Raw genomic sequence first — 52,481 nt, 5'->3', positions numbered from 1 at the left:
ATTAAGCCATTGGCATGGCTTGCGTTTTCCTGTGCATGCCGGCCGGTCGCGGGCATACTGCCCGGCTTTTATGAGAGATTTCAGTACCTTCGCATGCACATGGTAGTTGCTCCGGCAGCCGGCAGCCTCGCATAGGTTGGAAGATCCCGGACATGCACAGCGCTTGCGCTGCAGATCGGCACGCAGATATATCGCTTCCTGAAAGGTTGCGTGTTGGGCCGTTTAGCCCGGAACAGTGCTACCTTCGGTCACGCGCAGTGGTTCAGCGGTGCGGCTTGGCCGATCTGACTCGAACAGTCGCTTTCGCCAAGCCTATTCAACGAAGGCTCTGTGCTCCATCTTGGCCGTTCGCCCCACCAGTTCGCGATCCTGAAAGCTGCCGGTCCGCTACGTAGACACTTATGTTTCAGATTGGTGGATTGCAGACGGCCTGGTCTAAGACAGTCAGTCGCTAAAGCAGACATTCCGGCGATCAGCATATTCTCGCCTGATCGTGCGCAAACCCGTAACTTGCATTTCCGGTTACCGTAACTCTCAATAATGGGGAGCAGGTAGGCGGCGCCCTCCCTGCCGCTATCAGCTTAGGTAATCCGATGAAACAGAAACCTCCCGCAGACGATCCACGCTTTCATCACGAGATTTGGACGGGTCCCACCGCCGAAAGCGCTGACACCGTCTCCGGCATCTATTACGTCGAAAACCACAACGGCCAAAGCAGCTATGCCGAATTGGCCCTCGACTTCCAAATGGCCGCGGATCTGGTCATTGAAACCTATCAGAAGAGCGGAATGGGAAACTGGACTGCTCCACTTTCCCACTTGGTGCGCCAGACGCTGGAGCTTCGCCTGAAGGCGTTGGCCGACATGGTCGGCCAAAAAGGCGGGAAGATAGAAACTAGGCTGCTCTATTCTCATGACCTGAAGGCCATCTGGACACATTGCAGGGATTGGCTCGACCAATCCGGTTACCGGTTTCGCGAAGACGCCCGATTAGCTCAGACCGAGAGGCTGATCGAGGCGTTTCACGCTATCGATCCCTCCGGCGATCTCTTCCGTTTTGGCATTTCCAACCGGACGGCGTTCGGCAAGCAGAAGAGCTACGACAGGGTCGGCCTCATAATGGAAATTCTGGTGCCTGACTTCGCCGCGTCGGACGGCTTCCTACAACATTGGGAAGCGGTTCTGCTACGTGAAATCATGGCAATCGAGATGAATTGGGATAAGGACCCATTCTTCGATCCAAACGACTTTCCGAAGGTCGCGACTGGCACGCTTTGAGTTCGGCGACAGGGGCATTAGTGTTACCCGATGGAGCTGAACACCCGCGAAATCGCAACGCTTATCTGGCTTGGCATCGTCGTTGCGCGCCTTTCTCGGATACGCCTTTCTTAAGCCTATCGATGCTATGAAGCCCGACTGACAGGTGCGAGGGGGACGTAAGTTGGGATTCCAGCCTACCGAAATCGCAGGAATCCAGCCGTGGCGAAAGGCGGTCTTCACCACCTACGCGCTCAGCCTGTCGTTCTTCGAATCCGTCGTTCTCGATGCACTCGTGCGGGGCCGCAGCCTGGAGGCGCTGATCCTCGCCGACGTTGAAGGAATCCGATCCGGACTGAGCGAGCAGGGAGCGCAGCGCGCGGGCCGCGACTACGAGATCGAACCCGTTTCCGTCAGCAACGGGGTCTTTCACCCCAAGGTGTCTGCTTTCGTATCCGACGAGGACTGCCATCTCATCGTCGGATCGGGTAACCTCACGTTCAGCGGATGGGGCCGCAATCTCGAGACGGCCGAGCACCTTCATCCGTCGTTTGCTGCCGATGCCTTCCACGGGGCCTCGCGGTTCTTTGAACTGCTCGGCGGCCAGCGGGGAATTATCCACGGGGCGCAGGAAGCGTGCGCGTCCCTCGCACAGGATCTCTCGCGCGCGGCTGGCCGCGGACGCGGGGATGGTTCGGTGCGCTTCCTACACAGCCTCGAAGGAAGCATCGCCAAGTCCATGGAAGACATCGCCGGAGAACTCGGCGGCGCGACCCGGCTAACGGTTGCCGCGCCTTTCTGGGACGGCGGCGGAGCGATCGACGACCTCTGCAGTCGGCTGAAGCTGGAAGAAGTGCACGTTCACGCGCATCCAGGAGGTACGGTGCGGGGTACGGCAGGAGCCAACTGGCCGTTCGGTGCGAAATCCCGGGTCATTGCAGTGGCGGCAGAACCTTTTACAGAGACGGCAAACAGGAAGCTGCACGCAAAGGCATTTGAAGTGGCCTGCAGAAAAGGCAGGCTTATCGTCTCCGGAAGCGCGAACGCCTCCAGCGCAGCGCTGACCGGTCTGAACGTTGAAACCTGTGTGGCGCGCGTGCAGCGCGGCTCGATGGTCAGATGGCATCTAGTCCGCGCGGCAGTCCCGACTCCCGTTCTCCCGCTGGAAAACGAAACAGAAAACGATGGCCCGCTTCCCGGCGTGCTGCGCGCATCCGTAACTGGCGACGCAATCACGGGACGCGTGCTCTCGCCCAGGATGAAAGGGGCTGCCCAGCTCTTTCACTATGGTCCCGCAGGATGGAAGCCGCTCGCCGATGCCTTGCTCGACGATGACGGGAGCTTCTGTGTCGCGATCCCCGGCTTCGAGGCCGCGTCGCTTCGAGGCGGGCGCGTCGTGTTCAGGGTCGAGGCGGGACAGAGCGCCGCCGAAGGGTTTGCATCTCTCTCGGCAATTACGGGCCTGAGGCGGTTCGCAGGAAAGGCTGCTGCCAGTCTCATAGCTATTCTCGGTGGCACCGAAACGCCGGACGATTTCCGCGTGCTCCTTGAATGGGCGCACGACAATCCCGGCTTCCTCCGGCCCGAGATCGCCGGAGGCGGAGGAGGCGCGGCACCTAAGCCGACGGGGCATTCCATGATCCCGACATCGAGTTTGTGTAGCACGGGCGGCTCGGCTACGGCGATGCCGGGCGGCGGGGAAACGGGACGGGGCTGGGCACGGTTCGTAGATGCCCTCCTCTCCGCCCTCAAAGAGCGCCGCGGCCCGATCGGTCGCGATGACAACGAAGACGAACCTAAACCGGGCAACGGCCGGCAGAAGCCTAAGTCCGGAAAGGCCGACGGCGGGGCCAATCGGGATCCCCTCGAAGTCCTCGATCGGGTTGTCAACGCCATGCTTGGGAAGGGAGCCAGCCGCGAGACGGCGCTCAGGGCGATGACCTTGGTGGCCTATGCATGTGACAGGCTTGCCGACAGGGTAACCGCAGGCAAGGCCGAACAGTGGCTGAAGCAGGTGGTGGATGCCTACTGCGCCGCTGCCGTGGAAGGACCTCTGGACGAAGAGGCCGCATCGGCGATCCTCGCCCTGTGTGGACCTGATCCGTCCCCGGACTCAGCGCGCGCAGCGCGCCAGCGCATCATGAGGGCCAGTGGCGACTTCGACGGCGATCGCCCCCCCGTGAAGCCAGCGGAACCGTTCATCGCCGCAATGGGGCACGAGGCTTCCTACGAAAAGGTATGGGCCAGGATCTTAGAAATCAGGACGTGGCGCGAGCAGGCAGGGGCATACGCCGCTGCGCTGGCAGACGGCAGTCCCCGCGACGGATATGCCGAACTGCTCGGCTCGTGTCCCTCGGAAGCGCGGCTGATGGCAGACGCTTTCGTATCCGAAACTGCTCGGCGCCGAGTCTATATAATGAGCGGTACGGGATCGTGCTGCAACCGCCGCATGACACTACCAAAGATCGAACAGGGAAGGCTAAGAAGCCTCGGCGTGGCCCGATCGACCAACTGCTGCCAGAAAGTTCTCGTTCTGCCGGAGGGTGTCGATGGCTAAGCGGACAATGGCCGAAATCCTCTCCGAGGCGAGCGCGGCGGATGGACCCACCGTCGTCGACGACACTCAGATCGCTCATTCCTCGATAGATCCGTGCGGCCTGCGACAGACGAACTTTGACCTGATGAATATGGTGACTGACGGACTAAACAACGTTGCAAAACACGTCAGGCCATTCTCCTTCGTCTCCTGGGCGTGGCGGCGTGCGCTGAGGCTTGCCAAGGCCGAGGGCAGGCCGGATACCGACGCAACGGTCCTCGAAGACTTTGTGGCACGCTGCGAGGTCATCTTCGCCTGGTCTGTTTTCATCTCGGGAACTCAGGCGGATATTCCGGGACGGCAGGCCATGGCGCCGATACTGGGTGCGCAGAAGATGGACTTCCACGGAGCTGCGTGGAAGGCCTTCCGAGAAGGTCGCGCGGACAGTACGTCGCTCTCGGCCGCAGTGAATTACGGACCAGGCCTCAAGTCCCTGGGGTGGCTCGGACGCAACGACGTGAACGCAAAGATTCTCGTTCCGCCAACCGATGTCGACGCGGCTCTCGATTCATTCGAAGCCAGGATTGCCGACCGGCTCGGCCATCCTGCATTTTCGGGTTTCGGCCCGGCGACGGTCACGAGAGAAGAAGCACTTGCATGGGCGCAGGGATGGATGCCCGACGAACTGACGGAAGAAGAACGCAGACATGCAGCGAGAACCCTGACTGGCGACCTTGCTACGGAGACTCGAGCTGAAGGTATGAAGCTCCTTCTGCACGCAGCCGCCCGCCCCCAACTGGGTTCGACCGAAGCGGTGAGGTCGGCTCTCGCCGGGGAAGACCCCGGCTTCGAAGTCCCCGAAGGGTTGGAGAGAGCGGCAACGCGGTGGCGGCGGCTCCAATACAGGCAACTGTTCCGCTATGCCGTGGAGTCACTTCTCGCATGGACGCTGGACAGGCTGGCCCAGTCGGATGGCCCGCTAGGCACCCCCGCATTGGCCTCCGCCTTCCTCGCCGAAGCCGCAATCGACGGGGCCGGATCTGCATCGGATTGGCTGGACGGAACGGACCCCACAACGCCACCATCGTCCGCGACGGCAGCTATTGCCGACGCGCTACGCAGCCAGACAAGGGAAGGCCTCGCGGCCGCGATCGCGCAAGCGCTCGCCCTGTGCATCGCCCACTCGCCGCACGACCCGGAAACCTTCGACCGGGAAGATCGCCTACCTCTGCGAAGGGCGGCCAAGGAAGCAAACGCCCGCCGACATATGCGAGCGCGCGAACTCGTCCGTCACGCGATCGAGACATGGGCGATAGCGCAACACATCTACTGGGCGGTAGGAAGAGGGCTGCAGGACGCGCGCGGCGGCGGCAAGACGATCCTGCGCCTCAAGGTGGTGATGGAAGAGGGTGGCTGGACGGCGCTGCCGGGCAGGAGCAGACTCACTCCCGCGCCCACTCCGGATAGGATAGAAACAGCTATCTCCCTGGCCGCCGAGTGCGGCCTCCTTCCGGAGGTGGTGGCCTGACCTCGCTCTCCAGGCAAAGCACGGCGCGACTGGAGCCTCGCAAACTGCACCCACTGCTTGACCGCGTCGTCAAAGTTGCACGGATCCGTTCGACACCTTTGCGTCTGTTGTTTCCGACCCGACCAGCCTCAGGGAAGTCGTGAAGAACAGGACCTGGTCAGCCAGCTTGAAGCAGAAGGCCTTCCAGTCCAGATCTTCCGCGATAGACGGAGTCGCTAATAGAGATCCGGCAAAGGCCTCTTGCGTCGTCGAGAAATTACCTTCGCTCATGTTGGCCAGTGGCACCGCGCCGGCGCAGGTGCCAATGAACACGATGGCGGCCCTGCCCAAAACAGACTGTCGTAGTCGGGTATTGCGGGCTTCGCCGGCTCCGAATTATTTCGAAGCCGAGTCCACCTTGAACGATGCCTCACCATCCTCAATACCCTTCTTAGCCTTCTTGTAAGCTGACTTCGGGATTTGGGGGCTTGCCTTGTTCAAATCGTCCTTTTCCGCCACCAGCGACCGGAGCTGGCTCGTCAGACCCTCGTCAGTCGCATCCGCAGCCCAGCAGTCGATCGACCAAAACATACGTGCTGCGTTGTTCAGTCTGTCATAGGCGTGGGCAGCTGCTAGGTGGGCAGCCTCCTTTTCGTTGGGGTTGAGGAAAGTCGTGATACCCGAAAGAACCGGAACGACAATTGCAAAGATCACCGCTGCGGCAGCTACAAGTGGATTTTGCTCGGCGGTCTTGGTGAAGGCGACCAATGCGGAGATGACGACGGTGGGAATGCCCAACCAAAGGTGCCACGTCTTCCACCTCTGCGCTGCTTGATGGTGCCCCTTGCACGAGTAAAGCGTGCTTTCCTCAAGACGCTTGGCCTCGATGATCACTTGGTCGCGGGTTTTCGATGGCGGCCGCTCGCCGGTGGTGATGACTTCAGCCATAAGCGGGAAAGTGGTCCGGGAAGAGGCGCCGCCACTGCTCGATGGCGTCTCGGTTGCGGTTTACGGCGTTGTGCTGTTCAGCCAGGAGGGCGATATTGAGCGCGGCTTGGAGCTTCCCAACCGCCTCGTCACCTTTGGACGGATTGTCAATGTATCTCCCGATGTCGTCGCCATAGCCGGCAGGGTCTAGGTTTTTTGTCCTCACCGCCGCTCTAGCCTTGTCGAAGAAGAACCGGACCCCTGAGGGGAAGTCGGTGATAGTCACATTGGTGAAAATCTGGAGTGCCAATACCTCGATGTGGAAAGACCGGAAAAAGGAGCCGTGGCTCTTGTTCCATGCCTTTAGCATCTTGATGACCGGGACCAAATTGCCGTTGTGATATCTGTTGGCGGCACTCATCAACTCGACGTGCTTTTTAGGGTCAGTGGAGAGCCAGCTGTTTGTTACAGAATTGGGGATGAGGTATCCGCCGCCTTGACGGTGAAACCCTACGACAACATCGACGACGAAGTCGGTGAACCGGATGGTCACCGCTTGACCATTACGGGAGATGCTTGGGGTCGATGTGTAGGTCTTGAGCAGCGTTCTCTTGACAAAATCGAGGAGCGCCGGCGGACCACCGTTCTGTCCGTTGTACCAATGGAAGTATCTGTTTTCGAGCACGCAAAAGATATCGATGTCCGCTTCTTTCAGCGGCGAAATCATAGTGTGGCGAGCGTATGAGCCGGTCAGGAATGTATCGTTAACCTGCATTCCCGCTTGCATTACATCACGCACACGGGATTGCCGGGTCGATACAGTTTCGGATTGTAGATCCGTGATCTCAAGGTTGGACCTGAGCTGAGCAAAGCTCTGTTGAACTGTAGTAGCCATTTTCCGCCCAAGCACTCAATCAAGTCAATATGTGTAGCTCGAAACATACGCACTGCAATGGGCTTGCTGGATCGGCGCCCTTGTTTCTTTACCCTTGGCGGCAGATTTCCAGGAGGATGGGTATTTGTTGGTTACAAGTAGCTCAAGTGTCTAGCATGTCCCATTCGTCGCCGAGCACCCAACGAACAGCGGACAGCTTGCCGCTGAGCATTCCCCACTCGAAATCGGTCCAAGGGCCTAATTCGTCAGGGTACTTCTCTTCAGCGGACTTCATGGCGGCGATCATTCCGTCCCATATATCGTCCACGATCATGCCCCGCCGCTCTTCGGGCGTTCCCGCCTCCCAGACCTCCCTTGGAACTCGCTTCTCTTTCCCGCTCTCAACGGCGCCGATGATGCCCCACTTTCGGCCGTACCAAATCTGCGTCGTTAACTTGTGCTCGGCTTCGAGCAGTTCGGACAGCGCCCGAGACTGTTGGTTGTATTCCCGGTCGAAGGTGACCTCCTCGATTAGGTCGCTGGCGAACTCGTTCAAGAGCGCGCCAAGGCTGGTTGAGTAGCGCGAGTGTACCCCGTCGAAGAGAGCCGCGAGGTCCGGGTGCGGTAAGCGGGTGTCGGCACCCTTCTGACTGAAGTCGTGGATGTTGTGCGTGACGAACGCGAGCACGTCGTCGCCCTCCCGCTTTGTGCATGCGTCGATGTACATCTCAATGATTATCGCGTCGCCGATGCCGTTCATCTGCCGATGGAACGGGGCGACCTTGGCGATGGCGCGATCCGCTGCTCGGGCCTTTACGCTCTCACTGACAGGGATCGGCTCGGTCGATGTAAACAGGTTGTCGATTAGGCCAACCGCTTCATTCACGGCCTCGCCGCCAGTGGCGAGGCGATGTTCAATCTCGTTCAGCTGCTTTAGGACCTCGTTCTGGCCGTCCTCCGGTCCGAACTGCACAATTGCGTCCTTCACCCGTTTGAAGTGACTCGACAGGCTGGCGCGGCTGGATGCCATTACCCGGGCCCGATTGCGGGCGAACTCGTCTAGAATCATCTGCGGCAGAATCAGTTCAACTTCGCCCGCTTCCGTCACCGCGACTAGCGCGTCCAGCAATGGCAGGTGGCGCGGGTCTTTCGTGAGATCCAGCCACACTGATGTGTCGATAAGTAGTTTGAACTTCATCTTAGCCCCGCAAAAAGGTCGAGTGCGGAGGCTAGCGGCTTCCAAGCGCATGGTCACCACCCGCTGTCTCGTCCGTGGTGGGTGGCAGTCACACGCTGACACGATGTCAGAAGGCCCTTGTCGCGCTTTCCGCCGTCAGGATCGACAAGTACCTTCCCGAATGGCCGGCTCGAGGTCGGCCGCTGAACCGCGGCCATCCCCGATTGCAGACGGGCCGTTGTCGGCCCCATGTCGGTCATTCCAGCGGCCGCTCCCCTGCACCCTTTGGATCTACTCGACCGTCCCACATGGATGATTCCTGGGGCTATCTCTTTCAAACTGCGATCTGAAGCAAATGTCGGAATCGGTAGTTGCGTGTCCCCGCAACCAAATAACAAAACAGCCCAGCTCGTCTGGGCTGTTTTGTTATTCGGACGCTGGTGACGGTCGAGTTGAACCTGCATCAAGGGGCCCGCAAGGAGGCGATAGCCGACGAAGCGGGACAAAAAGGCCAAATCCTGTCCCCGCAACCAAAACAAAAGCCCGCCAAGGTGAAAACCACGGCGGGCTTTTTGCTATCCGCACGCCGGTGACGCGAGAGAGATGAAAATGCAGCGGGGGCCCGCAAGGAGGCCGCAGCCGACAAAGCGGGACAAAATGCCGAAGCCTGGAACCAAGACCATTGCTAACGACACTCCCGTGAGCCTTGCTCCGGGCGTGTTTTTGGTTGCAGTCCCAACTGCCTGTCGCTCGCTATTTGGACGCTCGCGACGGCCGAGTTGAAGCGGCAACAGACGCGCGCAACAGGCAAAAGCCAACGAAGCGGGACAAAACAAAAAAAGCCCGAAACCAAAACCAACAATCAAACAGCCCGGCTAGGCAAAACCTAGGCGGGCTGTTTGGGGTTCCAGGCATAAGCAAATGCCAGAGCAGCAATAGCAGAAGAGGGGTTGCTCGGCGCGATCAAGTGCATGGAAGCCGCGCAGATGCCGCACTGGCATTTCGCGAGATATTCCTGCTGTGGCTCGGCTGCCATTATTGGGAAATGCCGAATTTGCCAGGTGCGAGCAGCTTTACGATGCTCGAAAACTCCTCGCCGCCAAGGCCGGCGGCTACCCCCCGATCGAGCAGGGACTGAATCGGATCAAGAAGCTCTGTGCTGACGCCCTGTTCTTCGCTGGCCCGCCGGATGTTGCGAAATCCGATCGACTGCATGGCAAGGGTCGCCGTGACATTCTCCCCGAAGCTTCCATTGTCGATCTGACGCGCAAGATGCGGCAGGAATGATGCAATACCATTCAGATAGGGGATGAGATGGTCATTGGTGAATGCTTCGGCTTCTACAGCTGAGTTGACCGTGGCCATCGCGGTCAATGCGCCACCGACCATTCCATACATGGCACCGTTTAGCGCCAGGTCAAGCAGTGAGGCGGCTCCGGGCTCGGCTCCTGCAAAGACCACCTTGCCCAAACTCTCGAGCAACGTTTTTTGCTTGTCCAGCAGATCTTCGCGGCATCCTGAATAGAAGATGGAGGCACCGTCCGCACCGATCATGGACGGGATCGCCATGATGCCGCCGTCGATGTAGCCGATGCGCTCGCGCTCCGCCCACACGGACAGTTCTCGCGCCTCCCGCGGTGTGCCGTTGGTCAGATTGATCAGTAACCGCCCCGAAAGCGCCTCTGCCGCAGGCTCGATCGTTTCGCGGACGGCGGAATAGTCCAGTAGGCAGATGATCGTGACCGGGCTCGCATGGATCGCTTCTTCCACGGTTCGCGCCTGGATTGCTCCCCTTTCCACGAGTGGTTCAGCCTTGGAAGCGGTTCGGTTCCATACCGTGACCTTGTGTCCGGCATTGATGAGAGATCCCGCCAGTGCCTGCCCCATGGCGCCTAGCCCGATGAGAGAAACGTCATTCATGGCTTCTTATCCTGTTTGCTTTCGCCAGCGGCAAGATCGCCATGTACTTGACTTTTAACAAGTACCTACCAAAAAGTATGTGCCAGATGTTCGGAACCACGCCATGCGTAGAAAACAACCTCATAGCTGCGGACTCGGTCCGGCGTTCAATGTGATTGGTGGGAAATGGAAGGCTCTGATCCTCTGGGAAGTGCACATCAAGCCGCGACGCTTCGGTGAGTTGAAACGGCTGGTGCCTGGGATCAGCGAAAAGATGCTCATCCAGCAGCTCCGCCAGATGGAGGAGGATGGACTTCTTGCTCGTGAGGATTTTGGCGAGATACCGCCGAGAGTGGAGTATACGGTAACTCAACTCGGAACATCGTTGGCGACCGCCCTCACCCCCGTTGGCCGGTGGGGCGAAGAGCATGGCGCGGAGATCGAAGAACGTTGGCGACGACGGGAACAGGAGACGATGTCCGCCAGCCGCTAGGCGGAAGGCAGGCCTGCATATCAGTCATTCGCCGCAACGTGCCGCTGCTGCGGCATGTTACGATTTGTATCCGAAAACCTATTCCCCGGTGTGAGGGAGTTTGCTGCGCAGTGCTTTGCACCGTCGCAGCTAGAACAGCTCGAAATCGCCAGATGGCGCGGCGCTCAGTGACGAGGAATTCTGGCCGGCCAGGCGCGATGCGAGGTCCGATAGCGTGATCGCGGCGAGTGCTGCGTGCGGATCGAGCTGCCAGCTCGGGGTTGACGCTGCGCCGAGACCGTCGAGATAGCCGGCTAAGCATCGCAGTTTTTGCTCGATGTGGTCAAAACTCTGCAGCGCCTGCGCATAGTGTGGGTCGTTGGCGGCGAGCTGGCCGCTCTGCGCGGAAACCAGCGGATGCAGCCGTTCCACCTGTGCTGCGATGTCGTTCAGCTCGGTGCTCACCCGTCCGAGCAGGTCGGATACGGACACAGGCGTCTCATGGCAAAGTGCACTGGCACGCGATGGCATGGCGGAAGGGCCTTTCAGAAGATCAGAAGAACTCGACGGAACCGCCCGAAGGCGCGACCGGCGGCTGCTTGGGCGGAACAGGCGCAACAAAACCCTTGTCGCCGGAGAGCATGACCTGGCGGGCGCGGCCTGACAACGGCCAGTATTCGACACGTCGGCCGCGATCGCCGCCGAGGTCGCCGCCGACGATGCTGATGCCTTCGTTGCGCAGGAACGTCTCGGCAAACTCGCCATTCATCGCCCCGATGTCCGACAGACCCTCGATGGTTCGCGCGCCGCCGAACAGCTTGGCTTCCAGCCGGTGGCGATGGGCGCCACGCTGCAACAGGCCGTTGACGAGCAGCTCCATCAGGTGGACGCCGTAGCTCTGGGCGTCGAGCGACGAGCGCCCATTGTTGCCGGGCAGCAGGAAGTGGTTCATACCGCCGGTCCGGGCAAAGGGATCGCGGATGCAGGCGGCGACGCAGGAGCCGAGAATGGTCGTCAGCACGACGTCCTCCCGGTCGACCACGTGGTACTCGCCGCGCATGACGGTGATGCGCTGGTTTGCCAGTGTCACTTAAGGATCCCGACGATTGCTTCGATGGCCTTCTTGAGCGCCGGCGTGGTGAACGGCTTGGTCAGGAAGTTGTTGACGCCGAGTGACACGGCGGCTTCCAGCAGCTGGCGGTCGCCCTTGCCGGTCAACAGGATGAACGGCGTCGCCCGGGTCGGGCCGTAGGAGCGGATCGCCTTCAACAGCTGCAGCCCGTCGAGCTTCGGCATGTTGAAGTCGGAGATGACCATATGCGAGGGCTGCTCCATCATCATGCGCAGCGCCTGCTCGCCGTCCTTGGCGATGGAAATCTTGCGGATGCCCATCTCCTGCAGCGCATCCGTGATGAGCATGCGGCTGGTCGTCGTATCGTCGACAACGAGAACCTTAAAGTGTTCGAGGAAGGACATTTTTAGCTCCATTGGAATTCGAGCGCGTGAGCGCGAGGATGTGGGAGGCGATCTTGTCCAGCGGCGCCTGCCGCTCGACCGCGCCGACTTCGAAGGCGACCCTGGGCATGCCGTAGACAAGGCTGGTGGCTTCGTCCTGGCCGATCGTGCCGGCGCCGGCCTGGCGCATCTGCAGCAGCCCGGCAGCACCGTCGCGGCCCATGCCGGTCAGGATCGCGCCGACTGATTTGGAACCCGTCGCCCTGGCGACCGAGGCAAACAGCACGTCGACGGACGGCCGGTGGCCATTGACCGGATCGGTGCTGCGCAGCCGGCAGCGCAACTGGCCGGGGCCCGAAATCTCGAGATGCGTGGCCCCGCCCGGGGCGAGGTAGACATGCCCCGTTGTCAGCGGCGCGCCATCGACGGCCTCGCTGACGCGTGGCCGCGACATGCGGTTAAGGCGCTCGGCGAAGCTCTTGGTGAAAGCCGCCGGCATATGCTGGGTGATCACCGTCGGCGGGCAGTTCTCGGGGAACTGCGACAGCACTGTGATCAGCGCTTCGACGCCACCCGTCGACGAACCTATCGCCACGATCTTGCCGTTCGGCACATAGTCGGCATTGGCAGCAGGCTGCTCGCGCTGGGCACTCGGCTGGCTCGTCGCCAGCGGACGAATCTGGGCGCGTGCCGCTGCCTTCACCGTCGCCTGCAGCGTGCCGAAAGCCCGGTCGTCGCTGAAGGATGCCTTGGAAATGCAGTCGAAGGCGCCGATCTCGAGTGCCGTGATCGTGGCCGTGGCATCCCTTGATGTCAGGCTCGACACCATGATCACAGGCATCGGCCTGAGCCGCATGATCTTCTCGAGGAATTCGAGCCCGTTCATATTCGGCATCTCGACGTCGAGCGTGATAACGTCGGGATTGAGTTCCTTGATCTTGGTGCGGGCCTCCAGCGGGTCGGCGGCATGGCCGACGACCTCGATGGCGGGGTCGAGACGCAGCACTGCCGAAAGCAGCGTGCGCATGGTGGCGGAATCGTCGACGATGAGAACGCGAACCGGCTTCATGCGGCGCCCTCGCGCAGCTTGTAGGTGGTGATGCCCTCGGGCTGGAAGTCCGCGGTCGCAGGCCCCGAGACGCGCTCGGAATGGCCGATATAGAGCGTACCGCCCGCTGTCAGCAGCGGCACGAAACGGCTCCAGATCCGCGACTGCGTCGCCTCCTCGAAATAGATGACGACGTTGCGGCAGTAGATCGCCTGGAAGCGGCCCTTCATCGGCCACGCGCCGATGAGGTTGAGTTCGCGGAAGGCGACGATGGTGCGCATTTCGTCGGCGGCGCTGTACGAGGTGCTATCGCCCGAGCGCACCGGCGTGAACCAGCGCCGGCGCAGGTCCGGCGGCACCGGGCGAAGGGCGGCCTCGCTGTAGATGCCCTCGCGGCCGAACGCGACCATGTTGGGGTCGATGTCGGTCGCCAGAACCCGGATGTCGTAGTTGGCGGCCTCGGGCATCAGCGACAGGATCGTCAAGGCGATCGAATAGGGCTCGGCGCCATTGGAGCATGCCGCCGACCAGATGCGGACGCGGCCGCCGCGCCGCGCCGCATCGAGAAGCGGCGGCAGAACCTGCTTGGCCAGATGCTCGAAATGATGCGGCTCGCGGTAGAAATTGGTGACGTTGGTGGTCAACGCCGCCAGCATCTTCTGGCGCTCGTCGAGGCCCTCGCGCGAGGCGATGAGGGTGCAGTAGTCACGGAAGCTCTCCAGTCCGAGCGCCCTGAGGCGCTTGGACAGCCGGGAGTAGACGAGTGCCGCCTTCGCCTCGGTCAGGTGGATGCCGGCGTCGGCATGGAGCATCGCCGCGATCTGCCGCATGTCCTCGCCGGTGAGCACGAACTCACCGGCGACAAGGCTCTGGCGCTGACTGCGCGGCTTGTCGATTTGCAGAGTGGTCATGCCGCGATCGGCTCAAGCGCCGGCAGGACGTTGTCCAGTGCGATCAGGCTGATCATCCGGCCTTCGATCGCCAGCACGCCGCGCACGAAGGTCTTGGCCATGTCGGAGGCGACGTCGGGCGTCGGCTTGATGGCGTCGTCGGTGACCGACAGGATGTCGGACACCGCGTCGACAAGAAGCCCCACGACCTGCGTGCCAACCTGGGCCACCATGATGACATGGCGAACGGTCGGTTCCGGCGGCTGGAAGCCGAGGCGGGCGGCGAGATCGACGATCGGCAGGATCGCGCCGCGCAGGTTGATGACGCCGCGAACGTAGGGTGGCGACTTGGGCAGCACGGTCGCCGGTGCCCAGCCTCTGATCTCACGCACCGACATGATGTCGACGCAGAATTCCTGCTCGCCGATACGGAACGCGATGAGCTCGCGGCTGCTGTTGTCGTGTTTGGTGGTCTCGATCATGGCATCACCCTGCTGCTGCAAGAACGGGTTCAAGAATGGTCACGTCGGACTGCGAATTGGCGATCACGGTGTCGACGTCGATGATGAGAGCGACGCGGCCATCGCCAAGGATGGTTGCGGCGGCGATGCCCGGCACATGCCGGTAGTTGGACTCCAGGCTCTTGATGACGACCTGGCGCTGGCCCTGGATCGTATCGACGAGCAGGGCACTGCGGCGGCCGCCTTCGGTCTCGACCAGGATCGCCACGGCCGCCAGTGGATCGGTGGCGGTGTTGCGGAAGCCGAGTTCGCGGCCGACGTCGATCAGCGGTGTGAAGGTATCGCGGATCGCAATGACCCGAGCGCCGCCGCCGAGGCCGTGCACGTCGGCTGCCTTGGGCTGCAGGGTCTCGATGATCGCCGTCAGCGGCACCACCAGCGTCTGGTCGGCGACCGTCACCACCATGCCGTCGAGCACGGCGAGCGTCAGCGGCAGGCTCATAGTGAAGGTCGAGCCCTTGCCGGGGCGCGAGGCGATCGAAAGGCGACCGCCAAGACCCTGGATCGAACGCTTGACCACGTCCATGCCGACGCCGCGGCCGGAAATGTTCGACACCTCGGACGCCGTGGAGAAGCCCGGCAGGAAGATCAGGTTGTCGATCTCCTCGTCGGACAAAACGGCATCGGCCGCGATCAAGCCCTTCTCGGCGGCAATCGCCTTGACCCTGCTACGGTTGATGCCAGCGCCGTCATCGGCAACCTCGATGACGATGCGGCCCGAGCGGTGCATCGCCGACAGGCGCACAACGCCCTCGGCCGGCTTGCCGGCGGCGATGCGCACCTCGGGCTTCTCCAGCCCGTGGTCGATAGCGTTGCGGATCATGTGGGTCAGCGGGTCGTTCAGGCGGTCGATCACCGTCTTGTCGACCTCTGTGCCCTCGCCATCGGTGATCAGGCGCACCTGTTTGCCGGTCATGCTGGCGACTTCGCGCACCAGGCGCGGAATACGCTGGAACACCGACTTCACCGCCTGGGCGCGAATGGCCATGACGCAGTCCTGGATCTCGCGCGTCAGGTGCTCGAGTTCATCGAGGCCAAGGGCCACCGCTGATCCGGGCACGTGTCCGGCTTCCATGACGCGCTGCGACAGCATTGCCTGGTTGATGACGAGCTCGCCGACGAGATCGATCAGCCGGTCGACACGTTCGAGATCGGCGCGGATGGTCTGCGGGGCGGCGGCACTGGCACCGCCTTCGCTGTTGCGCGCCGCGGCAGCCTTGGCCGGCTGGGCCTCGACTTCAGCAACAGCCTCGCGTTCCTCGGCCAAAGGCAGCGGGATGATCTCCGCCGTCGTTGCCGGCAGAGCCGCCTCATCGCCCTGGATGGAGCGGAGCAGGGCAGCGAATGCGTCTTCGGTCGAGTCCGTTGCGGATTCGGCATCGGAGGAACCGGCGTCGGCTGCCTGGATGGTCAGGCTGGAATCCCACTCCACAAATTCGAAGACTTCGCGGATCGCGTCCTCACCCTTTTCGGTGGTGAGCTTGATGGTCCATTCGAGATAGGCGCCTTCCGGATCGAGTTCGGCGAGGGACGGCAGTCCGCTTGCGTCGCAGCTGATGTCCAGTTCGCCGAGGCGTTCCAGTTCGCGCAGCACCAGCACCGTCTCGTTGCCCTTGGCATAGAGTTCGGGCCTGGGCTTGAAATTGATCGTGTAGCTGCGCCCGGTTTCGACAGGTGCGTCCGAGAAATCGAACGCCACGGTGACGGGCGTGAAGGAGAAGTCGCTCATGTCGTCTTCTTCTTCGGCTTCCGCCTCGGCCCCGCCAGGGCTGAGCGCGGTGAGCTCGCCGACCAGCACTTCGCTGCGACCGCTGTCGACCGTGTGGCCGTCACGTGCCGCCGCCACGAGATCCGCCAGAAGGTCAGCGGCGCGCAGCATGATGGCCATGACGTCGGCCGTTGGTTCCAGCGCGCCGTTGCGGACGTGGTCGAGCGTTGTTTCGAAGACATGGGCGAATTGCACCAGGTCTTCGAGGCTGAAGGCGCCCGCGCCGCCCTTGATTGAATGCACCGCGCGGAAAACCGCGTTCACGGTGTCGGATTCGGCTTCCCCGCGTTCCATTGCGAGAAGGCCTGTTTCCAGTTCGGCGAGTTGTTCCTCGCACTCCTGGAAGAAGGTCTGCTTGACCGCTGCCATTGCATCCACGGACATGTCTCCCGGTTCAGGCCGACACGCGGCGGATGGCGTCGATCAGCTTGGCAGGATCGAAAGGCTTGATGATCCAGCCGGTCGCACCCGCACGGCGGGCACGATCCTTCTTCTCAGCATCGCTCTCGGTGGTCAGCACCAGGATCGGAATGCCGCGATAGGTGTCGTCGGCACGCACATGCTCGATGAAGCCGAAACCATCCATGCGGGGCATGTTGATGTCGGTGACGATGACCCGCGGGGTCTCGCTCTTCAGCACCTCAAGGCCGTGGACGCCGTCCTCGGCCTGAATGACCCTGTAGCCGGCTTGCGTCAGCGCCAGTTTCAGCATCTCGCGCATCGTGCGAGAATCATCGACGGTCAAAATGGTCGCGCTCATTCCGGCATCTCCTCCCTGGTGAAATCCGCTTCCGAGAAGCCCAGGAGCCGCAGGCCTTCGACGAAGCCGGGCGTCAGGTTGGTGAAGGAGAGCGCGGTGTCATCCGCGCTCCAGGTTTGTTGCGCCGACAGGAGAACCTGAAGGCATTGACCGCCGATCCGCTCCACGCGCGAGGCATCGATGGTCAGCGCGGTTCCGCGCATTGCGAGCAGGCTTTCGGTCAGAGGCGCTGCCGCCCTGAAGTCCAGCGCTGCCGCAAGCTCGAGTATCCGTTGCGAAGGATCGGACACGGTGGTCATGGCTGGCTCAGAACTCCTGCCAGTCGTCGGCCGCCGGAGCGATCGCACGGGCTGCGGAAGAACCGAAGCTCGAGGATGCAACCTTCAGCTCGGGCCGTGGTGCGCGCGACGCCGGAGACTTGGCGCTTGCGGGGCGGCTGTTTTCGACGACCGAGAGCTTGCCGAGCCGGAACGTGCTGATCTGGCGCGACAGTTCTTCGGTTTCCTGGGACAGCGAATGGCTCGCGGCAGTCGATTCCTCGACCATCGCAGCGTTCTGCTGGGTGACCTGGTCCATCTGGTTGACCGCCGAGTTGACCTGGTCGAGACCGGTCGACTGCTCATGCGCGCTGGCCGCGATGTTGGTGACGACCGCGTTGATCTCGGCCACCTGGAGGACGATGCGCTCCAGTGCCCTGCCGGTCTCTGCGACCAGCTTCACACCTTCGCCGACCTGCGTCGTCGAAGCGGAGATCAGGCTCTTGATTTCGCGGGCGGCTTCCGCCGAACGCTGTGCAAGTGCACGCACTTCCGAGGCAACCACGGCGAAGCCGCGTCCTGCATCGCCGGCGCGAGCCGCTTCGACACCGGCATTGAGCGCCAGAAGGTTGGTCTGGAAGGCGATCTCGTCGATCACGCCGATGATGCGGCTGATCTGCTCGGACGACTTCTCGATCGTGCCCATGGCGTCGATCGCCTTGCGCACCACCACGCCGCTGGTCTCGGCGTCGGTCTTGGCCGTCGAGACGACATCACGGGCATGCACCGCACCTTCGGCCGTCTTCTTGACGGTCGCGGTGATCTCGTCGAGCGCAGCTGCGGTCTCTTCGAGGCTGGCTGCCTGCTGTTCGGTGCGGCGCGACAGGTCGTCGGCAGCGGTGTAGATCTCGCCGGTGCCGGCGTGGATCGCCTTCACGGAGGAGGTGATGCTGAGCATCGTCTGCTGCAGCTTTTCGACCGACTCGTTGAAGTCCTGGCGCAACTTGACCAGCTTGTCGGGGAACGGCGCGTCGATGCGGTGCATCAGGTCGCCCTTCGACAGAGCGTCGAGGCCGTGGCCCAGGGCCGAGATCGCAACCATGTCCTGGCGGTCTTCCTCGGCCTTCTGCGCGGCGCGCAGAGCCGCTTCTTCCTCGGCGCGGCGACGCGTTTCGGCAGCTTCTGCCTCGAGGCGAACCTTCTCGATCGCGGCTTCCTTGAAGGTCTGCACGGCGGACGCCATCTGGCCGACTTCGTCGCGGCGGCCGATGGCCGGAACCACGACCTTGAGGTCGCCGGAAGCCAGGCTGCGCATCGCCTGCGTCATGTTGTTGACCGGCGTCGCGATCTGGCTGGAGAGCCACAGCGCGATCACCACGAGGATGGCGATGATCAGGCCGGCGCTTCCGAGCTGCAGGTACTGTGCTGTCGCAATGGCGTCGTTCTTGAGAACCGCAGTGTCCTCTTCCCACTTGCCAATTTCGGCCTGCATCTCGGCAACCGCCTTGCGGACGGTGGCCTGCACTTCCGAGGCGCGGGTCGAACCAGCGAGTTCGCGGCCGCGATCATAGGTTTCCGGCTTGCCGGCGAGCTGGACGATCGGGTCGCCAATCTCGTTGCGCCAGTTGTTGGCAGCCGCCTGGAAATTGTCGATCGCTGCGATCACGTCCTTGTCGGTGATCTGCCGGCCCCGGGCGTCGACGATGGTCTTGTCGACGTTCAGCGATGTGTCGTGATAGCGCTTGGCGACGTCTTCGCGCAGGCTCAGCACATAGGTGCGGGCGATGTTGGCGCGGTCGAGGTGCAGGGCTTCGGCTTTGCCGAGCGTGTTGAGAACGCTGCTTGCCACCTGAAGCTCCGCGCTGGCAGCTTCGAGCTGGCTCAGTGCGCGCATCATCATCCCGCCGACGACGAGGCTGACGATGACGATCGCCGAGAAGGCAAGCACCAGTTTGCGCGTGATTGAGAGATTGGCGGCGGAGAAGCCACTTCTCGGCGGCGGACCGCCGTAGTGGGTGGCTGTTGGATCGTAGGTGGAACTCATTGGGCGTTTCCTTGCCGTCGAGGTAGAACGTGGTTGCCTGGCCCACAGGTCTTCTTCGCCGGCAAAGTATGGCCGTTCGCTGGGAAGCTTTTTCGCTTCGCATCGCCTGAAGACATGCAGGAATGTGAGTAGGGGATGGCGCCGGCGGCGTCGCCAGCGCGTATTTTGCTTCGAAAAAGGAGGAGATCTAAGAGAGGTTTTTCAAACGTGGCTTATTAGAAAATGCTCATGCCTTGCCTGCTATTCCATTCCCCGAGAGCGCCGACAGGAACCCCTCCCTGTACTTAAAAATTTAGCTATCTCGTTGACTCGACGTATTCAGAAGAAATTACCCAAGTGTAAATGCCGGCAACACTGCCAAGGATCCGAGTCATCAGTACTTGTACGGCAAGAGTCTTTGGCGTCGCGCAAGCAATGTCTGGAAGTTAAGCGTCCGGTATTGGGAATGATCGGCTTAAGATAATCCAGTACTCTTGCAAGGTTATAGGCCAGTTGAATCCGGTTTGATCCTAGTCGGCGCCGATCCATGTAAGCCGCCGCTGACAGTCGAATCCGCCGCCTTTTGGGCTTTGTCGAACGGTTGCTGCCCGGTGACTCAACGGAAAGGCGGCTATCGATCTGCCTCATTCTTGCCTTTGTTGGCAGTGGGCTTGTTAGAGTTCAGAGGTCGATACGCTGCGAAATTCCGCAGAGTCACGTGAATTTTTTTGCGCCACGGTGCTCAAGTTGACCTTGAGTCACGCGATCAGCCGCAATGTCTGCGCGCGGCGGTTGTGAGCCGATTATGCAACTCGCCGAACGAGGGGAATCATGGCGCGCAGGCTTTGCTGCAGGCTGCATGGTGGCCCGCTGCCCGTGGTTGAATCCTGGCGCGTTTTACTTCCTGTTTAGTTGCAATGCGTGCTGCAACAGGTCGCGACAGAAGGTTTGTACACAAATGAAAATGCCGTCGTAGACGATTTGTACACGAATGAAATGCGCCGCCAAATGTTTGTGTACAAATGAAAAAGGCGCCGGCCGTGGCCGACGCCTTCTCCAGATAAGCGCTCGTGGCGCCCGCCTCGGTCGCCTCAGCCGATGCGCTGGCCGCTCCTCGGGTCGAAAACGTGCAGATCGGAAGCCGTTGCCGACAGCCGGACGGTATCATCAGGCTTCACCGCGACCCGCCCCATGGCGAAGATGCACACCTGCTGGCCAGCAAGTCTGGCATAGAACTGCGTCGACAGGCCCAGCGGCTCGACCACCTCGACCTGGACGGCGATGTCGCCATCTGCCGCGACACGCATATGCTCGGGCCGCAGCCCGATGCTCACCTCGTCGCCATCGGCGACCGGCAGGCTCGCCAGTACGGGCAGATGCTGCCCGTCGGCCAGGACGGCCGTCGTATCGCTGCCCGTCCGCCTGATCGTGGCCGGCAGGAAGTTCATGCCTGGCGAGCCGATGAAGCCGGCGACGAAGGCGTTGGCGGGCCGGTCATAGAGGTCGAGCGGTGCACCAACCTGCTGGACGACGCCGTCATGCATGACGACGATGCGGTCGGCCATCGTCATCGCCTCGATCTGGTCGTGGGTGACATAGACCGAGGTCGTCTTGAGCTGCTGGTGCAACGCCTTGATCTCGGTGCGCATGTGCACGCGCAGCTTGGCATCGAGGTTGGACAGAGGTTCATCGAACAGGAACACCTTGGGATCGCGCACGATGGCGCGGCCCATGGCAACGCGCTGGCGTTGGCCGCCGGAGAGCTGGCGCGGCAGGCGCGCCAGCAGCTTGTCGAGGCCGAGCCGGCTGGCCGCGCCGTTGACCCTGGTGTCGATGGCGCCCTTCTCGGCTTTGCGGAGCGCCAGGCTGAAACCCATGTTCGAGGCGACGTTCATATGCGGGTAGAGCGCATAGGACTGGAACACCATGGCGATGTCGCGGTCCTTGGGCGCGACGTCGTTGACGACACGTTCGCCAATGCGGATCTCGCCCGCCGACACTTCCTCAAGCCCGGCGATCATCCTGAGCAGGGTAGACTTGCCGCAGCCGGAGGGGCCGACGAGCACCACGAACTCGCCGTCGGCGATCTCCAGGTCGACGGCCTGGAGCACGTTGAGCGAGCCGTAGTCCTTCTGGACCTTGTTGAGCGTAACCGAAGCCATGGTCCTACCCTTTGACGGCGCCGGCGGTCAGGCCGGTCACGAGATAGCGTTGCAGGAATGCGAAGAAGATACAGACCGGGATAAGCGCCAGGATCGACGCCGCCATCATCTGCCCCCAATCGACGGCAAACTTGCCGATGAAGGTGAGCAGGCCGACGGCGAAGGTTTTCTGGCCCTCGCTGGAGATCAGCATCAGCGCGAACAACAGCTCGCTCCACGCCGCCGTGAAGACGAAGCCGAGTGTGGCGCCCATGCCGGGCAAGGTCAGCGGGATAATGATGCGGCGCAGTGCCTGGAAGCGGGTGCAGCCATCGATCATCGCCGCTTCCTCCAGGTCCTTCGGGATGCCGTCGAAGAAGGACTGCATCAGGAAGGTCGCGAAGGCGGTGTTGAAGGCGGTGTAGATGATGATCAGCCCGGTCAGGCTGTTGGTCAGGCCGAGCTCACCCATGATGCGGTAGATCGGCGGAATGACCATCACCAGCGGGAAGGTCTGGGTCAGCAAAAGTGCGATCGCCACCGTCGTCTTGCCGCGGAAGGAAAAGCGCGACATGGCATAACCTGCGCCCGAGGCGATGACGGTCACCAGGATGGCGGTCGTCACCGACACCAGAACGCTGTTGAAGAAATAGAGCGGGAAGTCGCTGGCCTTCAGCACGGTGACGTAGTTCTCGAAGGTGGTGGCCGACGGCCACAGCGTGATGCCTTCGGAATAGAGCAGCGACTGCGGCGTCACCGAGATCTTCAGCGTCCAGTAGATCGGAAACAGCGCGAAGACGATGTAGGCACCGATCGCGCCATAGAGGCCGATGCCGCCGAGAAGGCGAGCGGAGGTCGAACGTCCGGCAATCATCACGAATTCCTCGCGAGCGAGCGGCGGATGCCGATGAGCACGACCGCATAAAGGATGAGCAGCACCAAAAGCAGCACGGCAACCGCCGAGGCATAACCCTTGTCCAGCGACTTGAAGGCGCTGACATAGATGTAGGTGGCGACCGTGTTGGTAGCCCCTGCCGGGCCGCCCGCAGTCATGACGAAGATCAGGTCGGCGAAGGTGGCGATCCAGATGGTGCGCAGCATCACCGTGATGGCGATCGTCGGTGCGAGGAACGGCAGCGTCACCTTGGAAAAGCGCTGCCATGGCGAGGCACCGTCGATGGCCGCTGCTTCATGCAGTTCGGACGGGATCGATTTCAGTGCCGCAAGCAGGGTGATGGCGAAGAACGGAACGCCGAACCAGACATTGGCGATGATCGGTCCCCACATGGCTGTGGCCGGATCGGAAAGGATGCTTGTCGGCTCCGCCTGCAGCCCGAGCGCGTAGAGCCAATGCGGCAACGGCCCAACGATGGGGTTGAACAGCCAGGCCCAGGTCAGGCCGGACAGGAACGACGGCACCGCCCAGGGCAAGAACACCACCGCCTGGACGATCCTGCGGCCAAAGAACGGCCGGTCGAGCAGCAAAGCCAGCCCGAGGCCGAGGAAGAACTGGAAGAACAGGCTGCCGACGGTCCACCACAGCGTGTTGAGCAGCGCCTGGCCGAGCAATGCGTCAGACAGCATCGCCTGGTACTGGCCGAGACCGACGAATTCGGACTTGAATGCCGAGAATTTGCGGAACGAGTAGCTGATGCCAACGATCAGCGGTACCAAAAGCACGGTGACGAGCAGGATCAGCGCCGGGCCGAGATAGAGCCAAGGCTCCAGTCCGGGCAAGGCGCCTCTGCGGCGCACGTTCCGCGGCGATGTCAGTTCGGTGACTGCTGTGGTCATGGCGATTGCTTTCGTCATGGCGAAAAAATCGCCCCCTCGCGCGCGACCTCGTCTCCAAGGGGAGAAAGGGCTTGGCGGCGAAGCCGGCATGACCGCGAAACGCGGTCGGCGAGGGGGCAGCAAGGGAGCCCTTGGAAGGGCATGGTTGGCGGGGCATTGCTGCCCCGCCATGGCCGTTACTTCTTGTTTTTGGCCATCCAGTCCTGCTGTTCCTTGGTCAGGAACGCGGCCCATTCGTCGGCGATGTCCTTGGCCGTGCGCTGGCCGAGCAGCACTTCCTGGACATTCTTGACCGACACCTGGTCGTAGAAGTTGCCGAGGTTTTCGAGATGCACCGGCGGCGTCACGAACTCGAACTTCTCAGGATTGTTCAGCTCGTCGAACCAGCCCTTGAACTGCTCGGTCTTGAAGTGCGGATCATCGGCAGCACTGGTGTGGATCGGCAGCACGCCGACTTCCTTGGCCCAGCCGATGTTGTCAGCCGGGGAAAGCAGCGTCGACAAGAGCTTCCAGGCGTCTTCCTTGACGTCCGAATTGGCAAACATCGACCAGCCGGCATACCCGAGCGTCGGATAGGATTTGCCTGAAGGCCCGGCTGGCATCGGCGCCACCGCGAAGTCTTCCGGCTTCATCTTTTCGGCGATGCCGATCAGCGCGTCCGGATCCTGGTCGAGCATGGCGCAGGTGCCGGAGTAGAAACCGGTGACGATTTCGTTGAAGCCCCAGGTGACGCTGTCCTTGGGGGCGTAGCCGTTCTTGTAGATGTCGGCCAGCATCTGCAGGCCCTTGACCGAACCTTCCTCGTTGATCGTCGAGGTGCCGTCGGCGTTGAAATAGCCGCCCTTGCCGTTGGCGATGTTCATGAACATCTGGACGCCGTTGAAGCCGCCCGGGCCGCCGCGCAGGCAGTAGCCATACTTGCCGTTGATCGCCGAGATCTTCTTGTTGGCGTCCATGAATTCGTCGAGCGTCGTCGGCGCGTGGTCGATGCCGGCTTCCTTGAACAGCTTCTTGTTCCAGAACATGGCCCGGAGATAATAGCCGTAGGGGATCATGTACTGCTTGCCATCGACCACCGAGCCGAACTGCTTGGCGCGATCGCCGAGCGTTGCGGCATCTGCCCACTTCGCCATATAGGGGCCGAGGTCTTCGAGCTGGCCGTTGGTGCCATAGAGACCGAGCCAGCGCTCGGGCATTTCGACGACGTCAGGGGTGTCGCCGGCCTGAACCATGGTCAGGAACTTTTCGAATGCCTGGCCCCAGGGCAGCGAAACGAGCTCGACCTTGACGCCAGGATTGGCCGTCTCAAACGCGGCGATCTGCTTCTTCAGGAACTCCGTGCGCTGCGGGCTGGTGATCACCTCCACCATCTTGACGGTCGAATCCGCCAGCGCCGATCCCGCCGAAAGGGCAAGGCCAAGGGCCGTTGCGAACAAAAGGCTGTATTTCCTCATTCCAGTCACTCCCATTCTTGGATTTGAAGTTATTTTCTTTTTGCTTCCCCGAAGGCGCGACTGACGTCGGCCCAGAGATCCTCCACATTTTCCAGCCCGACATTCAGCCTGATGGTTCGCGGGCTGACCCCGAACCGGCCTATGGAATTGGCATCCGGTGTCTGCTGCAGCGAGGCGAGCGCCGGCACCACGAGGCTCTCATGCCCACCCCAGCTGACGCCGATGCGGAACAGTTTCAGCGCATCGGTGAAGGCCGGCACGTCGATGTCCTCGGTCACCTCGAAGGAGAACAGGCCAGAATAGCCCGCGAGCGTTTTCTTGCCCGGATGATTGGAGAAAGCGGGATGGTTGACGCGTTCAACATGGGCGTGGCCCTTGAGCCGTTCGGCAATCGTCAGCCCGCTCTTCATATGATGCGGCAGCCTGAGCGGCAGCGTGCGCAGGCCGCGCAGCAGAAGCCACGCCTCGAAGGGCGACAGCTTGGCGCCGAGATAGGGATAGGTGCGTTCGTTGATGCGGCGGATGTGCTCGGCCGATCCGGCCACCACGCCGGCGACCGTGTCGCTGTGGCCGCCTAGATATTTCGAGGCCGAATGCATGACGATGTCGACGCCATGCAGGATCGGCTTCTGGAACAGCGGCGTCGCCCAGGAATTGTCTATGACGGTGACGATGCCCTGCGCCTTGGCGAGTGCCGTCAGGACTTCGAGTTCCTGCAGCTCGAACATCATCGAGGTCGGGCTTTCGAGATAGAGCATCGCCGCGCCCGGCAGCGCCGCCTTGACCGCGTCCGGATCGGAGCCGTCGACATAATCGACCTTCATGCCGAGATGGGGGAGCAGCCGCTCGAACAGGCGATAGGCGTCGCCATAGCAGTTGCGTACCGCAACGATGCGCTCGCCGGCGCCGACGAAGGCGAGCACTGTCGAGCTGATCGCCGCCATGCCGCTGGAAAATCCGCGGGCGGCCTCGGCTCCTTCGAGGGCTGCGATCTTGCTTTCGAACTCCATCACCGTCGGGTTGTTGCCGCGCGAATAGATCGGCTTGGTGCTGCGCCCGGCGAACACGTCGGCCATCTCGGCATAGCTGTCGAAGGTGAACAGCGACGTCTGGTAGATCGGCGGCACCACGGCGCCGCCGGGGAACGGCTCGTCATGGGCCAGCAAGGTCGCCGCCTCGGCAATGAAGTCGCGCTCGAACTCGCTGCTCATTTGTATCCCGCACGTTTGAGATTGGCGTCGCCGCGGCGCAGGTCGGCCTCGACTGTGGCGATCAGTTTCAGCGCTTCGGCGCGCGCGCCTTCGGCATCGCGGGCCGCGATCCGCTCGTAGATCGTGCGGTGGTAGGGAAAGCTGGCGTGGCCGAAGTCATGCACGCCGAGCGGATGCTCCCAGAAGCGGTGGAAAAGCTCGTGCATCGCCGTGATGATCTGTTCGAACAGCGGATTGCCCGACACCCGGTAGATCGCCTGGTGGAAATCCCAGTCCTCGTCGGACGACATGCCGGCGCGGGCATGAAAGGCCTCTTCCATGACCTCGAGCTTCTGGCGGATGATCTCCAGTTCGGTCGGGCCGGCGCGCAGGGCGCACAAAGCGGCAGCCTCGGCCTCGAGCCCGCGGCGGATTTCCAGCGTGTGCATCAGGCTTTCGAAGTCGTTGCCCGAGGCAAATGTCAGCGGCAGATGCAGCATGTCACGCGACACCGCCGCCTTGAGATAGGTGCCGCTGCCCTGGCGGCGCTCGACGAGGCCAAGCCCTTCCCAGCGCGTCAGCGCCTCGCGCACGGTGGTGCGGCTGACCTTGAGCCGCTCGGACAGGACGCGCTCGGTCGGCAGCCGGTCGCCGGGCTTGAGCTCCTCGTGGATGACGAAATCCGCCAGCACATTGAGGACCGCGTCATCGCGCGCAGTGGCTTGGAGGGGAGGCAGGTCGAGCACGTCGCGGCTTCCAAATGGTACAATGGTCGGACCAATTTCTGCATGGACGGCTGCGGCTGTCAATCGCGAATGTCAGGAAAGTTCAGGAGGGGCTGGCCACGCCGTCGCCGTCAGCACCTGCGGCAAGGCGTTTGGTGATGTCGGATGCGGCATTGGAAAGAGTTGCTTGGTGGGTCGCCGTCGCCTTGATCGCAGGTCGGGTTCGCAGTTTTCTCAAGGGCTTGCGGGCAACGCGATGCAAAACGGGCCGCCTCGAGGGCGGCCTGTTGCAGCAAGTCAGTTAGGTGGGCGACGACACGCCGGGAAGCGCCGGCGCGACTTGGTGCCTGCGCTTATGCGGCAGTTGGTGCCTCAGGCGTAGCGCGACAGCGCGAGGTCGGAGACGTCGATCTCGGGGCGGACACCGCCGATCATGTCGGCCAGCACGCGGCCCGAGCCGCAGGCCATGGTCCAGCCCAGCGTGCCGTGGCCGGTGTTGAGGTAGAAATTGTCGAACTTGGTGCGCCCGATGACCGGCGTACCGTCGGGAGTCATCGGCCGCAAGCCGCTCCAGAAGGTGGCGCGGCTCTGGTCGGCGGCGCCGCCGAACAGGTCCTCGACCGAGAACTGCAGGGTTGCCTTGCGCGATGGCGACAGGTCGGTGTTGAAGCCGGCGATTTCGGCCATGCCGCCGACGCGGATGCGGTCACCGAGGCGGGTGATGGCGATCTTGTAGGTGTCGTCCATGATGGTCGACACCGGCGCCTTGCTTTCGTCGACGATCGGCACGGTGATCGAGTAGCCCTTCACCGGATAGACTGGTACGCGCAAGCCGAGCGGCTTGACGAAGGACGGCGTGAAGCTGCCGAGCGCGCCGACGAACATGTCGGCCTCGACTTCGCCTTCCGAGGTGCGCACGGCAACGATGCGCTTTCCTTCCTGGCGCAGGCTTTCGAGCTTTACATTGTAGCGGAACTCGACGCCGAGACCTTCGGCGAGCTTGGCCAGCTCGTTGGTGAACTTGAAGCAGTCGCCGGTCTCGTCATTGGGCAGGCGCAGGCCGCCGGCGATCTTCTCGCGCACCGGCGCGAGCCCCGGTTCCGCGCCGATGCAGCCGGCAGGATCGAGCACTTCGTAAGGCACGCCGTCGCTCTGTAGCACCTCGATGTCCTTGGCCATGCCGTCGAGCTGCTTCTGGTAGCGGAACAGCTGCAGCGTGCCCTGCGTGCGGTGGTCGTACTGGATGCCGGTGTCGTCGCGCAGCGAAATCAGCTGGTCGCGGCTGTATTCGGCAAGGCGCACCATGCGGCTCTTGTTCAGCGCATAGCGGGCCGAGGTGCAGTTGCGCAGCATCGCCGTCACCCAGCGCCAGGTCGAGACGTCGAGCATTGGCTGGATGATCAGCGGCGCGTGCTTCATGAACAGCCACTTCATCGCCTTCTGCGGAATGCCGGGGGCGGCCCAGGGCGAGGCATAGCCGGGCGAAATCTCGCCGGCATTGGCAAAGCTGGTTTCCAGCGCCGGCCCGGCCTGGCGGTCGAGCACTGTCACCTTGTGACCCTGCTTGGCCAGGTAGTAGGCGGAGGTGACGCCGATGACACCGGCACCGAGTATGACTATGCGCATGATTGCCCCTGTGGTTTAGCGCGCTGCCGAGCTGAGGTAGCGGCGTCTGTAGCGCCGTCCCAGGCTGGTCAGGATTTCGTAGGAAATGGTGCCGGCATCCGACGCGATCATTTCGAGCGTCTGGTGCGGGCCGATCAGTTCGACCATGTCGCCGAGCTTCAGCGCCCCGGTCGGCAGGGCGGTGACGTCGAGGATGATGCTGTCCATCGACACGCGCCCGACGATCGGCAGGCGCACGTCGCCAAGATAGGCAGCGCCGGCATTGCTGAGGTGGCGCGGCAGGCCGTCCGCATAACCGGCGGCGATGGTGGCAAGCCGCATCTCGGATTTGGCGACGAAGCTCGCGCCGTAACCGACCTCGGCTCCCGCCGTCACCGTGCGGGTCTGGACGACGCCAACTTCGAGCCGCACCACCTGGCGCATCGGATTGGTGCCCTCGCCGAGCGGCGCGCCGCCATAGAGCGCGATGCCGGGACGGGCGAGATCGCCGTGGAAGTCGTCGCCCAGGAAGATGCCGGCCGAATTGGCGAATGACAGTTTGGCATCGGGGAAGCGGGCGCGCACTTGCCGCATGCGTCCGAGCTGGCGGGCGTTGGCATCATGGGCCGGCTCGTCGCCGCAGGCGAGATGGCTCATCACGATGTCGATGTGGACGCCGTCGAGACGGTGAGGTTCGGCGAGCAGCGTTTCCAGCTCCTGCGGCTCGAGGCCGAGCCGCGACATGCCCGTGTCGGCCTGCAGCGCCGCCGGCAACATCGTGTTGCGCGCCTTGGCGGTGGCCGACCAGTTGGCAACCTGGTCGAGCGAATTCAGCACCGGCACGACGCCGAGGTCGGCGCAGTCAGCCTCGCTGCCCGGCATCAGGCCGTTAAGCACAAGGATGCGCGCGTTGGCGGGAAGATGCGGCTTCAGCCTGACCGCCTCGATGAAATGGGCGACGAAGAAGTCGCGGCAGCCGGCGGCGTAGAGTGCAGGCGCGACCTCGGCCACGCCGAGCCCATAGGCGTCGGCCTTGACCACGGCCGCGGTCTTTTCAGGCGCGTTGCGTTGGCTGAGCTGCCGGTAGTTCTCCACCAGCGCGCCGAGATCGATGGTCAGCACGCCGCAAGCCGCACGGCTTTCGATGTCGCTTTGCACATCCATAGTCATATCCGGGAACTGTCCTCGCCTTGTCAGAAGAATACCGCAATGATCAGCGAAAATCTTGCCAATGTGATGACGATCGTGCGAACTGGACGCAATCTGTGCAATTTTCGGCGTATTCTTGAAAGGAAATGCGATGCCCTCTCTGGACGCTATCGACCGCGGCATCATCCGGGCGTTGCGCGCCAATGCGCGCGTCAGCAATGCCAGCCTGGCGGTCGAGGTCGGCCTGTCGCCGTCGGCCTGCCTCAGGCGGGTGCAGTTGCTGGAGCAGGAAGGGGTGATCCGCGGCTACACGGCGATCATCGGCAATGCCGCCGCCGACGAGGGCATCGCCGTCATCGTGCAGATCACGCTGGAGCGGCAGACCGAGGAGTATTTCAACCGCTTCGAGCTTGCGGTGCGGCGCTACCCCGAAATCAAGGAGTGCTACCTGATGACTGGCGACTCCGACTACTTCCTGCGCGTCGAGGTGGCCAGTGCCGGCGATTTCGAGCGCGTGCACAAGGAAATCCTGTCGGCACTGCCGGGCCTCGCCCGCATCCATTCGAGCTTCTCGATCCGCAACATCCTGCAGTCGAAAAGGCCGAAGACATCTTGAAGAAAAAGCCGGCGCACTAGTGGTGCGCCGGCTTCGTTGTCAGTGTCAGTTGGCCGACTGGGTCACGAATTTGGTGACCAGATAGGCCTCCAGCGCTTCCGTGCCGCCTTCCGAGCCGTAGCCGCTGTCCTTGACGCCGCCGAACGGCGTTTCGGGCAATGCCAGGCCGAGATGGTTGATCGTCAGCATGCCGGTTTCGATCTCGGCGCTGAGGTCGGTCACCGTCTTGTTCGACTTGGTGAAGGCATAGGCCGCAAGTCCGTAGGGCAGGCGGTTGGCCTCGGTGACGACGTCCTCGAACGTCTTGAACGGCATCACCAGCGCCACCGGGCCGAACGGCTCCTCGTTCATGATGCGCATGTCGGTGCGCACGCCCGAAAGCACCGTCGGCTCGAAATAGGAGCCCTTGTTGCCGATGCGCTTGCCGCCGGTCTCGAGCCTGGCGCCATCGGCCACCGCCTCGGTGATCAGCTTCTCGACGGCTTCCAACCGGCGTTCATTGACCAGCGGGCCCATGCGGCTGCTTGCCTCCAGGCCGTCGCCGACCTTCACGCCCTTGGCATGTTCGACGAACTTGCCGAGAAAGCGGTCATAGGAGCCTTCCTGGATCAGGAAGCGCGTCGGCGACACGCAGACCTGGCCGCCATTTCGGAACTTCGACGCCGCAAGCGTTGCCGCTGCCTGCTCGATGTCGGCGTCGTCGAACACCATCGCCGGCGCATGGCCGCCAAGCTCCATCGTAGCACGCTTCATATGAGTGCCGGCGAGTGCCGCCAGATGCTTGCCTACCGGCACCGAGCCGGTGAACGACACCTTGCGGATGACCGGATGCGGCACGAGATAGCCGGAGATTTCAGGCGGGTTGCCGTAGACGAGGTTAAGCACGCCGTCGGGCAGGCCGGCATCCTTGAATACGTCGCCCAGGCAGGCAGGAGACGCCGGCGTCTCTTCCGGCGGCTTGACGATGATCGAGCAGCCGGTGGCAAGGGCAGCGCCGATCTTGCGTGCCGCCTGCGAAATCGGGAAGTTCCACGGCGTGAACGCCGCGACAGGGCCGACCGGTTCCTTGACGACGATCTGCTGGATGCCAGGGGCGCGGGCCGGAATGACGCGGCCATAGGTGCGGCGGCCTTCCTCAGCGAACCAGTCGAACAGGTCGGCCGAGGACAGGACTTCCATCTTGGCTTCGCCGACCGGCTTGCCCTGTTCCTGCGTCAACAGCGCGGCGATCGCATCGGCGCGTTCGCGCAGAAGGTCGGCGGCGCGGCGCAGCACCTTGGAGCGGTCGTAGGGCGAGACCTTGCGCCAGATCTTGAAGCCGCGGTCGGCGGCGGCAAGCGCCCGGTCGAGGTCGCCCTTGCCGGCCGAGGCGACCTTGCCGATCACCTCGTTGGTGGCGGGGTTGTAGACGTCGATGGTCTTGCCGCCTTCGGCAGCCGTCCATTTGCCGTCGATGAACAGTTTCACTTCGGGGTACATGCTGTGTCCTTGCTGGGTCGTTCGTGAGCGGGTGGAGAATGGGTTGGCGTCGTCGCCGGGCGGCGGGTCACGCCTCGAATGGTTCGCTAGACATAGGTTCGCCTCAGCTTCTCTGCCACCAGTCCGGCGATCGCCAGCGACGAGGTCAGTCCCGGGCTTTCGATGCCGAACAGGTTGATCAGTCCGGCGACGCCATGGACCTCGGGTCCCTGGATGACGAAATCGGCAGCGGGTTCGCCGGGGCCTGCGAGCTTGGGGCGGATGCCGCTGTAGGTCGCACTCAGGCTGCCGTCGGCGAGGGCAGGCCAGTATTTGCGGATCTCGCCATAGAAGTGGTCGGCCCTGCGCGGATCGACAGTGTAATCCTTGGTCTCGATCCACTCGACATCGGGGCCGAAGCGCATGCCACCATTGAGGTCGAGCGTCAGATGCACGCCGAGCCCGCCCGGCTCCGGCACCGGGTAGATCAGCCGGGAGAAGGCCGGCTTGCCTGATACCGAGAAGTAGTTGCCCCTGGCATAGCGCAACTCGGACACGAACCGTGGGTCGAGCCCATCCAGCGACGCGGCAAGCCTGTTGGCGCCGAGGCCGGCGGCATTGACGACATGCCGTGCCGCGATCTCGAAGCTTGTGCCGCTCGACGTGTCGCGCGTCTGCAGCACGAAGCGGCCCGCTTCGATCCGGCCTGACAAAATCTCGGTGTTGAGGCTGAGGAAGGCGCCGTGCTCTTCAGCCTCGCCGAGCAGCGACAGCATTAGCGCATGGCTGTCGACGATGCCGGTCGATGGCGACAGCACCGCGGCGTGGCAGGCAAGCGACGGCTCCATCGCCTTGGCCTCGGCGGCGTCGAGCAGCACGAGGTCGTCGACGCCGTTGGCCCGCGCCTTGTCGATGATGCCCTTCAGCGTCGGCACCTGCTCCAGCAAGGTCGCCACGATCAGCTTGCCGCAGCGCTTGTGCGGAACGCCGCGCTCGGTCGCATAGGCGTAGAGCATGTCGCGGCCCTTGACGCACAGCTCGGCCTTCAGGCTGCCTTGCGGATAATAGATGCCGGCGTGGATCACTTCCGAGTTGCGCGAGCTGGTTTCGGTGCCGATGGCGTCCGCCGCCTCGACGACGATCGTCTCCATGCCAAGCCGGCTCAACTCCCGCGCCACGGCGAGGCCGATGACGCCCGCGCCGGCGATGATGCAGTCGACCGTCTCCATTGTCAGACAGCACCCCCGGCCGGCTTCAGCGCGGCGAGCTGCTCTATGATGGCAGAGCTTGCGCCCCTGATGTCGTCGACGATGGCGCGATCGGCCCGGTCCGCGTCGCGGGCCTCGATGGCTGTGAGGATCACATGGTGATGGTCGATCATCGCCCGCCCGCCGTGCTGGTAGGAGGCGGCGATCATCGGCCCCATCTGCAGCCACAACCGGTTGAGGATGCCGCGCAGCACGGTCATGCCAGCGATCTCGGCCAGCGCGAAATGGAAGGTCTGGTTGAGCTCCAGCGCTGCCGGCCAGTCCGCCGCGGCAATGGCCTGCTCGTTGCGCGTGACGAGCTCGCGCAGCCGCGCGATGTCCCTGGCCTCGGCTTTCAATGCTGTCTCGCGCGCGGCCAGCCCCTCCAGCTTCATCCTGATCTGGCGGATCTCGAGATAGCGCTCCAGCGTCATGACCGGCACGCGCACCTCGCGCGCCGACTTCTGCACCAGCGCCTCGTCCTGGATCAGGCGCAGGATGGCATCGCGCACCGGCGTCACCGACGTGCCCAGAGACTGTGCCAGGTCGCGGATGGTCAGGCGCGCGTCGGGCGCGAAGCGTCCCTTGATCAACGCGTCCGACAACTGGCCGTAGACAATCTCGCCGAGATTGTCGTGCTCAACCATCTGCAAGGCGAAGCCTTCGTTCATCGGTTCCCTTCGCTCATCGGTTCAATGTCCGGTCGCGCATGATGGTCACGCCGCCTGATTCCAGGTCGCGTGCCCCTTTGTCGGTACTGGGCAGGTGCGGCGCCCTGGCCTTATCTGGCCTGCCGCTGCCGCCCCTCTGGCCCTTGACATTGGTCCACGCGAAAAACATGATGCATCAAACAACAATTTACGGATTTTGCAAGCGGTCGCTGACTGCCACCGAAAGATCGACGACATCGTCGCCCTGCCGGCGACGCTTCATCCAGTGAGGAACGACAATGGACAGCCAGCCGAATTCGCCTGAGGCGCGCGACAAGAAATTCCACATGCACGCCTACACCAATGCCCGCCGCCACCAGGAGGTCGGGCCGCTGATCATCGAAAAGGGCGATGGCATCTATGTCGAGGACATCTCGGGCAAGCGCTACATCGAGGCGATGTCGGGCCTGTGGAGCGTTGGTGTCGGCTTCTCCGAGCAGCGCCTCGTTGATGCCGCGACGAAGCAGATGGCCAAGCTGCCCTACTATCACAGCTTCACCCACAAGGGTCACTCGCCGCTGATCGACCTCGCCGAGAAGCTGGTCACCATGGCGCCGGTGCCAATGAGCAAGGCGTTCTTCACCAATTCCGGATCCGAGGCCAACGACACGGCCATGAAGATGATCTGGTTCCGCTCCAATGCGCTCGGCCAGCCTGAGCGCAAGAAGATCATTTCGCGCAAGCGCGCCTATCACGGCGTCACCATTGCCTCGGCCAGCCTCACCGGCCTGCCTAACAATCACCTGTCCTTTGACCTGCCGATCGCCAACGTGCTGCACACCTCGTCGCCGCATCACTGGCGCGAGGCGCTGCCTGGCGAGACCGAGCAGCAGTTCTCGACCCGCCTCGCCGACGATCTGGAAAAGCTGATCCTCGCTGAAGGCCCTGAGACTATCGCCGCAATGTTCGGCGAACCGCTCATGGGTGCGGGCGGCGTCGTCGTGCCGCCGGCCGGCTACTGGGAGAAGATCCAGGCCGTTCTCAAGAAGTACGACATCCTGCTCGTCGCCGACGAAGTCATCTGCGGCTTCGGCCGCACCGGCAACATGTTCGGCTCAGAGACCTACGCCATGCAGCCCGACATCATGGTCATGTCGAAGCAGATCTCGTCGTCCTACCTGCCGATCTCGGCACTGATGATCAACGACAAGGTGTTCGAGCCGATCGCCGACGAAAGCAACCGCATCGGCACCTTCGGCCACGGCTTCACCGCCGGCGGCCATCCCGTCGCCGCAGCCGTGGCGCTCGAAAACCTCAAGATCATCGAGGAGCGCAACCTCGTCGCCAACGCCCGCGAGGTCGGCGCCCACATGCAGAAGCGCCTCGCGAAAATCGCCTCGCATGATCTTGTCGGCGAAGTCCGCGGCATAGCCCTCATCGGCGCCATGGAACTGGTCACCGACAAGGCGACCAAGGCGCCATGGGGCTCCGTCGGCGCGCTCGGCGGCCTCGTCAACGGCATCCTGCAGCAGAACGGCATCATCTCCCGCAATATGGGCGACGCGCTTGCCTTCTGCCCGCCGCTGATCATCAACGACAAGCAGGTCGACGACATCTTCGACGTCGTCGAGAAGTCGCTCGACGAGGCCGCGAAGCAGGTCAAGGCCTGATCGCAGCACGCATGATCAAGACAAAAAGCCCGCCATCCGGCGGGCTTTTTCGTTGGGTACTCGCGGCATGCCTTCTCCCACAGGGCGAGACGGCAAAAGCCCTCAAACGTGCTGGCCGCCGTTGATGTGGATTTCGGAGCCGGTGACGTAGGATGCCTGGCCCGAGCACAGGAAATAGATGATGTCGGCGACTTCCGAGGTCAGGCCGAGCCGACGCATAGGGATCGTCTCGACGATCTTTTCGGTACCCGGCGACAGGATCGCGGTGTCGATCTCGCCGGGCGCAATCGCGTTGACGCGGATGCCGTGCGGGCCGAAGTCGGCGGCCATCTCGCGGGTCAGCGCGCCGAGTGCTGCCTTTGATGTCGCATAGGCCGTGCCGGCGAAGGGGTGGACGCGGGTGCCGGCGATCGAGGTCACGTTGACAACCGAGCCCTTGGCCGCCGCCAGCTCCTTGAACAGGCCGCGCGCCAGCATGATCGGCGCCAGGAAATTGACCTGGAACACGTCGCGCCAGACATGCATCGGCGTGTCGATCGAATTCATGCGGCCGCCGCCCTTGTGCTTGGGCGAGATGCCGGCGTTGTTGACCAGCGCATGCAGCAGCCCGCCTTCCTTTTCCAGCCGCTGGCGGATTTCGGAAACGGCGCTGCCGACGTCGCCCTGGTCGGCGAGATCGACCTTGATGTGATCGTCGGGACCGGCTGGCCACGGGCAGTCGTCGGAGAATGCCTGGCGCGAACAGGTGATGACGCGCCAGCCTTCGCGCGAAAAGCGCTTCACCGTCGCATGGCCGATGCCGCGGCTGGCTCCGGTCAAAACGATCGTCTTTCGCCCTTCGGTCTTCTCGGCCATCACATCCTCATTTCAAGCTTACAACGTATGTAGCGGATGCACCTTGCCATTGCGAGGGGGCGCGGCTCTCAGCCGCGCTCGGCAGCCGCCTTGCGGCTTGACCGCGCCGGCCCGACGGGCGACTTCTACAGCTCATGTCCATGACCTCGTGGCGAGGAGATTTCGCGTGCAGTTCACCAAAATCGGCGGCGTCACGCTGCATCACCAGCTGATCGGCGGGCCCGCCAACAAGCCGGTCTTCGTCTTCGTCAATTCGCTCGGTACCGATTTCCGCATCTGGCGCGACGTCATCATCCGCCTCGCCGGTGACTTTCCGATCGTCACCTACGACAAGCGCGGCCACGGCCTCTCCGATGTCGGCAACGCGCCGTACCGGATGGACGACCACGTCGGCGACCTCGAAGGCCTGCTCGATCATCTCAACGTCAAGGACGCCATCATCTGCGGCCTCTCGGTCGGCGGCCTGATCGCCCAAGGCCTCTACGCCAAGCGCCCCGATCTCGTTCGCGCGCTGGTGCTCTGCGACACCGCCCACAAGATCGGCACGGTCGAGCTATGGAACAGCCGCATCGCAGCGGTCGAGAAGGATGGCATCGCGGCGATCACCGATTCCATTCTCGAGCGCTGGTTCACGCCCGAATTCCACCAGCAGCGCAAGGACGACCTGACAGGCTATCGCAACATGCTGACGCGCCAGCCTGTCGCCGGCTACACCGGCACCTGCGCCGCCCTGCGCGACGCCGACTACACCGAGGCCGCCAAGGCAATCGCCGTGCCGACGCTCTGCGTCGTCGGCGATCAGGATGGCTCGACGCCGCCGGCGCTGGTGCGCACACTGGCAGACCTCATCCCCGGCTCGCGCTTCAAGATCATCGATGGCGCCGGCCATATCCCCTGCGTCGAGAAGCCGGAAGAACTCACCGATCTCATCAAGCGCTTCGTCGCCAAGCTGCCATCGCAATAGGCTGGCCGCCACAGGCCGCGCCTAGGCCGCCGGCGGCTCCATCGCCTCGGTCGTGGCATTGCCGCCTTCGTCAGGCTCCTTGAGCCTGAACCAAGCGACATAGAGCGCCGGCAGGAACAGCAGCGTGATCGCCGTACCGGCCAGGATGCCGCCCATCATCGCGTAGGCCATCGGCGCCCAGAACACCTCGCGCGCGATCGGGATCAGCGCCAGAGACGCCGCTGCCGCCGTCAGCGCGATCGGCCGCATGCGGTGCTCCGACGCCTCGATCACCGCATGCCACCTGTCGGTGCCGGTGGCGATCAGCTCCTCGATCTGCACGATCAGGATCACCGAGTTGCGGATCAGGATGCCGACCAGCGCCAGCACGCCGAGGATCGCGACGAAACCGAGCGGCTGGCCCGTCGGCACCAGTGCCGCGACCACGCCGATCAGGCCGAGCGGCGCGACAGCCACCACCAAAAACAGCCGCTGGAAGCTCTGCAGCTGCAGCATAAGCACCGTTGCCATGATGAACAGCATCAAGGGCACCACAGCGATGATCGGCCCCTGGCTGTTGGCGCTTTCCTCGACCGAACCGCCTGTCACCACCGTGTAGCCGTCGGGCAGCTTGGCGGCGAAGTCGTCGATCGCAGGCTTGAGTTCGGCAACCACGGTGTCGGGCAGGGCGCTGCCGACCATGCCTGCCTTGACGGTGATGGTGGGCAGGCGGCTGCGGCGCCAGACCGTCGGCTGCTCGATTTCGTAGCGGAAGTCGGCCACCGTCGCGAGCGGTATGGATTCACCGTTGCCGGTCGGGATCTGCAGGTTGCGCAGCGTCTCGATCGAGCCGCGTTCGGCATCCTGCGCCCGCACCACGACATTGATCAAATAGGTGGCGTCGCGCACCTGGGTGATCGCCACGCCGCCGACAACGCTGTTCATGGCGCTGGAGATGTCTTCGGAGGTGATGCCAAGCTGCCGCGCCTTGTCCTGCAGCACCTCGACCTTCAGCACGCGCTCCGGCTCGTTCCAGTCGAAACCGGGCGCCTGCAGCTTGGGATTGGCCGAAATGACGCCTGCCAGCTGCTGCGACAGCGCCCGCACCGTCTGCACTTCGGGACCGCTGATGCGATACTGCACCGGCCGGCCGACCGGCGGGCCAAGCTCAAGCGTCTTGACGTAGGTGTCGGTGCCGACGAACTGCTCGCGCAGGATCTTTTCGATCGCCGGCTGCACCCTATGCCTCGCCTCGAGATCCTTGGTCACGATCACGGTCTGGCCGAAATAGGGGTTGGTCGGCTGCACGTCATAGGCCAGCACGAAGCGCACCGCGCCCTGGCCGATATAGGAGCTCCAGTGGTCGATGTCGGCATTGCCTTTCAGCGCGATCTCCTCGAAGCGCTCGATCTGGGCGCGTGTCTCGGCGATCGAGCTGTTTTGCGGCAGGTTCCAGTCGACGATCAGCTCGGGCCGGTCCGACGGCGGGAAGAACTGCTGCTGCACGAAGGTCAGCCCCACCACCGACAGCACGAAGGCGACGATGGTGGCGATGATGGTCAGCCAGTGGCGGCGCACGGCAAGCCGCAGCAGGCGCGAGAAGCCCGCGGCAAAGCGGCCCGGCCGCTCGTCGTGCTTCTTCATCGTGGCCGGCAGCAGCGTCACGCCCAACAGCGGCGCAAACAGCACCGCCACAATCCATGACAGCAGGAGCGAGACGGCGATGACCACGAACAGCGTGTAGGTGTATTCGCCGGCCTGGCTGGTGTTGAGGCCGATTGGGATGAAGCCGGCGACCGTCACCAGCGTGCCGGTCAGCATCGGAAACGCTGTCGACGTGTAGACATAGGTCGCGGCCTTCCGGAGCGAGTCGCCGACCTCCAGCCGCGCCACCATCATCTCGACAGCAATCATCGCATCGTCGACAAGCAGGCCGAGCGCGATGATCAGCGCGCCGAGCGAAATGCGCTGCAGCGAAATGCCCATATAGGCCATGACCAGGAAGGTGATCGCCAGCACCAGCGGGATTGACAGCGCCACGACGAAGCCTGCGCGCATGCCGAGGCTGATGAAGGACACGGCGAGCACGATGGCCACCGCCTCGAACAACGCGCGGGTAAAGCCCGATACGGCATGCTCGACGATAACAGGTTGGTCGGCCACCTGGTGCACGCCGACGCCGACCGGTAGCTCGCCTGTTACCTGTTCCATCAGCGCCTTCAGCGCTTCGCCAAACTCCAGCAGGTTGGCGTTCGGCTTCATGCCGATGGCCAGCCCGATCGCTGGTTCGCCATTAACGCGGAACAGCGAGGTCGGCGGATCGACATAACCGCGGCTGATGGTGGCGACGTCGCTCAGCCGGAAGAAGCGGTCGTTGACCCTGAGATTGATTGCCTTCAGGCTCTCCTCGGAGGCGAACTGGCCGCCGACGCGTACCGCGATCCGTTCCGGCCCGGCCTGGATGACGCCCGACGGCGACACCGCGTTCTGCGCCTGCAGGCTGGCGACGACGGCTTGCTGGTTGAGGCCGAGTGCCGCGATCTGGCGCGTCGAGAATTCGAGATAGATGACCTCGTCCTGCGCGCCGATCAGCTCGACCTTGCCGGCATTGGGAATGGTCAGGATGCGCGTGCGCACCATCTCGACATAGTCGCGCAGCTGGCGCATCGACAGCCCGTCCGAGGTGAAGGCATAGATGTTGCCGAAAACGTCGCCGAAGCGGTCGTTGAAGAACGGCCCCTGCACCCCTTGCGGAAAGTTCGGCCGGAGATCGTTGACCATGTTGCGGACTTGCACCCAGGTGGGCGCCACGTCGCGCGCCTTGGTGGTCGGCTTGAGATTGACGAAGATGATCGTCTGGCCGGCGGTCGTCACGCTGCGGCTGAAGTCGAGGCTCTCCAGCTCCTCGAGCTTCTTTTCGATCCTGTCGGTCACCTGCCGCGTCGTCTCGTCGACCGAGGCTCCCGGCCAGTTGGCCTGGATCAGCATCGTCTTGATGGTGAAGCTCGGATCTTCCTCGCGGCCGAGATTGAGATAGGCGAAAACGCCCGCCACGGTGAAGATCAGCATGAAGTACCAGACGAGAGAGCGGTGGTTCAGCGCCCAGTCGGAAAGATTGAAACCCTTCACCTACGCCCCCTCTGGAATTCTGACCTTCTGGCCTTCGGCAAGGCTGTTCGCGCCCGCAGTCACCACGCGCGTGCCCGCGCCGATGCCGCCGGCGGTGAAGCTCGCATCGCCCTTCGCCTTGACCTCGACAGGCTGCAGGCTGACGGTCGAGGCGCTGGGGTCGACAACCCAGACGAAGCTCTTGCCGTCCTTTTCCACCAGCGCCGTCAGCGGAAGGTCGATCGCTTCGTCGGCCTTCGACGGCTGCGTTGCCGTCACCGTCGAGCCGAGCCGGAAGGCCGTCGGCGGATCGCTCAGCGCCAGCCGCACCCGCCGCGTCCGCGTCGCGGCGTCTGCCTGTGGCGCGATCTCGCGGACATGCGCCTTGGCCCGCAGCGAGGGCAGCATCTGCAACGCTACCTCGAATTCGTCGCCGTCGGGGAGACTGATCGCCATCTGGTCGGGAACGTCGACGACGGCCTCGCGTGCGTCCGAGCGCGCCACCGTCACCACCATCTGTCCCGGCGAGACGGTCTGGCCGACCTCGGCGCCGACCGCTGTCACGATGCCGTCGAAATCGGAAAACAGCCGGGCATAACCGAGTTGCTCTTCTGACTTGGCCAGTGCCGCGCGCGTCCGCTCCACATTGGCCGCAGCTGAATCCAGCGCCTGCTTGGCGGAATCATAGACTGCCTGCGAGGTGTTGGATTCGGCCAGCAGGCTGCGCTGCCGCTCCTCGCTGGCGGCGGCATTGGCGAACTGCGCCTCCGCCGTCGTCAGGTCGGCGCGCGCCGCCTGCGCTGCCAATTCCAGTGCCAGCGGGTCGATCGCTGCCAGCGTCTCGCCCTTGGTCACCATGTCGCCGACGCCGACATCGCGCGCCACCAGCCGTCCGAGCAGGCGGAAGGCGAGGTCGGCGGAGAATTCGGGCTGGATCGTGCCGGCAAACCCTTGCGCGGTCTGCCCGTGTGGCTCGACCACCGTCGACAGCACCGGCCGGATGACTTCGGGCGGCGGCGCCTTTTCCTCGCTGCAGGCCGCAAGCGCGAGCAGCGAGACGAGGGCGAGCGTATGTGCCTTGACCTTCATGGTGCCACCTCCACCACCTGGCCGGGACTGAGCAGCTGGCCGCCTTGGGCGACGACCGATTGCCCGACCTCCAGGCCCTTGGCCACGACGACGACCCCAGAGGCGAAGGACTGCACCTCGATCGCCGCCAGCGCCACCGCCTTGGTCGCCGGGTCGATGGTCCAGACCGCCGGCTTGCCCGCATCCGACATCAGCGCCTGCCAGGGCAGCACGATTGCCGGCTGGGGCTTCGATACGATCGTGCCTGTAATCGCAGCACCCAGCGGCATCTCGATCGGCGTGTTGGGCACCATCACCTTGACCCGGATCGAGCCGGATGCCGGATCGACAGCCGGCGACACCTCGCGCACCTGTCCCGGTGCCTTGATGCGCGGGTCCGAGATCAGCGCGATCATCACGTCGGGCGCCACCGGGTTGCGCGCCACCAGCGCCTCGTCGACATTGAACACCGCGTCGCGGTCGCCGTCCTCGGCGACGGTGAACACCGTCTGCGCCGCTTGCACCACCTGGCCGACCTCGATCGTCCGTGCCGTCACCACGCCGTCGGCGCTGGCCTTCAGCTCGGTATAGGTCAGCCGGTCCTCGGCGTTGCTCATCTGGCTCTGCGCCGATTCCACACCGCTTTGGGCGACGCGTTGGGCCTGGTCTGCCTGGTCATAGTCACGCCGGGTCGTGAAGCCCTGGGCAAGCAGCGTCTTCTGCCTTTCGAATGCGGCGGCGGCCTGCCTGAGCTGCGCCTGCGCGGCATAGAGGCTCGCCTGTGCCGCCCGCACGTCCGACTGCTGCTCCTGCGGGTCGAGCCTGGCCAGCACCTGGCCCTTGGTCACGCGCTGGCCGATGTCGACGCTGCGCTCGGCGACCCGGCCGCCGACCTGGAACGACAAATTGTTCAGCGTCCGCGCGGAAATGACCCCGGTGAGTGACGTCGATGGCGCGTAGTCGGACAGCTTTACCTCGACGGAGCGCACCACGATCGGCTGCCGTTCCGCCGTTTCCTGCTTCTGGCAGGCGGCGACCGGCAACAGCAGGCAAAGCACGAGGGCAGGGAGGTTTCGTTTGGGAGGGGCGCATGACGGCATCTTGCCCGGCATGCCTGCGGTGATTGGGTTCGTGGATCGCATGTGCACCCCCAAATCGCTTCGCCAACAAGCTACGATGCAACAGGCGATCCGGCAACGCCTTGCAAGCCTCCAAGTGCCGGGGTGCAGCGGGGCGAGGGACGTGGCGCGTGCGGCACACGCAGCCAGGGAACCCGAGCTTATTCTTGAGCGTTGTTGGACGCATCAATCCCGGAGGACGCCATGGACCGCATGCTCTTCGACAACCCGGTCACGATCCGCATCGGAGCGGAAAGCACCCAGCGCGAGGTGACGACCGTCAAGGGCGCTTACGAAGCGCTGGTCGATTGGCCGCATGCCAAGCGCAGCGGCCCGCTCTACCGCGAGGCGGTCGAAACCGTGTCCGCAGCCCTTGCCGGCACCCGCACGCGCGAGGCGGCCAAGCGGGCCTTCATCGCCGCCGCCGACGAGATCGGCATCCGCGTCTGACTGCCTGGCTGCGGATCGGGTGACAGCCGTTCGCTGGCGTGGCGAACGGCGCAAATCCCCATTGCCGGCAAAATGGGGCAGGACATTTTAACGGCACACGGCTTTGCCGGAATAAATTAACTCTACAGAGTTTGTAGAATTAAACATCCTGAATGGGCATCGTCATTCAACCCCGAGGGGGAAGCCCATGTCAGATTTCACGCGTCGTGCCTTGCTCGCCACAGTCGCCGCCCTGTCGCTCGCGCCTTCCGTCGGCGCGGTCCAGGCCGAGGACTTCAAGATCACCATCGGCTACCAGACGGTTGTCGAGCCCTCGAAAGTGCCGCAGGCCGACGGCGCCTATGAGGCTGCCACCAAGGCCAGCATCGACTGGCGCAAGTTCGATTCCGGCGCCGACGTCATCGCGGCCATTGCGTCCGGTGCCGTCGACATTGGCTATGTCGGGTCGAGCCCTCTGGCGGCCGCCGCCAGCCGTGAACTGCCTATCGAAACCATTTTCGTTGTCGGCCTGATCGGCGAATCCGAGGCGCTCGTCGCCCGCGATGGCGCCGGCATCGAAAAGGCCGCCGATCTCGCCGGCAAGAAGGTCGCGGTGCCCTTCGTCTCGACCACGCATTACAGCCTGCTCGCCGCCCTCAAGCATGAGGGCGTCGATCCCAAGTCGGTCGAGATCCTCAATTTGCGTCCGCCTGAAATCGCGGCCGCCTGGCAGCGCGGCGACATCGACGCGGCCTATGTCTGGGATCCAGCACTTGGCCAGATCAAGACCTCGGGCAAGGTCGTGCTCGACTCGGCCAAGGTTGCCGAATGGGGCGCGCCGACCTTCGACGCCTGGATCGTCCGCACCGACTTTGCCGCAAAGAACCCGGCCGCCGTGCGCGACTTCGTCAAGGTGACGGGTGCTGCCTATGCCGAGTTCCTCGCCAAGCCGGAAGCCTGGGGAAAGGGCTCGCCGCAGGCCGACAAGATCGCCCGCCTCACCGGCGCCAAGGTCGAGGACGTGCCGGCGCTGCTCAAGGGCTACGTCTTCCCGACGCTGGAAGAGCAGGCGTCAGCCAATTTCCTGGGCGGCGACACCGTCAAGGCGGTGGCGGCGACCTCGGCGTTCCTCAAGGAGCAGGGCAAGATCGACGCGGTTCAGCCCGACTATTCGAAATATGTGACGTCGAAATACGTCACCGAGGCGCTCGCCTCCAACTGAGGCGCAAGCGACCCGCGACCTCCCGCGCGGGCACGAAGCCCCGGCCGGCTCCTCCCGGCCGGGGCATCCCTTTTCCAGGAGATCCATTCATGTCGACGCTTTCGCTCAGCAACATCGCCGTGCGCTACAAAGGCCAGCCGCAACCCGCCGTCGAGGGCGCATCGCTCTTAGTCGGTCATGGCGAGTTCGTCGTGCTCACCGGCCGCTCCGGTTGCGGCAAGTCGACCTTGCTCAACGTGGCGGCGGGCTTGGTCCTGCCCGAACGCGGCGTAGCCTCCGTCGATGGCCGGCCGATCGAGGGGCCGGGCGCCGACCGCGCCGTCGTCTTCCAGAGCGATGCGCTGTTTCCGTGGTTCTCCGCCCGCGACAACGTCGCCTTCGCGCTCAGGCTACGCGGCATCGGCGAAAGGCAGCGCAACGCCATCGCCAACGAATTGCTCAAGCGCGTCCGCCTCGACGGCCTCGGTGACAAGCCGGTGTGGGAGATGTCCGGCGGCATGCGCCAGCGTGTCGGCCTTGCCCGCGCGCTCGCCGCCGAACCCGACTTCCTGCTGATGGACGAGCCGCTCGGCGCGCTCGACGCTTTGACGCGCGAGCGCATGCAGACGCTGCTGCTCGACATCTGGGCGCCGGGCAATCTCGGCGTGCTGATGGTCACCCACGGCATCGAGGAGGCGCTCCTGCTCGGCACCCGCGTCGTTGTCATGGCGCCCGATCCCGGCCGCATCGCCCACTCGTTCGAGGCCGGTTTCAGTCGCCGTTATGCCGCCGGCGAACCCGTCCGCTCGATCAAGGGCGACCCGGCATTTGCCGAGGCACGGGCTGAGCTCGCCGACGCGATCTTCGAAGGAGAGCCGGCATGACACTGCTGCATGCTGAACGTGGCCGGCGCGAACTGGCTGAACCCGAGATTTCGACGGTGCGCGCGCCGCGCAGCGAAACACCCGGCCGCGAGCTGTCGTCGCGCAGCATCAGCGCCATCACCATCCTGGTTGCCCTGCTGGCCTGGACCCTCGTCACCAGGCTCGGGCTCGTCGCACCGCTGTTCCTGCCGCCGCCTCAGGATGTGCTGGCAAAATTCTGGACGGTGGCCTCCCAAGGTTTCGTCGACGCGACGCTTGCTCAGCACCTGCTGGCGTCGCTGGGGCGTGTCTTCGCCGCACTCGTGGCGGCAACGCTCGTCGGCATCCCGGTCGGCCTTGCCATCGGCACCAGCCGCATCGGCCGAGGCATCTTCGACCCAGTACTCGAGTTCCTGCGGCCGATCCCGCCGCTCGCTTACCTGCCCCTGATCATCATCTGGTTCGGCATCGGCGAGTCCGCCAAGGTGCTGGTCATCGCAATCGCCATGGTGGCGCCGATCGCGCTGTCGACGGCCTCCGGCGTGCGCAACGTCCAGCACGACCGCCTCAATGCCGCCCGCTCCCTTGGTGCGTCGCACCGGCAGGTCATCCGCTTCGTCGTCCTGCCCAGCGCGCTGCCGTCGATCCTGACCGGCCTGCGCATCGCGCTCGGCGCCGGCTGGACAACGCTGGTGGCCGCCGAGCTTGTCGCCGCCACAAGGGGCCTCGGCTTCATGATCCAGTCGGCGGCGCAATTTCTCGTCACCGACGTCGTCGTCATGGGCATCCTGGTCATCGCTGCGGTTGCCTTCGTGCTCGAATTCGGCCTGCGCCGGTTGGAGCGCAGGTTGGTGCCCTGGGCCGGCCGCGAGTAGCGGTCGGCCAAGGCTGCGGCCCAGCGCTTATGCCCGCATGGTTTCGCGCATGGCACCGCGTCCGCGCAGCATGGGTAGCCCCAGCGTCACCAGCACGAAGCCGGCTGTCACGACCTTGAGGTCGCTTGGCTGCAGCCCGATCGACAGCGCCAGCGACACGAGCTGATAATAGACCATTGCACCGACGACAGGCGCCAACAATTGCCGCGTGACGGTCTGCCGCCCGGTGATGGTTTCGCCGATGACCAGCGAGGCGAGACCGTTGATCAGGATGCCGGTGCCCATTCCGACATCGGCATAGCCCTGCAATTGCACGATGAGCGCGCCGCCAAGGGCGGTCAGGCCAGAGGCGATACCCAATCCGACGATCGTGTATGTCCAGATGCTGATGCCGAGCGATGGCGCCAGCTCCGGATTGATGCCGATGACGCGCAGCGCCGCTCCTGCCTGCGTGGCCAGGTACCAGCGCAATGCGACCAGGGCCACGACGATCAGCACGGCGAATGTGGCGACCTGCAGCCGAACGTCGGTCAGGATGGTCGGGTCGATCTGGGTGAAGATGTTGTCGGTGTTGAACAAGGCGATGTTTGAGCGGCCGAGAACGCGCATGTTCACGCTGTAGAGTGCCGTGAAGACCAGGATGCCGGCCAGCAGCGAATTGATGCGAAAACGCAGATGCACCAGCGCGGTCGCCGCGCCGGCTCCGACACCGGCGAGTATCGCGACAACGGTTGCCAGGAGCGGCGGATACCCCGCCAGCAGAAGTGTGGCGCAGACGCAGCCGCCAAGCGGAAACGCGCCTTCGCTGGTCAGGTCCGGAAAGCTCAGCAAGCGGAACGGGATCATGATGCCGAGCACCAGGAACGAATAGATGAGGCTTTGGGACAACGTCACCGGCACGAGATTGAGATAGGCGTGGATCACGTCCATTGGTCAGGTTCCGAGCAGCATGCGATCGTTTTCGATTCTGAACTTCTCGACGAGATCGACAGGCGTGAGTCTTGCTTTCTCGGTGCCGCCGATGTCGTCGCGGATGCGGCCAGCATCCATCATGACGAGCCGGTTACCGGTCTCGATCGCCTGGCGCATGTTGTGGGTGACCATCAGCGTGGTCAGCGACTGCTCGGCGACGATCCGCAAGGTCGTCGCCATGATCAGATCGGCGGTGCGCGGGTCCAATGCTGCCGTATGCTCGTCGAGCAACAGCAGCGAGGGGCGCGACAACGATGCCATGATCAGGGACAGGGCCTGGCGTTGCCCGCCGGAGAGTTGGGATACCGGTGTCGACAACCGATCTTCCATGCCGAGCGCCAGGCCGGCGAGCAGCACCCGGTAGCGGTCGCGCTTGGCGCCGTCGAGATGGCGCGCAAAGCCTCTGCGTTGCCCGCGCTGTTCGGCCAGGGCCAGGTTTTCCTCGATGGTCATGGCCGCTGCGGTACCAATCATCGGGTCCTGGAACACTCGTGCGATCATGCCCGCCCGCCGATGTGCTGCAAGGCGGGTGATGTCTTGGCCGTCCAGGGTGATCGAGCCACCATCCGGCTCGATCGCACCCGCGATCGTGTTGAGCAGCGTCGATTTTCCGGCGCCGTTCGAGCCGATGACCACGACGAAGTCGCCGCGATTGAGTGCAAGGTCCACCCCGTTCAACGCCGGTCGCGCTCCGGCAAGGCCGGCGTTGAAAGTTTTACGCAAGTCCGCGCAGACGAGCAGGGGCATGCTCACCGCTGTCACTTGAGCAGCCATGGACTGTCCTTGAGCGCTTCCGGAACCGTCAGGCCGACCGCTGCGAGACCCTTGGGGCTAACAAACGCGTCGAAGTCTTCGCCCTTGGGAACATAGGGCGCGATGTCGGCCGGCTTCTCGCCCTTGAAGATCCGGTCGGCGATATCGGCGGCATGCTCGCCATTCTTGCGATAGGAGATGGCGTGGAAACCGGCGAGCTGGTCCTTGAGGTCAGGGGCGTAGACCGAGTTGAACAGCGGCAACTTGATTCTCTGCGCCACCTGGGCAACGACCGGTACCGAGGTCTGCACCACGTTGGACTGGATGAGGAAGATGGCGTCCACCTGTCCGGCGAAGGTCTGGACACGCTGGGGCAGGTCGTTGGGATTGTCGACCGGCACGCCGACGATTTCGATCCCGGCCTTTGCGGCCGCCTTGTGGATCAGCTCCATATTGGAGGTGTCGTTGTCTTCGCCCGGATTGAACAGGGTCCCGACCTTCTTGACCTCGGGCAAGACCTTCTTGAGGTAGTCGAAGGAAGCATCGAAATCGGGCAGCATGGACGCGCCGGTGCTCCAGGCCGAGCCGTGCTGCCAATCCGGCACGATGCCCGCCACGACCGGGTCGACGACCGCGCCGAACACGACCGGGATCGACTTGTCGGTGATGCCGCGCACCGCCGCCTGGTTGAGGCCGGTAGTGATGGCGAGGATCAGCGCCGGATGCTTGGCTTCCACCTGCTGCAGGATTTGCGGAACAAGGCTGCGGTCGAAATTGGCGTGCTGGAAGCCGTAGGTGACGTCCTTGCCTTCGACGTAGCCCAGTTCGCTCATCCGGGCCTTGAAGCCTTCGGCGACCTGGTTGAGCGCCGGGTGTTCGCCGAAGCTGGCGATCTCGACCAGTTTAGGGTCAGCCAGGGCTGCGCCATTCGCGGCGGTGAGCAAGGCTGCAGCGAGCAGCCACTTCATCAATTTCACGACACGCTCCTAAGGTTGGGATTACACGATGGTGGGGCGCCAGTTCTGTTCAGCGACCCGCAGGAAATTCTCGCCCAGCACGCCAAGTATGGCCGTCTCCGAATAGCCATGGCGTTCCAGAGCTTCGACCAGTTCGGGCAGGACTTCGGGTTTGACATCGGCCCAGGGCGGACGCGGATAGCCGCGCAACGCCATCATCGGGCCGGAGTCGTAGAGCTTGGTCATGAAGGGCTGATAGAAAACGGTGTCGAGGCCGAGGCCGACATGTTCGGGCCCGACGAGCTGGGCGACGTAATCGATATGGCGCATCAGCGCCGGAACGTCGGAACGGTTGTCGTCGGTCAGAAAAGCGCCGATGGAGTTGATGCCGACCACGCCGCCGCGGCGGGCGAGCGCCTTGATCTGGACGTCGTCGATATTGCGCTCGTGGTTCTTCAGCGCGCGCACGCTCGAATGCGAGAACACCACCGGCTTTTCCGACAGCTCGATGATGTCGAGCGACGTGTTGATGCCGGCGTGGCTTGCGTCGAGCATCATGCCGACGCGATTGGCCTCGGACACGAAGGCACGGCCCAGCATGGAAAGCCCGGCATCCGAGGGCTCGTGGCAGCCGTCGCCAAGCGGGTTGCGGGTGTTGTAGGCCACGATCATCCAGCGGATTCCAAGCCGGTACCAGCTGTCGATCATCGCCGGCTCGTGAGCCGCCGGGCCGGCACCTTGCAGATGCAGGCCGATCGCCATCTTGCCCGACTGCTTGGCGGCGCGGATGTCGGCCACGGTTTCGATGAGCTGGTAATCGTGGGCGCGTTGTTCGAACCAGCGCCTTTGTTGGGAGAGATGCCGGAACGTCGGCTCCGGTCGGTCCCAGTCGGCGCCGATTGTGAGCGACAAGAAGGAGAACCCCGCGTCGCGATAGCGGACCAGCATGTCAGGACCTTCATCGAGACATTCGGGAGTCCAGCCCACGGCACTTTCCCAGACTACAGCCTTGGCGATGAGGTTGTTGGCTGAAACAGTCACGTCGTCTGCACCCGCTGAGAAATATGAACTCCAAGCGGTCAGCTAATCGGCAATCTCGTCGTTGCGCTATTGGCGGGAATGGGTTTGATTGTTTCATACTTGAACCAATCAAGGCCCCGTGATGCCGACAACGCCCGATCCATTCGACCTGATGATCTTTGCGCGCGTTGCGGAAACGGGAAGCTTCAGCGCCGCGGCCGAACGGCTTGGCCTGCCGAAGTCGACAGTGTCGCGGCGCATCACCCTCTTGGAGGCGCAGTTGGGAGAGCGCCTGCTCCAGCGCAGCACGCGGCGCAATTTCCTGACCGAGATGGGCCAGCGTATTCTCATCCCCGCCGAACAGATTATCCACGAGGTGGACGCCGTCATGGCGGTCGCCGAACACCGGCAGGTGACCCCGTCGGGACGGCTGCGTGTCTCGGTTCCCGGCGACCTTGCCGCAATCTCGCTCGCTCCGATGCTGGCAGAATTCAGCAAGGCATATTGCGAAATCCAGCTCGAACTGGATCTGTCGCCTCGTTATGTCGACGTCATTGCCGACGGTTTCGATCTCGCGATACGGATCGGTGGCGAAGCGCAGGACCTGAGGTTGACCACCCGGCATCTGGTCGACCTCGGCATCGGTCTTTATGCCTCGCCGCAGTACAGGGATCGCGCCGGCCAGCCCGATGCGCCCGAAGCCCTCGCACAGCATGACGTGCTGGTGCTGCTCGCCGACGGCGTTCCGGTCAACTGGGTTTTGAACAAGGACGCCCAGTCGGTTCCCGCCGACATGTCGGGACGGCGGGTCTGCGCGAATTCTTACGAGCTGCTGTTCCGCCTGGCGCGCTCGGGCGCCGGCATAACGGCGATGCCCGATCTTTTCGCGCGGCCTTATCTGGCAAGCGGCGAACTCGTCCGCATCCTGCCGGCATGGAGTCTTGCACCGGCCATGGTGCGCGCCGTCTTTCCGAGCAGGCAACTGATGCCGCGCAAGACGCGGGTCTTCCTCGATGCGCTTTTGGGCCATCTCAAGCCGCGTCCGCTGAGGACGGCGCAGCCACTGCCGGCCTAGTCGGCGATCGCCGGCACTGTCGGCGGCGTCGCCACAAGCCCGGCGGTCACTACCGCTGCCGTGGTCAAGGGGGTAGCCAACCTATGCTGCCAATTCCTCGGGCTGGCGAGACATCTCCAGGCGCCGCTCGGCCAGCGGCCCGGCGATCTCGGCGACATAACGACCCTGGTGGCGGGCGCCGGCGAGTTCGTTGGCGCTGGGCGCCCTTGAGCTGCCATCGGCGTTGATGGCGAGGGTGGTCGCGCCATAGGGCGAGCCACCGGTGATTTCGTCCATGCGCGTCTGCCCCTTGAAGGTGTACGGCAGGCCGACGGTCACCATGCCGAGATGCATTAGCGTCGCGTGCATCGACAGGATCGTGTGTTCCTGCCCGCCATGCTGGCTCTCGCTCGAGGTGAACACGCTCGCCACCTTGCCGACCAGGGCGTTCTGTAGCCACAGCCCGCCGAGCTGGTCGATGAAGTTCTTCATCTGCGAGGCCATGTTGCCGAAGCGCGTCGGCGTGCCGAAGACGATGGCGTCGTAGTCGGCGAGTTCCCGCGGCGTGGCGACGGGCGTGTCGTCGTGGCGGATACCAGCCTTCAGCATCGTCGCTTCGTCCATCAGCTCGGGAACGCGCCGCAGCGTGACGGTGGCGCCGGCCTCGCGAGCACCTTGGGCGATGGCTTCGGCCATGGTGCCGATGTGGCCATAGGCGGAGTAGTAGAGAACCAGGATCTTGGACATGGGAATCTCCTTCTGCCGGCCGCAGCCGGAAGTGAAACAGGTTTCGAATTGTCTGGAGTGGGGAGGCGCGCCGCCCGGAAGCGGTGCCATTGTTCAGGCGGTGGCGAGCTTGGCCGGAGCTGGCTTCGCCTGCTGAGCGCGCTGGCTGAGCCAGACACTGCCGAGCACCACGACCATGCCGAAGATCTGCGTTGCGCTGAGCGACTGGCCGAGCACCGACCAGCCGAGGATCACGGCGGTCATCGGGCTGAGGAAGCCGAGTGGCGACACCACGGACGGTTCCAGCCGGGCGATGCCACGGAACCAGAGAATGTAGGTCAGTGCCGCACCGATCAGGCCGAGCCAGGCGAGGCCGAGCAGGTTGGCGGTGGTCAGTGCAGGCAGCGACGGTTCCTGCAGCAAAGCCACCGGTAGGAGCAGCAGGCCGCCTGCGGTCAGCTGCCAGGCGGTGAAGGTCAGCGGCGACACGGGCGGCTGCCAGCGGCGGCTGAGCACCGTGCCCGCGGCCATCGAAACGGCGCCTGCGAGACCGGCGGCGATGCCGATGGGGTCAAGCGCCGCATGCGGCGTCAGGATCAGCAATGCAACGCCAGCCATGCCGGCAATGGCGGCCACGATTGACAGCGGGCGGATTGGCGAGCCGAGCAAGGCGCGAGCGAGCAGGATGACGATCAGCGGCTGGATCGCGCCGACAGTTGCCGCCACACCGCCCGGTAGACGATAGGCGGCAACAAACAGCAACCACCAGAAAATCGAGAAGTTGAGCGCGCCGAGCACCAGCACGCGCGCCCACCAGATGCCCTGTGGCAGCTGGCGGACGAGCAGCAGGAGCAGCAGGCCGGCGGGAAGCGCCCGCAGCATGGCAACCGTCAGCGGGTAGCCGGCGGGCAGGAACTGGGTCGTCACGATATAGGTGCTGCCCCAGATCGCGGGGGCGATTGCCGTCAGCAGCAGGTCGGTGTTGCGCGTCGTCATGGGTGCATCTCTCTTTACATCAAGTATCTTGACTTCAAGATAATCCATATTCTCTTGACGTCAAGAGAAATAATCGGAATGGTGAGCCATGGATCAGGTTGACGACATTCTTGCCCAGTGGAACCGCGAACGGCCCGACCTCGACGTCGCGCCCATGGGGCTTATCGGCCGCGCCAACAGGGTATCGCAGCATCTCGGCCGCGAGATGGAAAAGACCTTTGCCGCGCATGGGCTGAACTTCGCCAGCTTCGACGTTCTGGCGACGCTGCGCCGCTCGGGACCGCCTTATGCTCTGTCCCCCGGCGATCTGTCGGCGACGATGATGATCACCTCGGGCACCATGACCAACCGCGTCGACCAGCTCGAAAAGGCCGGCCTCGTCGAGCGCCGTCTCAACCCCGACGACCGCCGCAGTTTCATCGTTTCTCTGACCGACAAGGGTTTCGCCACCATTGACGCCGCCGTCACCGACCAT

Annotated in this window: 51 protein-coding genes (1 of these 51 running past the window's edge); 14 read left to right on the top strand and 37 right to left on the bottom strand. The window is 63.6% G+C overall.

Features of this window, described 5'->3' with window-relative positions; all coding sequences use genetic code 11:
• Positions 1-593: 593 nt before the first annotated feature.
• From ACSQ3E_RS26745 to ACSQ3E_RS26735, 3 genes are all read left to right on the top strand, one after another.
• Entirely contained in the window at positions 594-1,277 is a 684-nt protein-coding gene (locus ACSQ3E_RS26745) for a hypothetical protein (RefSeq protein WP_436124986.1), read from the top strand.
• Positions 1,278-1,440: 163 nt separating this feature from the next.
• Complete coding sequence (locus ACSQ3E_RS26740; RefSeq protein WP_436124985.1) at positions 1,441-3,813, top strand: phospholipase D family protein; 2,373 nt, start codon at positions 1,441-1,443, stop codon at positions 3,811-3,813.
• A complete protein-coding gene (locus ACSQ3E_RS26735; protein WP_436124984.1) occupies positions 3,806-5,320 on the top strand; it encodes a hypothetical protein in 1,515 nt (504 codons plus the stop codon). Before ACSQ3E_RS26740 ends, ACSQ3E_RS26735 begins: the two co-directional genes overlap by 8 nt.
• Positions 5,321-5,389: 69 nt before the next feature.
• Here ACSQ3E_RS26735 and ACSQ3E_RS26730 read toward each other — a convergent pair whose 3' ends face one another.
• From ACSQ3E_RS26730 to ACSQ3E_RS26715, 4 genes are all read right to left on the bottom strand, one after another.
• A complete protein-coding gene (locus tag ACSQ3E_RS26730) occupies positions 5,390-5,632 on the bottom strand; it encodes a hypothetical protein (protein WP_436124983.1) in 243 nt (80 codons plus the stop codon).
• 63 nt (positions 5,633-5,695) lie between these two features.
• Positions 5,696-6,247, bottom strand: coding sequence for an SLATT domain-containing protein (locus ACSQ3E_RS26725; protein ID WP_436124982.1), 552 nt, complete (start codon positions 6,245-6,247; stop codon positions 5,696-5,698).
• Complete coding sequence (locus ACSQ3E_RS26720) at positions 6,240-7,121, bottom strand: CBASS oligonucleotide cyclase (protein ID WP_436124981.1); 882 nt, start codon at positions 7,119-7,121, stop codon at positions 6,240-6,242. Before ACSQ3E_RS26720 ends, ACSQ3E_RS26725 begins: the two co-directional genes overlap by 8 nt.
• A gap of 142 nt (positions 7,122-7,263) precedes the next feature.
• Positions 7,264-8,298 (bottom strand): PIN domain-containing protein, encoded by a 1,035-nt coding sequence (locus ACSQ3E_RS26715; protein WP_436124980.1) that lies wholly within the window; start codon positions 8,296-8,298, stop codon positions 7,264-7,266.
• A gap of 419 nt (positions 8,299-8,717) precedes the next feature.
• Between ACSQ3E_RS26715 and ACSQ3E_RS26710 the strand changes: the two genes are divergently transcribed.
• On the top strand, positions 8,718-8,870 hold the full coding sequence (locus ACSQ3E_RS26710) for a hypothetical protein (protein WP_436124979.1): 153 nt from the start codon (positions 8,718-8,720) through the stop codon (positions 8,868-8,870).
• Positions 8,871-9,163: 293 nt separating this feature from the next.
• Here ACSQ3E_RS26710 and ACSQ3E_RS26705 read toward each other — a convergent pair whose 3' ends face one another.
• Positions 9,164-9,313, bottom strand: coding sequence for a hypothetical protein (locus tag ACSQ3E_RS26705; protein ID WP_436124978.1), 150 nt, complete (start codon positions 9,311-9,313; stop codon positions 9,164-9,166).
• Complete coding sequence (locus ACSQ3E_RS26700; RefSeq protein WP_436124977.1) at positions 9,313-10,197, bottom strand: NAD(P)-dependent oxidoreductase; 885 nt, start codon at positions 10,195-10,197, stop codon at positions 9,313-9,315. The genes ACSQ3E_RS26705 and ACSQ3E_RS26700 overlap by 1 nt, the downstream gene beginning before the upstream one ends.
• A 103-nt stretch (positions 10,198-10,300) precedes the next feature.
• Between ACSQ3E_RS26700 and ACSQ3E_RS26695 the strand changes: the two genes are divergently transcribed.
• Positions 10,301-10,669 (top strand): winged helix-turn-helix transcriptional regulator, encoded by a 369-nt coding sequence (locus ACSQ3E_RS26695; RefSeq protein ID WP_436124976.1) that lies wholly within the window; start codon positions 10,301-10,303, stop codon positions 10,667-10,669.
• Between the two features lie 129 nt (positions 10,670-10,798).
• Here ACSQ3E_RS26695 and ACSQ3E_RS26690 read toward each other — a convergent pair whose 3' ends face one another.
• The 18 genes from ACSQ3E_RS26690 to alr all read right to left on the bottom strand — a co-directional run bounded on the left by ACSQ3E_RS26690 (position 10,799) and on the right by alr (position 29,449).
• Positions 10,799-11,179 (bottom strand): hypothetical protein, encoded by a 381-nt coding sequence (locus ACSQ3E_RS26690; RefSeq protein WP_436124975.1) that lies wholly within the window; start codon positions 11,177-11,179, stop codon positions 10,799-10,801.
• A 22-nt stretch (positions 11,180-11,201) separates the two neighbouring features.
• Positions 11,202-11,708, bottom strand: coding sequence for a chemotaxis protein CheD (locus tag ACSQ3E_RS26685; RefSeq protein ID WP_409014698.1), 507 nt, complete (start codon positions 11,706-11,708; stop codon positions 11,202-11,204).
• Positions 11,709-11,734: 26 nt separating this feature from the next.
• On the bottom strand, positions 11,735-12,124 hold the full coding sequence (locus ACSQ3E_RS26680; RefSeq protein ID WP_436124974.1) for a response regulator: 390 nt from the start codon (positions 12,122-12,124) through the stop codon (positions 11,735-11,737).
• Positions 12,102-13,172: a protein-glutamate methylesterase/protein-glutamine glutaminase gene (locus tag ACSQ3E_RS26675; protein WP_310327592.1), complete on the bottom strand. Its 1,071-nt coding sequence runs from the start codon at positions 13,170-13,172 to the stop codon at positions 12,102-12,104. Before ACSQ3E_RS26675 ends, ACSQ3E_RS26680 begins: the two co-directional genes overlap by 23 nt.
• Positions 13,169-14,062 (bottom strand): CheR family methyltransferase, encoded by an 894-nt coding sequence (locus ACSQ3E_RS26670; protein ID WP_310327589.1) that lies wholly within the window; start codon positions 14,060-14,062, stop codon positions 13,169-13,171. Before ACSQ3E_RS26670 ends, ACSQ3E_RS26675 begins: the two co-directional genes overlap by 4 nt.
• Positions 14,059-14,523 carry a chemotaxis protein CheW gene (locus ACSQ3E_RS26665; protein ID WP_154387179.1) on the bottom strand — a complete coding sequence of 155 codons (465 nt, stop codon included), beginning with the start codon at positions 14,521-14,523 and terminating at the stop codon, positions 14,059-14,061. Before ACSQ3E_RS26665 ends, ACSQ3E_RS26670 begins: the two co-directional genes overlap by 4 nt.
• Positions 14,524-14,527: 4 nt before the next feature.
• Positions 14,528-16,699, bottom strand: coding sequence for a chemotaxis protein CheA (locus ACSQ3E_RS26660; RefSeq protein ID WP_436124990.1), 2,172 nt, complete (start codon positions 16,697-16,699; stop codon positions 14,528-14,530).
• Between the two features lie 25 nt (positions 16,700-16,724).
• A complete protein-coding gene (locus ACSQ3E_RS26655; RefSeq protein ID WP_310327580.1) occupies positions 16,725-17,090 on the bottom strand; it encodes a response regulator in 366 nt (121 codons plus the stop codon).
• Entirely contained in the window at positions 17,087-17,389 is a 303-nt protein-coding gene (locus tag ACSQ3E_RS26650) for an STAS domain-containing protein (RefSeq protein ID WP_154387177.1), read from the bottom strand. Before ACSQ3E_RS26650 ends, ACSQ3E_RS26655 begins: the two co-directional genes overlap by 4 nt.
• Positions 17,390-17,396: 7 nt before the next feature.
• Complete coding sequence (locus tag ACSQ3E_RS26645; protein WP_436124973.1) at positions 17,397-19,391, bottom strand: HAMP domain-containing methyl-accepting chemotaxis protein; 1,995 nt, start codon at positions 19,389-19,391, stop codon at positions 17,397-17,399.
• 1,070 nt (positions 19,392-20,461) lie between these two features.
• A complete protein-coding gene (locus tag ACSQ3E_RS26640; protein WP_436124972.1) occupies positions 20,462-21,532 on the bottom strand; it encodes an ABC transporter ATP-binding protein in 1,071 nt (356 codons plus the stop codon).
• 4 nt (positions 21,533-21,536) lie between these two features.
• Positions 21,537-22,385, bottom strand: a complete 849-nt coding sequence (locus tag ACSQ3E_RS26635) for a carbohydrate ABC transporter permease (RefSeq protein WP_310327570.1) — start codon at positions 22,383-22,385, stop codon at positions 21,537-21,539.
• Positions 22,385-23,305 carry a carbohydrate ABC transporter permease gene (locus tag ACSQ3E_RS26630; RefSeq protein ID WP_310327618.1) on the bottom strand — a complete coding sequence of 307 codons (921 nt, stop codon included), beginning with the start codon at positions 23,303-23,305 and terminating at the stop codon, positions 22,385-22,387. Before ACSQ3E_RS26630 ends, ACSQ3E_RS26635 begins: the two co-directional genes overlap by 1 nt.
• A gap of 176 nt (positions 23,306-23,481) precedes the next feature.
• Positions 23,482-24,759, bottom strand: coding sequence for an ABC transporter substrate-binding protein (locus ACSQ3E_RS26625; RefSeq protein WP_436124971.1), 1,278 nt, complete (start codon positions 24,757-24,759; stop codon positions 23,482-23,484).
• Positions 24,760-24,788: 29 nt separating this feature from the next.
• Positions 24,789-25,970, bottom strand: a complete 1,182-nt coding sequence (locus ACSQ3E_RS26620; protein WP_436124970.1) for a PLP-dependent transferase — start codon at positions 25,968-25,970, stop codon at positions 24,789-24,791.
• On the bottom strand, positions 25,967-26,695 hold the full coding sequence (locus tag ACSQ3E_RS26615) for a FadR/GntR family transcriptional regulator (RefSeq protein ID WP_436124969.1): 729 nt from the start codon (positions 26,693-26,695) through the stop codon (positions 25,967-25,969). The genes ACSQ3E_RS26620 and ACSQ3E_RS26615 overlap by 4 nt, the downstream gene beginning before the upstream one ends.
• Before the next feature lie 351 nt (positions 26,696-27,046).
• A complete protein-coding gene (locus ACSQ3E_RS26610) occupies positions 27,047-28,300 on the bottom strand; it encodes a D-amino acid dehydrogenase (protein ID WP_436124968.1) in 1,254 nt (417 codons plus the stop codon).
• A gap of 15 nt (positions 28,301-28,315) precedes the next feature.
• Entirely contained in the window at positions 28,316-29,449 is a 1,134-nt protein-coding gene (alr, locus tag ACSQ3E_RS26605; protein ID WP_436124967.1) for an alanine racemase, read from the bottom strand.
• Positions 29,450-29,579: 130 nt separating this feature from the next.
• On the opposite strand from alr, the gene ACSQ3E_RS26600 reads away from it, so the two are divergent.
• Positions 29,580-30,044 carry an Lrp/AsnC family transcriptional regulator gene (locus ACSQ3E_RS26600; protein WP_436124966.1) on the top strand — a complete coding sequence of 155 codons (465 nt, stop codon included), beginning with the start codon at positions 29,580-29,582 and terminating at the stop codon, positions 30,042-30,044.
• A 45-nt stretch (positions 30,045-30,089) separates the two neighbouring features.
• Here the strand turns inward: ACSQ3E_RS26600 and ACSQ3E_RS26595 are convergent, their stop codons facing one another.
• From ACSQ3E_RS26595 to ACSQ3E_RS26585, 3 genes are all read right to left on the bottom strand, one after another.
• On the bottom strand, positions 30,090-31,523 hold the full coding sequence (locus ACSQ3E_RS26595) for an NAD-dependent succinate-semialdehyde dehydrogenase (RefSeq protein ID WP_436124965.1): 1,434 nt from the start codon (positions 31,521-31,523) through the stop codon (positions 30,090-30,092).
• A gap of 86 nt (positions 31,524-31,609) precedes the next feature.
• Complete coding sequence (locus ACSQ3E_RS26590; RefSeq protein WP_436124964.1) at positions 31,610-32,731, bottom strand: NAD(P)/FAD-dependent oxidoreductase; 1,122 nt, start codon at positions 32,729-32,731, stop codon at positions 31,610-31,612.
• Positions 32,732-32,733: 2 nt separating this feature from the next.
• Positions 32,734-33,420, bottom strand: coding sequence for a GntR family transcriptional regulator (locus ACSQ3E_RS26585; protein WP_436124963.1), 687 nt, complete (start codon positions 33,418-33,420; stop codon positions 32,734-32,736).
• A 278-nt stretch (positions 33,421-33,698) separates the two neighbouring features.
• On the opposite strand from ACSQ3E_RS26585, the gene ACSQ3E_RS26580 reads away from it, so the two are divergent.
• Entirely contained in the window at positions 33,699-35,069 is a 1,371-nt protein-coding gene (locus tag ACSQ3E_RS26580; protein ID WP_436124962.1) for an aspartate aminotransferase family protein, read from the top strand.
• A gap of 102 nt (positions 35,070-35,171) precedes the next feature.
• Here ACSQ3E_RS26580 and ACSQ3E_RS26575 read toward each other — a convergent pair whose 3' ends face one another.
• The gene (locus ACSQ3E_RS26575) at positions 35,172-35,924 is read right to left on the bottom strand and encodes an SDR family NAD(P)-dependent oxidoreductase (protein WP_115729846.1); all 753 of its coding nucleotides are present in this window, start codon (positions 35,922-35,924) and stop codon (positions 35,172-35,174) included.
• Positions 35,925-36,090: 166 nt separating this feature from the next.
• Here ACSQ3E_RS26575 and pcaD point away from each other — a divergent pair, with 166 nt between their 5' ends.
• Positions 36,091-36,888, top strand: coding sequence for a 3-oxoadipate enol-lactonase (pcaD, locus tag ACSQ3E_RS26570; protein ID WP_436124961.1), 798 nt, complete (start codon positions 36,091-36,093; stop codon positions 36,886-36,888).
• Between the two features lie 21 nt (positions 36,889-36,909).
• Here pcaD and ACSQ3E_RS26565 read toward each other — a convergent pair whose 3' ends face one another.
• From ACSQ3E_RS26565 to ACSQ3E_RS26555, 3 genes are read right to left on the bottom strand one after another with little or no spacing between them, the layout of a single operon-like run.
• Positions 36,910-39,996 carry an efflux RND transporter permease subunit gene (locus tag ACSQ3E_RS26565; protein ID WP_436124960.1) on the bottom strand — a complete coding sequence of 1,029 codons (3,087 nt, stop codon included), beginning with the start codon at positions 39,994-39,996 and terminating at the stop codon, positions 36,910-36,912.
• Entirely contained in the window at positions 39,997-41,064 is a 1,068-nt protein-coding gene (locus ACSQ3E_RS26560) for an efflux RND transporter periplasmic adaptor subunit (RefSeq protein ID WP_436124959.1), read from the bottom strand. It lies immediately after the preceding gene.
• Positions 41,061-42,101, bottom strand: a complete 1,041-nt coding sequence (locus ACSQ3E_RS26555; protein ID WP_436124958.1) for an efflux RND transporter periplasmic adaptor subunit — start codon at positions 42,099-42,101, stop codon at positions 41,061-41,063. The genes ACSQ3E_RS26560 and ACSQ3E_RS26555 overlap by 4 nt, the downstream gene beginning before the upstream one ends.
• Positions 42,102-42,365: 264 nt before the next feature.
• Between ACSQ3E_RS26555 and ACSQ3E_RS26550 the strand changes: the two genes are divergently transcribed.
• The 4 genes from ACSQ3E_RS26550 to tauC all read left to right on the top strand — a co-directional run bounded on the left by ACSQ3E_RS26550 (position 42,366) and on the right by tauC (position 45,529).
• Positions 42,366-42,611 (top strand): DUF982 domain-containing protein, encoded by a 246-nt coding sequence (locus ACSQ3E_RS26550; protein ID WP_310327531.1) that lies wholly within the window; start codon positions 42,366-42,368, stop codon positions 42,609-42,611.
• Positions 42,612-42,798: 187 nt separating this feature from the next.
• Positions 42,799-43,812 (top strand): taurine ABC transporter substrate-binding protein, encoded by a 1,014-nt coding sequence (gene tauA, locus ACSQ3E_RS26545; RefSeq protein ID WP_436124957.1) that lies wholly within the window; start codon positions 42,799-42,801, stop codon positions 43,810-43,812.
• 89 nt (positions 43,813-43,901) lie between these two features.
• Entirely contained in the window at positions 43,902-44,675 is a 774-nt protein-coding gene (locus ACSQ3E_RS26540) for a taurine ABC transporter ATP-binding protein (RefSeq protein ID WP_436124956.1), read from the top strand.
• Positions 44,672-45,529 carry a taurine ABC transporter permease TauC gene (gene tauC, locus ACSQ3E_RS26535; RefSeq protein WP_436124955.1) on the top strand — a complete coding sequence of 286 codons (858 nt, stop codon included), beginning with the start codon at positions 44,672-44,674 and terminating at the stop codon, positions 45,527-45,529. The genes ACSQ3E_RS26540 and tauC overlap by 4 nt, the downstream gene beginning before the upstream one ends.
• A 27-nt stretch (positions 45,530-45,556) precedes the next feature.
• Here tauC and ACSQ3E_RS26530 read toward each other — a convergent pair whose 3' ends face one another.
• The 4 genes from ACSQ3E_RS26530 to ACSQ3E_RS26515 are packed head-to-tail and all read right to left on the bottom strand — an operon-like array spanning position 45,557 to position 49,251.
• Positions 45,557-46,459 carry an ABC transporter permease gene (locus tag ACSQ3E_RS26530; RefSeq protein ID WP_436124954.1) on the bottom strand — a complete coding sequence of 301 codons (903 nt, stop codon included), beginning with the start codon at positions 46,457-46,459 and terminating at the stop codon, positions 45,557-45,559.
• A 3-nt stretch (positions 46,460-46,462) separates the two neighbouring features.
• Positions 46,463-47,248, bottom strand: coding sequence for an ABC transporter ATP-binding protein (locus ACSQ3E_RS26525; RefSeq protein WP_436124953.1), 786 nt, complete (start codon positions 47,246-47,248; stop codon positions 46,463-46,465).
• An 11-nt stretch (positions 47,249-47,259) separates the two neighbouring features.
• Positions 47,260-48,222, bottom strand: coding sequence for an ABC transporter substrate-binding protein (locus tag ACSQ3E_RS26520; protein WP_310327616.1), 963 nt, complete (start codon positions 48,220-48,222; stop codon positions 47,260-47,262).
• Positions 48,223-48,252: 30 nt separating this feature from the next.
• Complete coding sequence (locus ACSQ3E_RS26515; protein ID WP_436124952.1) at positions 48,253-49,251, bottom strand: dipeptidase; 999 nt, start codon at positions 49,249-49,251, stop codon at positions 48,253-48,255.
• Positions 49,252-49,372: 121 nt separating this feature from the next.
• Between ACSQ3E_RS26515 and ACSQ3E_RS26510 the strand changes: the two genes are divergently transcribed.
• Positions 49,373-50,305, top strand: coding sequence for a LysR family transcriptional regulator (locus ACSQ3E_RS26510; RefSeq protein ID WP_310327515.1), 933 nt, complete (start codon positions 49,373-49,375; stop codon positions 50,303-50,305).
• A gap of 81 nt (positions 50,306-50,386) precedes the next feature.
• Here the strand turns inward: ACSQ3E_RS26510 and wrbA are convergent, their stop codons facing one another.
• Positions 50,387-51,031 carry an NAD(P)H:quinone oxidoreductase gene (wrbA, locus tag ACSQ3E_RS26505; protein ID WP_436124951.1) on the bottom strand — a complete coding sequence of 215 codons (645 nt, stop codon included), beginning with the start codon at positions 51,029-51,031 and terminating at the stop codon, positions 50,387-50,389.
• 93 nt (positions 51,032-51,124) lie between these two features.
• The gene (locus tag ACSQ3E_RS26500) at positions 51,125-52,006 is read right to left on the bottom strand and encodes an EamA family transporter (RefSeq protein WP_436124950.1); all 882 of its coding nucleotides are present in this window, start codon (positions 52,004-52,006) and stop codon (positions 51,125-51,127) included.
• Positions 52,007-52,094: 88 nt separating this feature from the next.
• Here ACSQ3E_RS26500 and ACSQ3E_RS26495 point away from each other — a divergent pair, with 88 nt between their 5' ends.
• Positions 52,095-52,481, top strand: the 5' portion of a protein-coding gene (locus ACSQ3E_RS26495; RefSeq protein ID WP_436124949.1) for a MarR family winged helix-turn-helix transcriptional regulator. Its footprint extends 102 nt past the window's final position; 387 of the gene's 489 nt are visible here — the first part of the coding sequence; its start codon is at positions 52,095-52,097; its stop codon lies off the right edge, out of view.

It is taken from the genome of Aminobacter sp. LjRoot7 (genome assembly GCF_964252895.1).
GTDB classification, from domain to species: Bacteria; Pseudomonadota; Alphaproteobacteria; order Rhizobiales; family Rhizobiaceae; genus Aminobacter; species Aminobacter aminovorans_B.
This window is presented reverse-complemented; position numbering and strand designations above follow the sequence as displayed.

Excerpts from the sequence above, each read along its gene's own strand:
- ACSQ3E_RS26745 (WP_436124986.1), top strand. The coding sequence starts at position 594 with ATGAAACAGAAACCTCCCGCAGACGATCCACGCTTTCATCACGAGATT.
- ACSQ3E_RS26735 (WP_436124984.1), top strand. The coding sequence starts at position 3,806 with ATGGCTAAGCGGACAATGGCCGAAATCCTCTCCGAGGCGAGCGCGGCG.
- ACSQ3E_RS26725 (WP_436124982.1), bottom strand. The coding sequence starts at position 6,247 with ATGGCTGAAGTCATCACCACCGGCGAGCGGCCGCCATCGAAAACCCGC.
- ACSQ3E_RS26720 (WP_436124981.1), bottom strand. The coding sequence starts at position 7,121 with ATGGCTACTACAGTTCAACAGAGCTTTGCTCAGCTCAGGTCCAACCTT.
- ACSQ3E_RS26715 (WP_436124980.1), bottom strand. The coding sequence starts at position 8,298 with ATGAAGTTCAAACTACTTATCGACACATCAGTGTGGCTGGATCTCACG.
- ACSQ3E_RS26705 (WP_436124978.1), bottom strand. The coding sequence starts at position 9,313 with ATGGCAGCCGAGCCACAGCAGGAATATCTCGCGAAATGCCAGTGCGGC.
- ACSQ3E_RS26700 (WP_436124977.1), bottom strand. The coding sequence starts at position 10,197 with ATGAATGACGTTTCTCTCATCGGGCTAGGCGCCATGGGGCAGGCACTG.
- ACSQ3E_RS26695 (WP_436124976.1), top strand. The coding sequence starts at position 10,301 with ATGCGTAGAAAACAACCTCATAGCTGCGGACTCGGTCCGGCGTTCAAT.
- ACSQ3E_RS26690 (WP_436124975.1), bottom strand. The coding sequence starts at position 11,179 with ATGCCATCGCGTGCCAGTGCACTTTGCCATGAGACGCCTGTGTCCGTA.
- ACSQ3E_RS26685 (WP_409014698.1), bottom strand. The coding sequence starts at position 11,708 with ATGCGCGGCGAGTACCACGTGGTCGACCGGGAGGACGTCGTGCTGACG.
- ACSQ3E_RS26680 (WP_436124974.1), bottom strand. The coding sequence starts at position 12,124 with ATGTCCTTCCTCGAACACTTTAAGGTTCTCGTTGTCGACGATACGACG.
- ACSQ3E_RS26675 (WP_310327592.1), bottom strand. The coding sequence starts at position 13,172 with ATGAAGCCGGTTCGCGTTCTCATCGTCGACGATTCCGCCACCATGCGC.
- ACSQ3E_RS26670 (WP_310327589.1), bottom strand. The coding sequence starts at position 14,062 with ATGACCACTCTGCAAATCGACAAGCCGCGCAGTCAGCGCCAGAGCCTT.
- ACSQ3E_RS26665 (WP_154387179.1), bottom strand. The coding sequence starts at position 14,523 with ATGATCGAGACCACCAAACACGACAACAGCAGCCGCGAGCTCATCGCG.
- ACSQ3E_RS26660 (WP_436124990.1), bottom strand. The coding sequence starts at position 16,699 with ATGGCAGCGGTCAAGCAGACCTTCTTCCAGGAGTGCGAGGAACAACTC.
- ACSQ3E_RS26655 (WP_310327580.1), bottom strand. The coding sequence starts at position 17,090 with ATGAGCGCGACCATTTTGACCGTCGATGATTCTCGCACGATGCGCGAG.
- ACSQ3E_RS26650 (WP_154387177.1), bottom strand. The coding sequence starts at position 17,389 with ATGACCACCGTGTCCGATCCTTCGCAACGGATACTCGAGCTTGCGGCA.
- ACSQ3E_RS26645 (WP_436124973.1), bottom strand. The coding sequence starts at position 19,391 with ATGAGTTCCACCTACGATCCAACAGCCACCCACTACGGCGGTCCGCCG.
- ACSQ3E_RS26640 (WP_436124972.1), bottom strand. The coding sequence starts at position 21,532 with ATGGCTTCGGTTACGCTCAACAAGGTCCAGAAGGACTACGGCTCGCTC.
- ACSQ3E_RS26635 (WP_310327570.1), bottom strand. The coding sequence starts at position 22,385 with ATGATTGCCGGACGTTCGACCTCCGCTCGCCTTCTCGGCGGCATCGGC.
- ACSQ3E_RS26630 (WP_310327618.1), bottom strand. The coding sequence starts at position 23,305 with ATGACCACAGCAGTCACCGAACTGACATCGCCGCGGAACGTGCGCCGC.
- ACSQ3E_RS26625 (WP_436124971.1), bottom strand. The coding sequence starts at position 24,759 with ATGAGGAAATACAGCCTTTTGTTCGCAACGGCCCTTGGCCTTGCCCTT.
- ACSQ3E_RS26620 (WP_436124970.1), bottom strand. The coding sequence starts at position 25,970 with ATGAGCAGCGAGTTCGAGCGCGACTTCATTGCCGAGGCGGCGACCTTG.
- ACSQ3E_RS26610 (WP_436124968.1), bottom strand. The coding sequence starts at position 28,300 with ATGCGCATAGTCATACTCGGTGCCGGTGTCATCGGCGTCACCTCCGCC.
- alr (WP_436124967.1), bottom strand. The coding sequence starts at position 29,449 with ATGACTATGGATGTGCAAAGCGACATCGAAAGCCGTGCGGCTTGCGGC.
- ACSQ3E_RS26600 (WP_436124966.1), top strand. The coding sequence starts at position 29,580 with ATGCCCTCTCTGGACGCTATCGACCGCGGCATCATCCGGGCGTTGCGC.
- ACSQ3E_RS26595 (WP_436124965.1), bottom strand. The coding sequence starts at position 31,523 with ATGTACCCCGAAGTGAAACTGTTCATCGACGGCAAATGGACGGCTGCC.
- ACSQ3E_RS26590 (WP_436124964.1), bottom strand. The coding sequence starts at position 32,731 with ATGGAGACGGTCGACTGCATCATCGCCGGCGCGGGCGTCATCGGCCTC.
- ACSQ3E_RS26585 (WP_436124963.1), bottom strand. The coding sequence starts at position 33,420 with ATGAACGAAGGCTTCGCCTTGCAGATGGTTGAGCACGACAATCTCGGC.
- ACSQ3E_RS26580 (WP_436124962.1), top strand. The coding sequence starts at position 33,699 with ATGGACAGCCAGCCGAATTCGCCTGAGGCGCGCGACAAGAAATTCCAC.
- ACSQ3E_RS26575 (WP_115729846.1), bottom strand. The coding sequence starts at position 35,924 with ATGGCCGAGAAGACCGAAGGGCGAAAGACGATCGTTTTGACCGGAGCC.
- ACSQ3E_RS26560 (WP_436124959.1), bottom strand. The coding sequence starts at position 41,064 with ATGAAGGTCAAGGCACATACGCTCGCCCTCGTCTCGCTGCTCGCGCTT.
- ACSQ3E_RS26550 (WP_310327531.1), top strand. The coding sequence starts at position 42,366 with ATGGACCGCATGCTCTTCGACAACCCGGTCACGATCCGCATCGGAGCG.
- tauA (WP_436124957.1), top strand. The coding sequence starts at position 42,799 with ATGTCAGATTTCACGCGTCGTGCCTTGCTCGCCACAGTCGCCGCCCTG.
- ACSQ3E_RS26540 (WP_436124956.1), top strand. The coding sequence starts at position 43,902 with ATGTCGACGCTTTCGCTCAGCAACATCGCCGTGCGCTACAAAGGCCAG.
- tauC (WP_436124955.1), top strand. The coding sequence starts at position 44,672 with ATGACACTGCTGCATGCTGAACGTGGCCGGCGCGAACTGGCTGAACCC.
- ACSQ3E_RS26530 (WP_436124954.1), bottom strand. The coding sequence starts at position 46,459 with ATGGACGTGATCCACGCCTATCTCAATCTCGTGCCGGTGACGTTGTCC.
- ACSQ3E_RS26525 (WP_436124953.1), bottom strand. The coding sequence starts at position 47,248 with ATGCCCCTGCTCGTCTGCGCGGACTTGCGTAAAACTTTCAACGCCGGC.
- ACSQ3E_RS26520 (WP_310327616.1), bottom strand. The coding sequence starts at position 48,222 with ATGAAGTGGCTGCTCGCTGCAGCCTTGCTCACCGCCGCGAATGGCGCA.
- ACSQ3E_RS26510 (WP_310327515.1), top strand. The coding sequence starts at position 49,373 with ATGCCGACAACGCCCGATCCATTCGACCTGATGATCTTTGCGCGCGTT.
- wrbA (WP_436124951.1), bottom strand. The coding sequence starts at position 51,031 with ATGTCCAAGATCCTGGTTCTCTACTACTCCGCCTATGGCCACATCGGC.
- ACSQ3E_RS26500 (WP_436124950.1), bottom strand. The coding sequence starts at position 52,006 with ATGACGACGCGCAACACCGACCTGCTGCTGACGGCAATCGCCCCCGCG.